A 57,671-nucleotide genomic window follows, 5' to 3' on the forward strand; every position below is an offset into this window, starting at 1 on the left:
TGACCGCCGGACAGCTCGCTGGGTAGGTGCGAGAGGCGGTCGGTGATACCGAGTCGCTCGGTGACCGCGTCGAACCATTCGGTGTCGACCGCCCGGCCGGCGATGTCGACCGGAAGGGTGATGTTCTCTTTCGCGGTCAGCGTCGGCACCAGGTTGAACGCCTGGAAGACGAACCCGATGCGGTCGCGGCGCAGCATCGTCATCGCCTTGTCGGACAGTGCGGTCAGATCGGTGTCGCCGATGAAGACACGGCCGTCACTCGCGACATCCAGGCCCGCCAGACAGTGCATCAGCGTCGACTTTCCCGACCCCGACGGCCCCATGATGGCGGTGAACTCGCCCGCGCGAAACGAGATGGAGACGCTTTTCAGCGCCTCCACGGCAGTGTCGCCCGTGCCGTACCTCTTGGACAGGTTCTCCGCACCCGCAGCCATTCCGTGTTTCGGCTCTCCGGCATCGCGGGCGGCCGCATCAGTCGTCGTCATGCCCTCAACGGTGCCAAATCCGACGACGATGCGCTATCAGGTAATCCCCTGACCCCACCCTGAGGCGGTGATTGTCACACTCGTCCCCCCATGCCGGTTGAGCCGACACCGAGCGCAGCGAGGCGTCGCGTCGAAACCCGCCCGCCAAGCAACCCCATGCCGGTTGAGCCGACACCGAGCGCAGCGAGGCGTCGCGTCGAAACCCGCCCGCCAAGCAACCCATGCCGGTTGAGCCGACACCGAGCGCAGCGAGGCGTCGCGTCGAAACCCGCCCGCCACCACACCCCACCGTCCGGCTCGACCAGCACGGCGCGAGGTTTCGACGCGGTGGCTCGCTCCGCTCGCTACCGGCTCAACCAGCAACCCCGACCGCCGCTTGCGGAGGGACGGCAGGGCTACTTCGGCAGCTGGACCTCGAACGAGTGGACGCGGGTGGGCGATCCGGCGTTCTGGGAGACGACGAGCAGCGTTCGACTGCGCTTCTTCGCGTACGGGGTGTCGGGGTGCCAGTTGCCCCACGCGAGGCCCGACATGTCGCCGGTGGCCAGACGCGGCGTGCCGGTCGTGGAGAAGATCCGACGCTTGGGCATCGCCCGCTCCTTGCCGGAGAGCTTCTTCTTGCCGGTCACCGACGTAGCGTCGCGGGTGGTGGTCCAGAAGATGTTCGTCAGCGTGCCCGCTCCGCGTTCGAGGACGAGGAAGTCGGTGGAGTTGATGGCCAGCACGTCGGCGGCCACCTTGTTGGCGTCGGTGCGATAGACGAACTCGCGATCGGTCTTGCCGAAGGTGAGCAGACGCGCCGACGTGCGTCCGTCCTGCTTGAGCCCGCCCGCGGTGAGCACCGAGACCTGACCCTGCGGCCCGACCGCGAGGCCGGTCAGCCCACGCTGCCCGGCCACACCCGACTTGGACGTCGGGCGCCACGCGGCGGGCAACCGCAGGTCGCGGACGAACTGGCCGAGCGGGCCGATCTGCCGGACGAACTGGTTGTTGCCACCGCTGACGACGGTGTAACCGCCGTTGGTCTTGCGGATGCCTTCGAACTGCGCACCCCCGGGCAGCAGCGGCACGAACCACGGACCGAGGACCGTGCCACCACCGTTGAGAGCGGGTCGGCCGACGAATGACGCGGTCTCCGAGGAGTATCCGATGCGGGCGGTGAAGAACCGTGCAGGGAGAACGTCCTCCGCGATCAGCGCGTACTGCCCGTTGGCGGTCCGGTCCAGTCCGGTGATCCGGTTGAACGTCGGAACGAAGTCGCCGAGCGTCGTCGTGTCGGTGTAGTACGCGCTGACGCCGGCGCCGGAAGCCGGTGCGGCAGAGGCAGGTTGAACTGCGAGCGGAGAGGTCAGCCCGAGTACACAGGCTCCGACGATCGTGGCCCCCCACAAACGTAGTTTCATGAGGGGCACGATACCTCAACCGTCACATCAGCCCCGGACCGAACCAACCGACCGGTCGCCCGATCAGGCGAGTCGATGCTTCAGGGCATCCAACTCGTCACGCAGCGAGGTGGGGAGCTTGGGACCGATGAACTCGAAGAGCTCCTCGATCGACGGGATCTCCTCGCGCCACTCGTCGGCGTTGAACGCCAGGGCCTCGGCGACGTCGTCGGCCGGCACGTCGAGTCCGGAGACGTCGATGTCCTCCGGCTTGGCGACGATGCCGATCGGGGTCTCGACGCCCTCCGCCTCACCCTCGATGCGACCGATGATCCACTTCAGCACGCGGCTGTTCTCACCGAATCCGGGCCACAGGAAGCGCTTGTCGTCGCCGCGACGGAACCAGTTGACGTAGAACACCTTCGGCAGCTTGGATTCGTCGGCGTTCTTGCCGATGTTCACCCAGTGCTGCAGGTAGTCACCGACGTGGTAGCCCATGAACGGCAGCATCGCCATCGGGTCGCGACGCACGGTGCCGACCTTGCCCTCGGCCGCCGCGGTCTGCTCCGAGCCGACGGTGGCGCCCATGAAGACGCCGGTCTGCCAGTCGCGGGCCTCGGTCACCAGCGGGACGGTCGTCTTGCGACGGCCGCCGAACAGGATCGCCGAGATCGGCACACCCTTCGGGTCGTCCCACTCGTCGGCCAGCGACGGGCACTGTGCGATCGGGGTGCAGTAACGCGAGTTCGGGTGGGCAGCATTGTGATCGGACTCCGGGGTCCAGTCGTTGCCGAGCCAGTCGGTGAGGTGCGCGGGCGCCGGACCGTCGATGCCCTCCCACCAGATGTCACCGTCGTCGGTGCGGGCGACGTTGGTGTACAAGGTGTTTCCGGCCTCGATGGTCTTCATCGCGTTCGGATTCGAGTCGTAGCTGGTGCCCGGGGCGACACCGAAGAAGCCGAACTCCGGGTTGATCGCGTAGAGACGGCCGTCCTCGCCGAAGCGCATCCAGGCGATGTCGTCGCCGACGGTCTCGGCCTTCCAGCCCGGAATGGTGGGCTGCAGCATCGCGAGATTCGTCTTGCCACAGGCACTTGGGAAGGCCGCGGCGATGTAGTAGACCTTGTTCGCCGGGCTGGTCAGCTTGAGGATGAGCATGTGCTCGGCCATCCAGCCCTCGTCGCGGGCGATGACCGACGCGATGCGCAGGGCGTAGCACTTCTTGCCGAGCAGCGCGTTGCCGCCGTAACCCGAACCGTACGACCAGATCTCGCGGGTCTCCGGGAAGTGGGTGATGTACTTCTCGGTGTTGCACGGCCACGGCACGTCGGCCTGGCCGGGCTCGAGGGGAGCGCCCACCGAGTGCAGCGCCTTCACGAAGAAGCCGTCGTCGCCGAGGAGCTCGAGGACACGCGGACCGACGCGGGTCATGATCTTCATCGAGAGGACGACGTACTCGGAATCGGTGATCTCGACGCCCAGCTTGGGGTCGTCGGAGTCCAGCGGGCCCATGCAGAAGGGGATGACGAACATCGTGCGGCCGCGCATCGAGCCGCGGTACAGCTCGGTCATGGTGGCGCGCATCTCGGCGGGCTCGACCCAGTTGTTGGTCGGGCCGGCGTCCTCTTCGGACTCCGAGCAGATGTAGGTCCGCGACTCGACGCGTGCCACGTCGGCGGGGTCGGAGCTGGCGAGGAAGGAGTTCGGCTTCTTCTCCTCGTTCAGCTTGACGAGGGTCCCGGCCTTCACCAGGGCGGCGGTGAGGCGATCCCACTCCTCGTCGCTGCCGTCGGACCAGACGACCCGATCGGGCTGGGTCAGTTCGGCGATCTCGGTGATCCAGGCCAACAGACCCTGATGTTTGGTCGGCGCGCTGCTCGGGTCCAGTCCGGGAATGGTGGCTGCGGTCATCGTTGGGGCCTCCTGCGAGCATGTGACCTGCTGGAATGGTCACCGGTCAGTCGTCTAGGTGTTCAGGATACGTGTACCGAGCGGACGTTAGGTGTGGGGGCCTGCGACTGCGGGTTATCCCACACTCCCCCGATATGGGACCAAAGTCCCTGGAAGACGACCATCGGCCGGCTCCCGAGCAGCTCAGCCGATGCGTCCCGAACCGCCGGGAATCCACTCACCGGTCTCCGGGTCGAGCACGGCCGAGCGGAATCCGCCGTCGGCACCGATCTCGGTGATCTTGTCGACCTGGCCGTCCCGGTCGCTGTCGGTGTACACGGTGAACCCGTCCGGACCGTTGCGGGTCAGCGAGTCGTTGACGCCGTCGTTGTCGGTGTCGACCTCCGCCGGCCCGAGGTCCCAGATCCGGCCGTCCTCGTGCATCCACAGATGATCGTCGAGGTCGTCGGCGGACGACTCCGCGTGGATCGCGGCGACCGAGTCCACGTGCGGATCGAGGCCGGTACCGGGTAGGTCTCCGGACGCGAACGGTCCACCCGGCGCGGACGCCCCGGCGTCGGGGTGACCGGCGTCGAACGGGTCGGACCCCGCGTCGTCGTCGAAGATCGAATCCATCTCTCGCTCACCTGGTCCTGTCGTCGCCGTTGCTGCGGTCGTCTGGGCCGGCCGGATCGTTCGTGCCGGGGTCGGGCTTTTCTGTGGAGCCGGTCGGGCGCGGTCCGTCCGACTCGGCCCACAACCCCTCGGAGCCCCACAACCGCTCGGAGCGGGCGACCAGTTCGCGGCGGATGCCCTCGGCGCGGTCACGGCGGATACGCGCCTCCTGCTGCGCGGCACCGCTGCGCAGCCGCCGGATGTCGTCGTCGATCTCCGCGACCTGCTCGGTCGTCCGCCGTGCCCGACGTTCGTGGGCGCGAGCGATCTGTCCCGCTGTCCGGGTCTCGGCTGCGGAGAACCGCAACCCGAGCTGATGGTCGAGTGCGGAGCGGGCGACCGCGAGCCGTTCGGAGACACGGGTCAGGCGGTCGGCACGATCCAGCGCGCCGCGTCGGACGCGGATGACCCAGACCGCCACGCCGATCCCCAACAAGAGGGTCAGCGGCATGCTGATCCATTGCAGGGTCTGCACCGAGGCCATCGGTGCGACGACGAGGCGTCCGACACCCAGGCCGGTGGACGCGCCGATGACGACCAACATCGCGTCCTCCGCACCACCTCGGCGCCGGTTCCCCGGCCCGTCGGCGGGCAGCGGGGTGTCGGACCAGGGCTCCCGCGGGGACTGCTCCGGGTCGAGACCCACCAGTGCCGTGGCCGCGACCTCGTCGATGCGCTCGTCGGCGTCGCGGCGGATGCCCTCGGCGAGGTCGGCCCACCGGGTGTCCAACCACGACCGGTGCTCGGCGTCGTCGACATCCGGAGCATGGTCGGCGGCTGCCGCGAGTTCGCGGACACGCGACTGGAGCTCGGCCGAGCACTGCGCCCGGGCTCTGGCGAGGCCGGCTCGGACGGCGGCGAGACGGTCGACGCGGCCGCGATCCCGCGACGACAGCAGCCGACGACGCGCACTCATCAGGTCGTCGAGCGTTCCGGAGGAGTCGGTGTCGGTTCCCGCGTCGGCGTCGGCCAGCAGATGCTCGACGGCCCCGACGCCGGCCGCGACCCGGGCCCGTTCGAGGCGCAGTGCATCGGGAGCAGCGTGCGCCTCACGTATCCAGTCGACCAGCGCGTCGACGCCTGAGTCGACGACGTCTCCGCCGAGTGCCGCTGCCGCCGACACCCCGAACACCGGCATCGTCCCGAACGGATCGAGGGTCGTGCGGTGGGCCCGCACGATCCGGGGCCACTCCCAGAATGCGTCGATCTTGGTGCACACGAGCGCGACGGTCCCGACCTGGGCACGCGCCTGCTCGACGAGGTCTCGTTCCTCGTCATCCACCGACGAGGAGGGATCGACGACGACCAGCGCGACACCCGGCCCGGGTCCGCGTTCCCGGGCCTGGACGTCCCGGGCATGGATCTCGAGGTCGGGGGCCAGTTCGCGGATGGCGTCGACGAGAGTGCGCACCCCGACGCCCTCGGTCCCGACCACCAGGACCCCGGAACCGGAACCGACGCGTGCGGCGTCGAACCCGGTCAGTTCGCGCGTCGCCTCGAGGATGCGGGTACTCACCCGAGACCTCCCGCCGCCAGCAGCCGTTCGGCGTTCTCCCGGTCACATCCGCCGGCCGCCGCGCGTTCGAGTTCGGCGCGGATCTCGACCTCGCGCCAGAACCGGACGCGACCGACGCGGTCGGAGATCTCCGTGGTGAGCTGCGGAACCCCGCTGATCGCGTGCAACGCACGATTGAGCGCCGACGCGTCGGCCGCCATGTCCGATCCCTCGGCGATGAGCCGCAGCGCGGTGTCGATCCCGAAGGCGTCGATGCGGCGCAACAGCCCCTGCCGCAGGATTCGCTCCTCCGATCCCGGCGCCCCGACGAGGAATCGGCCGGCCATCGACGGCATCTCGGCCCCCTCGGCGGCCAGCCTCGCGAGGGCGGTGAACTCCGTCGCGTCGAGGTCGGCGCAGGCCAGCAGCTGGGAGACCGCGTGGACGGGCAGGCCGAGTTGCGTCGAGGACCGATTCGCGGCGTCGACCGCGGCGTCCCAGTCGGGATGGGTGTCCGCCTTGCCCAGGACGACCACGACGCGATCGGCCGGCAACGATCGCAGCAATTCGTGATCGGCCCGGCGCGGCGGCCCTGCCAGCACGAGAACCCAGAGGTCGGCGTCTGCGGCCGCGCGGGCGTCCTCGCCCGGGCCGCTCACCGTCAGCGCCAGCCGCTCGCGCAGGGCGCGGGCCATCGTGTCGCGTCCGACGCCCGGCCTGCCGACCACCTGCACATGCAGCGGCCGTAGAAACCGTTGTCCCGCCGCGGAGAGGATCGGGACCAGAGGCGACGACGGCTCGACGAGCTCGGCGAGTCCGCCCTGTTCAGCGGCCATGGACAGGGAGTTCCGGTCCGGCCGTGGCGATGGTGACGCATTCGTCGATGTGCCCACGTCCGCCCCCACGTCTCCATGCCCTTCCCCGCCTGACATCCCGCGTGTTCCGCGGCTGGCCCGAGACTAATCCCGATTCACCCCGATGGGCGTCCTGACCTCCACATCCCCCGCCAACTGGCCGTTCCGTCCCAAGAACTCGCTGCCACTTGACGGACACGCCTCACCCGCGACTTCGTGGAAATGCCACGATGCGCAACGATGGACCGGTGAACAACAGCGCTGACAGGTCACGGTTGTATCCCCGCGTGACGAGCTTCCGATTCCGCCGGGGGACCTTGACGACCGGCCAGCAACGCAACTGGGAGACCCTCTGGCCCGTCCTCGGCCGCGACCTCGAGATCGGCCCGGAACGCATTCCCGAACCCCAGCTCGACCTGAACGCCATGTTCGGCCGGGACGCCCCCAAGGTGCTGGAGATCGGCAGCGGCACGGGAATCTCGACCGCGGCGATGGCCGAAGCCGAACCCGACGTCGACGTGGTGGCGGTCGAGGTCTACAAGCCCGGCCTGGCCCAGCTGCTCGGCCTCATCGACCGCAACGAGCTGACCAACGTGCGGCTGATCCGCGGCGATGCGTCGATCGTCCTGAGGGAGCTGATCCCGTCGTCGAGCCTCACCGGCGTCCGACTGTTCTTTCCCGACCCCTGGCCCAAGTCGCGTCACCACAAGCGCCGGTTCGTCCAGACGGGCACACTGGAGCTGATTGCCGACCGCCTCGTCCCCGGCGGCGTGTTGCACATCGCCACCGACCACGCGGGTTACGCCGAGTGGATCGCCGAGAAGCTCGCCACCCAGGACGCCGACGCCCCGCATGTCGTGCAGCTGACCCGCGAGTCCCCGATCCTGCTGGAACGGCCGACGACGAAGTTCGAGGGTCGTGCGGAGCGAGAGGGCCGGTACGTCAGCGAGTTCGTGTACACGCGGCCCATCCCGCCGGCCTCCGCGTCCGGCGACACCACCGACGGGAGCCCGGCATGACCGACCAGAGCCCTGGCGGATCCCCTGGCGGATTCGCGGACACCATCTCGGGCCGGACCGGCACGCGCCGGATGCTGCTGGTCTGGGATGCGCCCAACATGGACATGGGCCTCGGCGCCCTGCTGGGCGGTCGTCCGACGGCTGCACACCGCCCCCGATTCGACGCGCTGGGCCGGTGGTTGCTGCACCGGACCGCAGATGTGTCAGCTCTCACGGAGGGTGAGAACGGCGTCGAGCCCGAGGCGACCGTCTTCACCAACATCGCCCCAGGTAGCGCAGACGTTGTGCGTCCCTGGGTGGACGCCCTCCGCAACGTCGGTTTTGCGGTGTTCGCCAAGCCGAAGCTGTCCGATGACAGCGATGTGGACTCCGACATGCTCGACCACATCGAACTTCGCAGGCACACTGTTGGACTAGCCGGCGTGATCGTGGCGTCCGCCGACGGCCAGGCATTCCGCGAGCCGCTCCTCGAAGTGGCCGCCGACGGGGTGCCCGTCACCGTCATCGGTTTCCGCGAACACGCCAGTTGGGCCCTCACCACCGAGGAACTGGAGTTCGTCGACCTCGAGGACATCCCGGGCGTGTTCCGGGAGCCGCTGCCCCGCATCGGGCTGGACTCGCTTCCGGACGAAGGCGCCTGGCTCACACCGTTCCGGCCGCTCAGCGCGCTACTGCGCTGACCGCGCGGTGCCTCGTCGGATGACGCCGAGGGGCTCGCTGAGGGTGTCACCGACCCCCGACACCTCAGGGATCACTCAGGCAACACTGTCAAGATCTCACGGAGAACTGACAGAATCGCGACCGGCACCGTTCACCTCCGGCACGGCGCGCGTCGCGGCGCACCGACGGCCCGACACCCCTGGACCGCGGCCGGCGCCCGACACGTCGCACACGAAAGGACATCAGCGTGTTCCGAGTAATCGGCACATTCGTGTATCGAATGCGCTTCCTCGTCATCGCGGTGATGATCGCACTGATGGCGGGACTCGGACTATACGGCCTCGACCTCAGCAAGCATCTGAGTCAGAGCGGTTGGTTCGACCCCACGTCGGAATCCGATCTCGGCGCCCGCTACGCCGACAAGGCACTCGGCCGCGATCACACGTCTGATGTCATTCTCCTGGTCACGCCACCGGAAGGCACACGGGTCGACGACCCGGCCTTCGGGAAAAAGGTGGAGACCTTCGTCGAAGACCTGATCGCCACCCACCCCGACATCGTCGGGCGGGCCGACCCCGGTCTCTACGACCCGTTCCTCGTGCAGCCGGCGCAGAGCGCGGTCCAGGCGCGACTGTTCACCCCGGACAAACGTCAGGCCTTCATCAGCATCGGCGTCGCCGGTGACGACGACACCACGGTGCTGGCGAACCACAACACCATCGAACCGTTCTTCGACGACATCGCCGAACGCTTCGACATACCCGGCGCCACCTTCGAGCTCGCCGGCCTGCAACCCGTCGCCGGGTCGATGGCCGACGGCATGGACAAGGACATCAAGCGCGCCGAGGTCATCGCGCTGCCGGTGGTCGCGCTCATGCTGTTCTTCGTGTTCGGCGGCGTGATCGCGGCGTGTCTGCCGGTCCTGATCGGCGGCCTGACGATCGCGGGATCGCTGGGCATCATGAAGATCCTCGCGCTGACCACCGAACTCAACATCTTCGCGCAGTCCGTGGTGACGCTGATCGGTCTCGGCATCGCCATCGACTACGGCCTGTTCATCGTGTCCCGCTTCCGCGAGGAACTCGGCGAGGGCTATTCCACCAAGGCGGCGGTCCGAAGAACCGTGATGACCGCGGGCCAGACCGTGGTGTTCTCGGCGACGATCATCGTCGCCGCCCTCGCCTGCCTGCTGATCATGCCCCAGGGATTCCTCAAGTCGGTGGCCTACGGCGCCATCGCGTCGGTCTCCCTCGCCGCGATCCTGTCGATCACGGTGTTGCCGGCGATCCTGGCCATCCTCGGGCCGCGGGTCAACATGCTGTCGATCAGCACCATCCTCAAGTTCACCGCGATCCCGCTGGTGCGGCGCTTCTCGACCGAGGAACGCGCCGTCGCACTCGAGAACCGGTTCTCCGGCCGGATGAAGACCAGCCAGGAAGTCGAGAACGGCTTCTGGGGGCGTCTCGCCACGTGGGTGATGAAGCACCCGGTGAAGACGGCGATCCCGACCGTCCTCCTCCTGCTGGCTCTGACGATCCCGTTCGGGAGCATCCAGTTCGGCGGCATCAGCGAGAAGTTCCTGCCGCCGGACAACTCGGCGCGTGTGGCCCAGGAGAAGTTCGACGAGTACTTCCCGAGTGAGCGCACCGAGGCGGTCAAGCTCGTCATCGTCTACGACCAGACGAACCAGGAAGACCAGAACAAGCTGGAGGCCATCGCCCGGCAGGCCGACCAGGTCCCGGGTTTCACCAACAAGTTCAGTGACCCCGACAAGGCCGGCTTCGGCTCGTACGACGCCGAGAAATACCCGAACGTAGGCGTCTACCAGGTCTCGGCCGGTCTGGTCGACCGCACCAAGGCCGCCCAGGCGATCGATCAGCTCCGGGCGATCGACACCCAGGGCCTCACCATGTACGTGACGGGTACCCCGGCTCTCACCCAGGATTCCATCGACGCGCTGATGAACCGGTTGCCCCTGATGGCGATCATGCTGGTCCTCATCACCGGCCTGTTGATGTTCCTGCAGTTCGGTTCACTCGTCCTGCCGATCAAGGCGGCACTGATGACCGCGCTCGGCCTCGGTGCGACGCTGGGCATCCTGACCTGGATCTTCGTCGACGGCCACGGCTCCGGCCTCGCGAACTTCACCCCGGGTCCGCTGTTCGCGGCGATCCTCGTGCTGATCATCGCGATCATCTTCGGCCTCTCCACCGACTACGAGGTGTTCCTGCTCTCCCGCATGGTCGAGGCCAGACAGCGGGGCGCGAGTACCACCGAATCGATCCGTAGCGGCATCGCCCACACCGGCGGGATCATCACCGCGGCGGCCGCGATCCTGGTCGTCGTGACAGGTGCGTTCAGCCTGTCCGACATCGTGATGATGAAGTACATCGCGTACGGCATGATCGCGGCGCTCATCCTCGATGCCACCGTGATCCGCATGCTCCTCGTGCCGTCGGTCATGAAGCTCCTCGGCGACGACTGCTGGTGGGCACCCCGCTGGATGCAGACCGTGCAGCGCAAGATCGGTCTCGGCGAGGCCGTACTCGACGACGAGCCCGACGAGCAGCGCGACTCCGGCGTGGCACGCAAGATGAGTGCGGGCACGCTGGTGGCGGAGGCCCCGACGTCGGTCATGGCCGCGGCCCGGCCGCGTACCGTTCCCGCGGGCGCCGCACCGGCTCGACGCGGAGTGCCCGGCCGCGATGGACGACAGCCAGTCCCCCCGCGTCCGAATGCGCCCGCGTCCAACGGGCCCATCACCAACGCGCCCGCGTCGAGCGCACCGATGACCAACGCACCGATGACACCGACGCGCCGGCCCGGCGCGCCCGCGCAGCGCAGCGGCGGACCGGGTCCCGTGACCCCCGCACCCATGCCCGCGGAGGTCCCCGGGCGCGCGGTCACCGGTCGCGTGGGCCCGTCGACACCGCCGACCGCACAACCGTCCGGCGCCCAGGCCTCGCCTGCACCCGAGGCACCGCGGCCCGAACGGCGCCCGACGGCGTCATACCGGCGACCGGGTCTGCCCAAGGGTGACCGTCCGGACACCGGTGGGTGGACCCTCGGCGAGGGCGGCATCCGCCTCGGCGACGCCGCACCGCGCGCGAACGGTGAACGCCCGACGAGCACCACTCCCCCGCCGGCACCGACTCCGCCGGTCCCGACGCCGCCGTCGGCAGCCGCTCCCGCGCGCGACACGGGTTCGCGGTCGCCACTGGGTCGACGCCCCAGCCTCGACGACGCGGGTCGCCGTCCACTGGCCGCCTCGGTGTCGCCGGAGAACTCGACACCGACGACCCGTGGTCGCCGGACCGCGGGGCCGTCGCCGATGGAGCGTGGGCTGAGCCCGGACGTCACTCCGGCGGCCACCCCCCGGCCGGGAACCGGCGCCCCTGCCGGCCCGCCGTCCGGGGATGCCGACTCCGGCCGTCGCCGGCCGCGCACCGACCGGCACGCCCGCTCGGACGAGTCCGGTGACGAGTCCCAGATCAGCGTGCAGGAACTGCTGAAGCGGAGCCGCTCCGAGAAGTGAACACCGAGAAGTGATCGCCGACGGTCGGTGGAGTTCGCCTCCACCGACCGTGGTGTATCCGGCTATGAATCCCACGGACTCGCGGATCAATTCGGGATGGGCCGGAACTGGGCATTGCCCCGATGTGACTGCGCCCACATCCTGGGCAGGATGTCTGCCAGCACACCAACGCTGGAGGGACAGCCCGCATGAACTCTTCGACCTGGACGTCTCCGGAGCATCGCCGCAGCGTGCTCTGGATCGTCACCCTCGCCGCCGTCGCCATCGTCTTCGACGGCTACGACCTCGTCGTCTACGGGACGGTCCTGCCGACTCTGCTCGACGACCCGGGACAGCTGGGCGAGCTGACCCCGGCGACCGCCGGCGCACTCGGGTCCTACGCGCTCATCGGCGTGATGATCGGCGCTCTGGCCGCCGGCGCGTTCGGTGACCGGGTCGGCCGGCGTCGGATGATGCTGGTCAACATCGTCTGGTTCTCGGTCGGCATGGCGGCGACCGCCCTGGCCACCGACCTCGTCTCGTTCGGAATCCTGCGCTTTCTCACCGGCATCGGGATCGGCGGCCTGGTCGCGACCGCGGGAGCGATGGTCGCCGAGTTCGCGCCGGCCGCCAAGCGGAACCTGTTCAACGCGATCGTCTACAGCGGGGTCCCGGCGGGCGGTGTCCTCGCGTCCGTGCTGGCAATGCTGTTCGTCGATCAGATCGGGTGGCGCGGCCTGTTCTGGATCGGGGCACTGCCGCTCGTGACGCTGCTCCCGCTCGCGGTGCTGAAGATGCCCGAGTCCCCGCAGTGGCTCGCCGCACGCGGACGGTATGAGGAAGCCCGCGAGATCAGCACGCACACCGGAATTCCGGTGGATCTACGGACACGCCACCTTCGCCAGGAGCCGGCACCGGCTCCGGTGAAGCTCGGCTTCGCCGCCCTGGTGACGCGCCGGTTCGCCGTGCCGACGCTGCTGCTGGGAACGATGAGTTTCGTCGGCCTGTTGCTGACCTACGGTCTCAACACCTGGCTTCCGCAGATCATGGAGGCCAATGGATTCGACGCCAAGGGATCGCTCTCGTTCCTGCTGGTCCTCAACGGCGGCGCGATCGTGGGCGGCCTGATCGCGGCCCGTCTCGCCGATCAGCGAGGCCCGCAGCAGGTCGTCGCGACATCGTTCTGTCTGGCCACCTTCGCGCTCGTGTGCCTGACATTCGGTCTCCCGCTGCCGATCCTGCTCGTCGCGGTCGCGGTCGCCGGCACGGGCACCATCGGGACCCAGGTCCTGATCTACGGTTTCGTGTCGAACTTCTACCCGACGGAGGCCCGCGGCGCGGGCGTCGCCTGGTGTGCCGGCTTCGGCCGCCTCGGCGGGATCGTCGGCCCGATCATCGGTGGCCTGCTGATCGGCGCCGGTGTCTCGTCGGGGACCGCGTTCTACCTGTTCGGCGGTATCGCGCTCGCCGGTGCGGCGGCCACGCTGATGGTCGTGACCCCGAAGGTCGCACCGGCCATCCCGATCACGTCGGCCCCCCTCGCGGCCACCGACCTGTAACCGGCACAACCGCTTTCATCAACCGGCCGGGCGGAGGACTCAGTCCTCCTCCAGGCCGTGTTCGATGACGTAACGGGTCAGTTCCACACGATTGCCCAGCTGCAGCTTCCGGAGCGTGGCCTGCACATGGTTCTCGACGGTACGGTGACTGAGGGACAGCCGCCGGGCGATCTGCTTGGCGCTGAGCCCTTTTGCCACGAGCCGCAGCACCTCGGTCTCCCGGTCCGTGAGGGACGGTGTCGCCGCCGAGGCGTCGGGTTGCTGCGACATCCTGCGGTACTCGCCCAGGACGAGACCGGCGAGCCCGGGCGTGAACACGGCCTGCCCGTCCGCGGTCGCGCGGACCGCGGACACGAGTTCCTCGCGGGACGACGACTTCACGAGATATCCGCTGGCGCCGGCCTTCACGGCCTCGAGCACATCGTCTCGTTCGCTCGAGGCCGAGAGTACGAGGATGCGGGTCCGTGGCGACACCTCGAGCACCGCCGCGGTTGCGTCGGCACCTGAGCCGTCGGGGAGTTGCATGTCCATCAGCACGACGTCCGGGGTGACCGCGGCCGCACGACGACCCGCGCTGCCCACCCCGTCAGCGGTGGCCACCACGTCGAACCCCTCGTCGGCGAGGTCACGGGCGACCGCGTCGCGCCAGATCGGGTGGTCGTCGACGACCATGATCCGCAATCGTCCTGCCGCACCGTCTGACACGTGTTCGTCCTCCGACTCGACTGTGCCCATCGGTCCCTCCCTCAGTCCCGCCGACCCTCGGTCTGCCGACGTGGAACGGTGAACTCCCATTCGGTGCCGCCGCCGGGTTCGGTGTCGAGGACGGCCGTGCCGCCCACTGACTCGATTCTGCCGACAATGGATTTCGCGACACCGAGACGTCCCTGAGAGACCGCCTGCGCCAGTCGGCCCTCGACGATTCCGACACCGTCGTCGCGTACGCTCACCACCACGTCGTCCCCCAGATCCTCTACCAGGATGAAGGCGCGCGCATCGGGTCCCGCGTGGTGGTGCGTGTTGTCGAGAGCGTTGACCACGGCGGCGCGGATCTCGTGCCCGATGCGGGCGGGTACAGGGACGGGGTCGGCGGGCGCACTCACCGAGACCCGATCGTCGGCGAACACCCTCAGTGCAGCCGCGAGATCCAGCTCCCCGGTGCCCGGCACGCCGACGCCGTCCAGGTCTTCTTCGGCACCGGCATCCCCGGCGTCGGAGATCAGTCGACGCAACGCGCGTTCCTGTTCGGCGGCCAACGACGCCAGTTCTGCTGTGGGGCCACCGATCTCACGACCTCGCCGGGCGATGAGCGCGAGCACCTGAAGCACTCCGTCGTGCACCTCGCGCGACAAGCGCTCACGTTCCTCGGCGGCCGCCGCGATACGCGCTGCGGCCGAGAGCTTCTCATGCGTCCGGCGGGCGTTCGCCGCGGCGAGTCCGACGGCCATACCGGTTGCGACGATCACGATGATCGTGGCGTTGCGTCCGAAGTTCAGGTTCAGCTCGCCCTTGACGAAAGTGCTCGTCCCGCCGACGACGAGGCCCGCGAGGATCCCGTACGTCGGCCCGGCCAGGATGGCCACCGAGATCACCGCGTTGGTGGCCCACAGCGTCGTCGGCCAGGTCTGGTTGTGCCATGCCCACCCGGCGTCGGCCACATATGAGGTGGACAGCATCAGGCCGCAGACCACGACGACCTCGGCGGTCACCCAGTAGCGGTTGCGGGCGAATCCGATGAAGTAGCCGATGCCGCTGACCAGCGTCCAGGCGGTCAGCAGGCCGAAGAGCGCCCACGCGACGGCACGATGCTCGAGATCGTCGTTGATCGCGATCTGGAAGCCGAGCGCATACAGATATGACAGCAGCCGGAAGATCTGCGCGCCGCGCCACAGTGGGCCGACCGGATCGGCGTCGACGGCACGGGCCGGCCGTCCGGCCTCGGTGTGCCGCATCTGCGCGACCCACCGCGCGGACGGCTCTGAGCTCACGATGGTCCCGGGTCCCGGGGGTCCGGCTCGGACTCATCGGATCGCGGTGTCTCACCGCCGGGCCTCGTGCCGCGCTCGGCCACCGCATCCGCGGTCGCATCGGGATCGGCGGTGTCCCACACGGGTTCACTGGGTTCGACCACGTGACCACCGGCGGCCTCCTGGTCGTCGGCCGCGCCCTCGCTGTCCTTCAGGTGCCGTATCGCGGTGTTGAGGAAGGCGATGAGCGGTACCGCGAGCAGGCCGCCGATGATCCCCGCCGAGACCAGCCCCGCGGCGATGCCCAGGACGACCGCGACCGGGTGCAGCCGCACCGAACGTCCCAAGAGGAATGGTTGCAGCACATGGCTTTCGAGCTGCATGACGCCGACAACGATGGCGAGGGCCACGACGGCCGCGAGCCAGCCCTGGGTGATCAGTGCGACCAGCACCGCCAGCGAACCGCTCAGCAGGGCACCGACGATCGGGATGAACGCACCCAGGAACACCAGCGACGCCAGCGGAAGTGCGAGCGGAACCTGCAGGATGGCGAGGCCGACGCCGATGCCGCAGGCGTCGACGAAGGCCACGGCGACCGTGGCCCGCACGTAGCCGACGAGCGTCCCGAATCCGGCGATCCCCGCTCGCCACACCCGGTCACGGGTCGCGACGGGTACGACGCCGACCGAGAACCGCCAGATCTGATCACCTCCGTAGAGGAAGAAGATGAGGAGGAAGAGAGTGAGCAGTGCGCCGGTGATGATCTCGCTCGCCGTGGTGGCGGTGGCGAGCGCGCCGCTGGTGACCCGATCCTGGTTGTGCTGCAGGAAGTCCAGGATGTCGGTACCCGCATTGCGCACCTGCTCGGGGTCGAGGTCGAGCGGTCCCTCGATCAACCACGTCTTGGTGCGCTCCACCGTTGCGCTGACCTCTTCGACGAGCTGCGGCACGCCCCGCATGAACTCGCGCACCACAAAGGTCATGACACCCGCGATGAATCCCAGCGCGAGCAGGATGTTGAGGAGCACGGCCAGGGATCTCGGCACCCCGCGACGGTCGAGGGCGTCGACCGCGGGCACGAGCATCGCCGCGATCAGGATCGCCAGCGCGACCGGGACCAGCACCTCCTCGAACTCCACGAAGAGCTTGGCGGCGACGTAGGCCGCGAAGAGGAGCAGGAGCAACCGCCACGCCCATTCCGCGGCGGCTCGTACCTGCGGGTGGACCCTGGCACGGTCGAGGGACGCGAGGTCGGGGGCAACATGCGGCCGACCGGCCGGTTCGGCTTCGCTCACGAGAGCAACAGTAGACAGTCGATTTACCCAATGGTGGTGGACATACGGCAATACAGCCTGGCCTAAGGTGTCACGTATGTCGGAGGATATTGGCTCGCCGGGGGACGTGACCCCTCGCTCAGCCACCCGTCCCCGCTTCTGGTGGGTGCGGTGGGTCCTCCTGGCCGTCGTGCTGGTGATCCTCGGTGTCGAGGTCGTGCTGATCTGGCCCGAGCTGAAGAAGGCCTGGCTACGCATCGGCGACATCAAATGGCACTGGGTGTTCGCCTGTGTCGTGGCCGCAATGCTGTCGATGGACAGTTTCGCGCAGGTCCAGCGCGCGCTGCTGCGCTCGGCAGGCGTCCGGGTCACCCAGTGGAAGTCGCTGTCGGTCATCCTGGCCGCCAACTCGCTCAGCCAGACGATGCCGGGCGGCCAGGTGCTGGCGCCCGCCTTCACCTACCGCGAGACGCGCAAGTGGGGTGCGACCCCGGTCGTCGCGTCGTGGCAGGTCGTCATGTCGGGGCTGTTGGCAGGCGTCGGCCTCGCCGTCCTCGGTTTCGGCGGCGCGATGCTCGCCGGCGCCAAGACCAGCCCGTTCTCCGTCGTGTTCTCGGTCGCCGGTCTGCTCGCGGTCGCGGTGGTCCTGCAGTACCTCGCCAGCCATCCGGAATCTCTGAAGAACACCGGCATCCGGGTGTTGGGCTGGATCAACCAGCTCCGCAACAAACCCGACGACCACGGCACCGAGAAGCTCTTCGAGACCCTGGAGCAGCTCCGCGCAGTCCAGCTGACCAAACGCGACACCTCGATCGCCTTCGGCTGGAGCCTGTTCAACTGGGTCGCCGACGTGGCGTGCCTGATGTTCGCGTGCTGGGCCGTCGACGCGCACCCGAGTATCTCCGGACTCATGGTCGCGTACGCGGCCGGCAAGGCCGTCGGCACGGCGATCCCGTTGCTCCCGGGCGGTATCGGCGTGGTCGACGCCGTGCTGGTCCCGGCCCTCACCAGCGCCGGGATGCCCGCCGCCGACGCCATCACCGCAGTCCTGATCTACCGGATCATCAGCTACGTCTTCGTGGCGGCGGTGGGCTGGGTGGTCATCGCCATCATGTTCCGCAGCCGGATCAGGCGCGACGACACGTTCATCGACGCGGTCGAGCGGGACGTCGACGCGGCCGCATCGGAGGACCCGTCCCGTTCGGAGTCCGGTCAAGGGTCCGACAATGATCCCCCGCCAGACCCGGTACGGTAGACCACCATGCCGATCCCGAACCCCACCGAGGCGGGGACCTCACCGGCGCGCGGGACCGCGACCGGACCGGTTGCCGCGCTGTTCGACGCGGTGGCCATCACGATCTTCGTGGTGATCGGCCGGGCCAGCCACGAAGAGGGCTACGCACCGGTCGCCTTTCTGCACACGCTGTGGCCGTTCCTTGTGGGCTGCGCGGCCGGCTGGTCGATCACCTACGTGTACGCCCACGTGCGGTCCAGCGACTTCTTCGGCCACGACTTCCGTCCCGACCGCGTGGTGCCGGTCGGGATCGTCATCTGGTTCTGCACGGTGACCGTCGCGATGATCCTGCGCTTCATCCTCAGCCAGGGCGTGGCCGTCAGCTTCGTCATCGTCGCGACCCTGACGCTCGCCGTCTTCCTGCTCGGATGGCGCGCGGTCTTCGCCTACCTCGGCCGGCGCGCCGCCGACCGCTGACACACCGCGCCGATGTCCGCAAGCCACGCCGGTTGAGCCGACACCGAGCGCAGCGAGGCGTCGCGTCGAAACCGCCCACCGGGCCGGCGGTGGCCTCGTCTACTCGATGATGGTCTCGACTACTTGATGGTGAAGTACTTCTGCGCCACCTGAAGCGCCGCGGTACCCGACTTCGGACCTTCGGTGTAGATCACGACCACCTGTCCGCCCTGGATGCCGACGAACCAGCCCGGTCCCTCCGGGCCGTTGGTGCCGACCAGCGCCTTCAGCCCGGGTGCCCGGGTGAGGTCGCTGGCATCACCGGTGGCCGCGGTGGTGGTCATCGCCTTCAAGATCGGTCCGACGAGAGCGGGGTCGAGGCCGCCGAGCTCACCGCCGGCGACCTTGGTGGGCACGTTTCTCAGGACGAACGGCGGCACCGACGAGGGCTGACCCGCCGCGGCGCGTGCCAGTGCGACGCCGAACGCACCCATGTTGGTCATCGACATGTTCGTCTGGCCCGGGCGGTAACCGATGGTCGCGATACCGGGCTGGCCCGGCGTCGGAACGCTCGCCCCCGGCACGGTGAACTGGACGCCGAGACCCAGGCGATCGAGCAACGTGTCCGCCTGCTCGGGCTGCGGCCCGGCAACGCGTCCGACCTCGTCGAAGACCGGGTTCAGCGTCGAACCGACCGGGTAGGCCCGATCGATCTCGATGCTGCGCTCGGCCGCATACGCGTTCTGCGCCATGCCCAGGATCGCGCCGGTCTGGGCGTCGAGGGTGAGGATCGTGGCGGGCTGCCCGACCTCGACCGCGGCGTCGCCGAGGGTCAGCTGCACACCCTGATCGACGGTCGACAGCACATCGGGTCCGGGCGGTCCCTGCTCACCAGCGAGGCGGCGCGGCCGGACGCCGGGGTTGACCATCTCGACCTGCCAGCCGGCCGTGGCGTCGCGGATCGCCTGCCAGTAGTTGGTCAGGCCGTCCTCGAGCGGCGACGACAGCCGACGGTCGGCCATGACGAGCTGATCGGTGCGGTTGACACTCACGCCGGGCACACGCGCGGGGTCGCCCGCGAGAACCTGCATGTCCGGATCGCGCAGCGTGACGGCGATGACCGACTTACCCGGCGTCTCGGCCAGCTTCTCGCCGATGACCGCTGGGGTGATCAGCGGCGCGATCGGCGCGATCACGCCGGCCAGCGCTCGGGTCGTGGCCGCCAGATCGCTCGTTTGTGCAGGGTCGATGACGATTTCGTTCACCGGTTGGAGGTACATGAAGACCTTGTTCGAGCGACTGCGCACCGACGGTGAGGGCGTCGCGTCGGTGCGGATCTCGCGGAGGTGACCTCCGGCGCCGAGACCCGGATGCAGGATCGCCGGATCCCACGTGACCTTCCAGCCCGACGACAGCTTCCGGGCAGTTCCTTCACTGCTCGCCTCGTAGGCGCGTCCCTTGTCCCAGTTCCACTTCGTGGTCAGGGCGAAGGTCGCGGTACCGTCGCTGTATTCGACGGGTTTCTCGATGTCGACGTCGATCCGTTGTGCAGACATCGATTTCAGCGTCGTGATCAGACTGTCGCCGGCCTGACCGGGCGCGGTGGTGAGCTGCGCGGCACCGCCGGCGTCCTGTCGGCTCAGCGCGCTGGCGAATGCGTCGATGGCGGCGGCAGCACCGGTGTTCGACGATCCGGTGAGCGAACAGGAACTCACCACGACGGCACAGGTGACCGCGGCGCAAGCGGCGGATGTTGCGCGCTTGACCCAGATCTTCATGACGACAATCTTCACTCTTGTCACACTCGAATTCGACGCTCCCAGCTTCCATTCGGGAATCAAGCCGGTCACGAACTCATCTCGTCCCGCAATCTGCGGGTCGCATCGGTCCGGGACGTATGGTTCGATCCACCAAACGGGGGACAAGCCGGGCCGAGTCCGGCCTGCGCCGACTGCGATGATGGAGCCATGGCTTTCACGGTGATCCCCGGCGACGATCGCATGGTCACGACGACCGACTGGCTCACCTCACGACACGGGTTCTCCTTCGGCGATCACTACGATCCCACGAACACCCACTTCGGTGCTCTCCTCGCGTTCAACGAGGAGGAGGTGGCGGCCGGCGCGGGCTTCGACCTCCACCATCATCAGGAGAGCGAGATCGTCACGTGGGTCGTCTCCGGAACGCTCGTGCATCGCGACTCGGCCGGCCACTCCGGAGTGCTCTATCCCGGTCTCGTACAGCGGATGAGCGCCGGTACCGGGGTAGAGCACTCCGAGCGCAACGACTCCTGGCCCGGGCTGGCGGGTTCCGGGACCGAGCCGGTGCACTACGTGCAGATGTGGCTGATGCCCGACCGGCACGGACTCACCCCGTCCTACGACCAGGCCGACGTCGCCGACCAGCTGTCGACCGGTGAGCTGGTCCCGGTCGCCTCCGGGGCCCCCGACCGTGGGGCCGCGATCTCCCTCGCCAACGCCGGCGCCACGCTCTACGCCGCGCGGCTGCGCGCAGGCGGGACCGTCGAACTCCCGGCCGCCCGGTTCACCCACCTGTTCGTCGTCGACGGGCAGGCCGAGGCCACCGTCGACGGGGAACCTGCGCCTCTGGACGCCGGCGACACCGTCCGCGCCGTCGACGCCGACCTGATGTCGGTCACGTCTTCTGCCGGCGCCGAGATCCTCGTGTGGTCGATGGCGACGGGGCTCGGCGGTTCCTGAGCCACCCCAGCAACCCCCCGCCGGTTGAGCCGACACCGAGCGAAGTGAGGCGTCGCGTCGAAACCCCTCCCGCCACCGAACAACCCCACGCCGGTTGAGCCGACACCGAGCGAAGCGAGGCGTCGCGTCGAAACCCCTCCCGCCACCGAACAACCCCACGCCGGTTGAGCCGACACCGAGCGAAGCGAGGCGTCGCGTCGAAACCCCTCCCGCCACCGAGCAACCCCACGCCGGTTGAGCCGACACCGAGCGAAGCGAGGCGTCGCGTCGAAACCCCTCCCGCCACCGATCCGCTCACCAGCACGGCGCGAGGTTTCGACGCGGTGGCTCGCTCCGCTCGCTACCGGCTCAACCAGCAACCGGAGCCGTATCGAAACGACCTCACCGAGCCCCATCGGCCTTCGGCCGGCGCCTCAGACCTACTCCGCCGTCCGCGACAGCGCGTGCAGATCCTTCGCGGTCGGTGACTTCTCGACGGTGTCCGGGTCGGGGTAGGTCCGGAGCAACCGGTCGACGGTCCCGGCGGTGGTGACCGTGAACCAGTAGTGCTCGTTGCGGTAGTGGTGGAACCGGTGGTTGCGCCAGATCCTGCGGTAGAACGCGTGGCGCGGCCGGTAGTCGGAGTGGATCAGGTAGTGCGTCCACTCATAGACCAGGCCTATCGCCGGCAGCACGACCAGGAAGGTCAGCCCGCGCTCGACGCTCGTGAAGACGACGAGTCCGACGATGAGGGCCGCGATCATCACCCCGATCAGCACCTGCCACGGGATGAAGATGAGCGGGATGTCGCGCGGATTCTGGTGATGTTCACGATGTTTGCGTGCGACGAGCGGGTCGATGGTGACCGGGCCCAGCCGCTTCGGGCGCCAGTGCAGGACGAACACGTGGATCAGCCACTCCACCAGAGGGAAGCTCGCAACCATGATGACGGGGACGAGCAGGTCGGCGAAACCCCAGCCGCCCAACCACACTCGCGCTACCAGGGCCGCACCCAGAAAGCCCGCCATGATCCACGGCGACGGATGCCGGAGGAACTCGGCGAATGCGTCGCGCAGCGACATCGAGTGCCGCGACCGCATGCGTCGTTCCTCGGCCGCGACCTGCCGGCGCGCCTTGATGTCGATCTCGTCGGCGGCCATCAGTGTTCCTCCTGTGGGTCGGTGTTCTCGAGTGCCTCGCAGAGAGCGAGTAGTGCCGTCGTCGCGGGTGCGAGAAGGGCTCGGGCCGCGGCGTCGGCGCGTTCGGGTGCGTGCGCGGCGATGGTGTCGACGAGCGCGCGGTAGCCCTCGATGTTCCCGACCTCGGGTTCCAGGACCCCGGCCAGAGCGGGTACGGCGGGCTCGTAGGCGGCGCGCAGCGAGTTGTACATGAGCCGGAAGGCGATCGAGTCGGCCGCGTCGATGACGACGCTCCAGAACTCGAGGGCGGCGACCTGCTGGCCGATCGGGTCCGGCTCGGCGGCGAGACGATCCAGGACCGACCGGATCGCGACGAGATCGTCGTCGGTGGCACGTTGCGCCGCGAGGCGGGCGACCTCCGGCCCGACGGCGGCACGCGCTTCGACGATCGACCGCGCGACACTCGGCACGAGCGCCCCGCCGCGGAGGAGCAGCCGCGGCAGCAGGTCGAGTCCGCCTGTGCGTGCGATGTCCTGGACGCGCGCGCCGTCGCCCTGGCGGATGGCCACGAGCCCGGCCGCGGCAACTCGTTTGAGCGCCTCGCGCACCGTCGGCCGGGACACCCCGAGCATCCGTGCCAGTTCTCGTTCGCTGGGGAGCGCTTCACCGGCGGCCAGATCGCCGGAGAGCACCCCCTCGACGATCTGGTCGAAGACGATCTCAGGTGCGCTCTGCTGGGTCACCGGCTCAAAGGGCATGTTGTGACGGTAACCACCCTTGGTCAGGTGGTCAAGTGGTCAGACCAATCGTTCCCCACACGCGACCCCGGCGGCGACGCGCCGGCTCTACGTAGCGTCACTCCGCTGAAGTGGTGACTCTGCGCAGGTCAGCGCAGCTGGTCCAGCAGTCGCAGCCACACCTCGCTGACGGTCGGATACGACGGCACCGCGTGCCACAACCGCGACAGCGGCACCTCACCGACGATCGCGACCGTCGCCGAGTGCACGAGTTCACCCGTCTGCGCCCCGACGAACGTCGCACCCACGAGGACGTCCCGCGCCGCGTCGACGACCAGAGAGGCGTGCCCCGAGTAGTCCGGACCCAGCAGGTACGACCCGGCGACCGAGATGTCCCCTTCGGCGACGCGCACGTCGATGCCTGCGTCCCCCGCCTGCGCGTGGGTCAGCCCCACCGAGGAGATCTCCGGTCTGGTGAACACCACCTGCGGCACCGCGGCATGGTCCGAAACCGCAACGTACCGTGATCCGTCGAGGCCCCGCCCCTCCGCCCGCGCCGCGATCACGTCGCCGGCCACCCGCGCCTGATACTTGCCCATATGCGTCAACGCGTTGCGGCCGTTGACATCTCCGACCGAGTACAACCACGGATGTCCCGGCACGGTGAGGTGATCGTCGACCGTCAACGGTCCCTTGGTCGCCAATCCCAGCGAGTCGAGGCCCACATCGGTTGTCGCCGGCGACCTTCCGGCCGCGACCAGGATCTCGTCGACGGTGAGCTCCCCCGCACCGTCGCTCGCGAGCCGGACGACCGCCGGGCCGCCGTGCAGTCGTCCGTATCCCGAGGCAGTGGCGTCGGTTCGTTCGACCGCCTCGATCGTCGTCCCGAAGCGGATGTCGGCGCCGCGAGCCCGCAGCGCGTCGGCAACCCGTTCCCCCGCAAAGGGTTCCATCCGCGGCAACAGCCGGTCCCCGCGGATGGCCATGACCAGGCTGCGTACCCCGAGGTCGAGAGCCACGTCGCGGCCTCGCAGGCCACGACCCCGCCGCCGAGAACCACCATCCGTTCCGGGACCTCGAGGATGTTGGTTGCGTCGCGCGAGGTCCATGGCAGTGCTTCGCGCAGTCCCGGGACGGGCGGGACCGATGCGGTGCTGCCGGTGGCGATGACCACCGCCTCGCGTGCCGTCACCAACCGGTCGCCGACGCGGACCTGTTTCTCGCCGACGATCCGGCCGTGACCGCGGATCACCTCGATCCCGGCGCCGTCGGCCCACTGCACCTGGCCGGAGTCATCGTGCGTGGCGGCGCTGTTGTCGAGACGCCCGGTGACGGTGTCCCGCCAGCCGAGCACGGCGTCGGCATCCGGATTCGACGCCGACGCCCGTTCGCGGGACCCGGCCAGCGACCGCGCCTCGTCAAGGGCGTTCCCGGGCCCGAGCAGCGCCTTGCTCGGCATGCACGCCCAGTAGGAGCACTCCCCACCCATCAGTTCGTGTTCGACGATCGCGGCCGTGCGATCGCTTCCCCGTATCGCGTAGTCGGCAGCATTCTCGCCCACCGGACCGCCACCGATCACGACGACGTCGTAGCTGGTTTCTCCCACCATGGATCCACCGTAGGGACCGACCGGGGACCTCGTGCGATTTCGCCCCTACCGAACGCGGCTGACGGATCGCCCATCCGGTGACAGGATGGAGCGCGTGACTGCTTCGAATACCGACCTCAAGTCCGGACTCGACCTCGACTGGGTCGACGATTCCGTCCGCATCCAGGACGATCTGTTCGCCCACGTCAACGGGAAGTGGCTGGAGTCGCATGTCATCCCCGACGACCGTTCGGTCGACGGCGCCTTCCATGTGCTGCGCGACAACTCCGAGGAGAACGTCCGCGACATCATCACCGAATGTGCCGAGTCGAGCCCCGCGAGCGGCTCCGACGCACAGAAGATCGGTGACCTCTACGCGTCGTTCATGGACACCGACCACATCGAGGCACTCGGCATCGGCCCGATCACCGGGGAACTCGAGAAGATCGCGGCCGTCGACTCGGCGGACGCGCTCGCCCGACGCATCGGCCGGCTCCAGCGTCACGGCGCCGGTGGACTGTTCGGCTATTACGTCGACACCGACGCCAAGAAGTCCGACCGCTACCTTGTGCACGTCACCCAGTCCGGCCTCGGATTGCCGGACGAGTCGTACTACCGGGAGGACAAGCACGCGGAGACCCGCACCGCCTACGTGGCGCACGTGGAGCGGATGTTCGCCCTCGCCGGCTTCGACGACGCCGCCGCCCGCGCCGCCACCATCCTCGATCTCGAGACCGCCATCGCGGCCGAACACTGGGATGTCGTCCGGCGCCGCGACGCCGAACTCACCTACAACCTGATGACGCTGGACGACTTCGCCTCCGCCGCCGACGGTTTCCCGATCGGCGAGTGGCTGGGCGGTCTGGGCACCACCGGCGATCCGACCTTCGCCGAGGTCGTCGTCGCGCAGCCGTCCTTCGTGTCCGGGGCGTCGGCACTCATCGCCTCGCGTCCGCTCGAGGAGTGGAAGACGTGGCTGACGTGGCGCCTGCTGCATTCCGCCGCGTCGTATCTGTCGTCGGACTTCGTCGACGAGAACTTCGAGTTCTACGGCCGCACCCTGACGGGCGCGGAGACCATCCGCGACCGCTGGAAGCGCGGCGTCGGCTTCGTCGAGGGCGCGATGGGTTTCGCGGTCGGCAAACTCTATGTGGCCAAGCACTTCCCGCCCGAGGCCAAGGCGCGCATGGACGAGCTCATCGCGAACCTGGTGAAGGCCTACCGCCGCAACATCTCCGAACTCCCGTGGATGACCCCGGACACCCGGGAGAAGGCCCTCGCCAAGCTCGAGAAGTTCACCCCCAAGATCGGCTACCCGGTCAAGTGGCGGGACTACAGCGCGCTGAGCGTCGACCGCGGTGATCTCATCGGGAACGTCGCGCGCGCATCGTCGTTCGAGCAGGACCGGGAATTCGCCAAGATCGGTGGACCGGTCGACCACGACGAATGGTTCATGACCCCGCAGACGGTCAACGCCTACTACAACCCGGGCATGAACGAGATCGTCTTCCCCGCGGCCATCCTGCAGCCGCCGTTCTTCGATCCCGAGGCCGACGACGCGGTCAACTACGGCGGCATCGGCGCGGTCATCGGGCACGAGATCGGCCACGGCTTCGACGACCAGGGCGCGAAATACGACGGCGACGGCAACCTCGTCGACTGGTGGACCGACACCGACCGCACCGAGTTCTCCTCACGCACACGTAAACTCATCGACCAGTACGGCGAGTTCACCCCCACCGGCCTCGACCCCGAGCACAAGGTCAACGGCGACTTCACCATCGGCGAGAACATCGGCGACCTCGGCGGTCTGTCAATCGCGCTCGTCGCCTACGAGATCGCCCACGAGGGGCAGGAACCGCCGGTCATCGACGGCCTCACCGGAACGCAGCGCGTGTTCTTCAGCTGGGCCCAGATCTGGCGCACCAAGACCCGGGACGCCGAGGCGATCCGCCGCCTGTCCATCGACCCGCATTCGCCGCCGGAGTTCCGGTGCAACGGCGTCGTGCGCAACGTGGACGCGTTCTACGAGGCGTTCGACGTGAAGCCCGGCGACGCACTGTATCTCGAGCAAGACCAGCGGGTCCGGATCTGGTGAACGACACACCCGGCGCCGGCCCCTCACGCGCCCGATTTCCGCGGCCGGCGCCGGGGACCTCCGGGCCCCTCGCCCTCGCGAGTGGCCGCGACCTGACAGTCGCCCTGCTCCGGCCCATCGGGGCGGCCATCGTGCTGCTGATCGGGTACTTCCTGCTGCCGATCAACCGGGCGAGCGATCTCAACGTGCTGGGACTGACGGTCGGCGCCGGACTCCTGGCATCCTTCTGCGTCTGGGAGGTCCGCAAGTTCGCCCGGTCGATCCATCCTCTGGTGACCGCCATGGAGATGTTGGTCGCGCTGGCGACGTTCTATGTCGTCGTCTTCGCCACCACGTATTTTCTGTTCTCCGAATATGATCCGGGCAGCTTCAACGAGGAACTCACCCGTGTCGATGCTCTCTACTTCTGCCTGACGGTGTTCACGACGACGGGTTTCGGCGACATCGCGGCGGATTCGCAGGGTGCCCGCATCGCGGTGTCGATCCAGATGGCCAGCACGCTCGTACTGGTCGGACTGGGCCTGCGGTTCTTCAACATCCTGATCAACTATCGACGCCAGGTCACCGCGGGGAGACCTGGCGTCGATGAGTCAGCGCGTCCGGACGATCAGTGATCGCCCTCGCCGGAGCGATCAGTAATCGTCGTCGCCGTAGACGATCATGCCGCGAATGTTGTTGCCCGCGAGCATGTCGTCGTAGGCCTCGTTGATCTGATCGAGCCGGTAGGTCTTGGTCACCAGATCGTCGAGATTCAGCTTGCCGGCACGGTACTCGTTGAGCAGCGCCGGCACCTGGGTCCGGGGGCTGGCACCACCGAAGATCGCGCCCTGCACCCGCTTCTGCAGCAGGGTGAGCTCGAAGAGGTTCATCTGCGCGTCCATCGACGCGAAGTTGCCCATGCCCACCACGACGACCTGTCCGCCCTTGCCGGTCAGGGCCAGTGCGGGCGCGATCATCGAGCCGTCGATCTCACCGACGGTGAGGATCGTCGTGTTGGCCATCCTGCCCCAGGTGATGTCGCCGATGGCCTCGGCCGCCGCCTCCATCGACGGGAAGGTGTGCGTCGCACCGAGTTTCTCGGCCATCTGCAGCTTGAAGGGCACGGGGTCGACCGCGATGACGTGGCGTGCACCGGCCGCCGCGGCGCCCTGGACCGCGTTGATGCCCACACCGCCGATGCCGACCACGACGACGGTGTCGCCGGCATGCGTCCCGCCGATCTCGACCGCGGAGCCCCAGCCGGTCGCGACACCACACCCGAGGAGCGCCGCCGCCTGGAGCGGGATGTCGTCCTCGATCTTCACCAGCGAGGCCTGATTCACGGTGATGTAGGGCGCGAAGGTCCCGAGCATGCACATCTGGACGAGCGGAAGTCCGTCATGGGTGTGCGCACGGTTGGTGTCGTCGGCGATCGAGAGGCCGGTCAGCAGCCGTGCACCCTCGTCGCAGATGTTCTGCTGCCCTCGCGAACACGGCTCGCAGGTCCCGCAGGCCGGGATGAACGCGGTGACGACGTGGTCGCCTTCCTTGAGGTTGGTGACGCCCGGGCCGACCTTGGTCACCACGCCGGCACCCTCGTGACCACCCAGAACCGGCATCGGGGCGGGGCTGTCGCCGGTGCGGAGGTGATGGTCGCTGTGGCACAGGCCCGAGCTGACAAGCTTGACCTGGACCTCGCCCGCCACCGGATCGCCGAGCTCGAACTCCTCGATCTGCCACTTCTCACCCGGATTACGGAGAACTGCACCCTTGGTCTTCACATGTGCTCCTTGCTCGTGCCGCCCCGGAACAGGGCGTTAGATATCGCCGTCTGCTTATGCGACGTACATCACATGGTGGTCCAAGACCGCGGTCGCCGCAGCTATTTCACGTGATCCGTCTCGCGCGTTCGCACGACGGCCATCCGACCTGCGGCCCGCTCCGAACCGGTTGCATGCGACCGTCCTCGAGCCCTTCGTCGGCACGTGAGAGCAACACGTGGAACGATGGCCCCATGCCGGACAAGACCGATTCGAGTCCCCGTCCCACCCGCAAGCTCCGCTGGCTGATCCCCGCCCTTCTACTCCTCGCCTGGTTGATCATCGGCGGGATCACGGGCCCCTTCGCCGGCAAGCTCGCGAGCGTCGCGAGCAACGACAGCAGTTCCTTCCTCCCGGCGTCGGCGGAGTCCACGCAGGTCCAGAACCTCCTCGCCGACTTCCAGGACACCGACGAGATCCCCGGCATCGTCATCGCCGAACGCTCGGGCGGAATCACCCCCGGCGACCTCGAGTTCCTGCGCACCACCACCTCCGAGGTGGCCGGTCAGCCCGGATTCGGATCGGCGGTCTCGCCGCCGATCCCGTCGCAGGACGGTCGGGCCGCGCAGGTCTTCGTCCCGATCGACAGCGCCGGCGAACCCGCCGACACCGTGGAGATCCTGCGCGACAAGCTGGCCGACGCGCCGGACGGTCTGACCGTCGCGGTCACCGGCCCCGCCGGCCAGGTCGCCGACCTCGGGGAGGCCTTCGCCGGAATCGACGGCCTGCTGCTGCTGGTCGCGGGCGCCGTGGTGATCCTGATCCTGATCGTCGTCTACCGCAGCCCGATCCTGCCGTTCGTGGTCCTCATCTCCGCGGTCTTCGCCCTCGGACTCGCGTCGGGCCTCGTCTACTTCCTGACCAAGCAGGGCGTTCTCGACCTCAACGGTCAGAGCCAGGGCATCCTGTTCATCCTGGTCTTCGGCGCGGCCACCGACTACGCACTGCTGCTCGTATCCCGATATCGGGAGGAGTTGATCGCGACCGAGGACAAGTACGCGGCGCTCCGGCAGGCCTGGCGCGCCACGATCGAGCCGGTCGCCGCGTCGGCGGGCACCGTCATCGCCGGTGTCCTCTGTCTGTTGCTGTCCGACCTGAACTCCAACAAGAGCCTCGGCCCGGTCGCCGCGATCGGTATTCTCGCGTCCTTCCTGGCGTCGATGACGTTCCTCCCCGCCGCACTCGCGCTCCTCGGCCGGACCGCGTTCTGGCCGCTGCGCCCCCGGTACGCCCCGCAGACCTCGGTCGACAGCGGTGCCACCCACCGCCTGTGGAAGCGCATCGCCGACACGGTCGCGTCCAAGCCGCGCGCCATCTGGGCCGGCACCCTGATCCTCCTGCTCATCGGCGCGGCATTCGCCCCGACCTTCAAGGCCGACGGCATCGCGTCGACCGACTTCTTCATGGGCTCGGTCGAGTCCGTGGAGGGCGCCGAGATCCAGGCGAAACACTTCGACGCCGGTAGCGGTACGCCCACCTACGTCATCGCCGATCAGGGCGCAGGCACCGCCGTACTCGACGCGGTCCGCGCGACCGACGGTGTCGCCGGCGCCGAACTGATCAACGAAGGCGGCGCGCCGATGGTCCGCGACGGCAAGGTCGCCGTCACCGCCACGCTGACCGACAATGCGGAGTCGCTCCCCGCCCAGGACACCGTCGCCGACATCCGTTCGGCGGTCGACCAGGTCCCGAACGCGAACGCCCTGGTCGGCGGCACCACCGCCATCGATCTCGACACTCGCGAGACGTCCATCCACGACCGCAACCTGATCATCCCGATCGTGCTGATCGTCGTGTTCCTGGTCCTGGTGGCGCTGCTGCGCAGCGTCCTCGCGCCCGCGATCCTGCTCGCGACAACCGTGCTGTCGTTCGCGACGACGCTGGGTGTGGCCGCGCTGCTGTTCAACGGTCCGTTCGGCTTCCCCGGCGCCGACCCGGTGGTCCCGCTGTTCGCCTTCGTGTTCCTCGTGGCGCTCGGCATCGACTACAACATCTTCCTGATGACCCGGGTGCGCGAGGAAGCGCTCCGACACGGCACCCGCATCGGCATGATCCGCGGGCTCACCGCGACCGGCGGCGTCATCACCTCGGCCGGAGTCGTGCTGGCGGCGACCTTCGCGGCCCTCGCCGTGATCCCACTCCTGTTCCTGGTACAGGTGGCCTTCCTGGTGGCGTTCGGCGTCCTCGTCGACACCCTCATCGTGCGTACGCTCCTGGTTCCAGCACTGACCCTGGACATCGGACGCAAGATCTGGTGGCCGAGCGCGCTCGCAAAACGGGAAGAAGAGGAAACGACACCGGAATCCGTCCTCGACAGGGCGTAAAATCAGCTGTGACAAGCGAATTCACTGATTCCAACACCGCTGGCACGGTAACGCGTTAGCGTCAGGTATTCGCATTCTCACGTCGGTTGGCTGGTGATCTCATGACCCTTATCGAACACAAGGAAGAGGGCCGCCAGGACTTCTCGTCACTGCGGCAGGGCGGTCTCAACTGGGACTCGTTTCCATTGCGACTCTTCGTCAAAGGGAACTCCCGGTTCTGGGATCCGGTGGCGATCGACTTCTCCCGGGACGCGCAGGACTGGGTGGAGCTGAACGACGAACAACGGCGCAGCGCAACCTATCTGGTGAGTCAGTTCATCGCCGGCGAGGAGGCGGTGACCGAGGACATCCAGCCGTTCATGAAGGCGATGGCGACCGAGGGACGCTTCGGTGACGAGATGTACCTGACACAGTTCTGTTTCGAGGAGGCCAAACACACCCAGGTGTTCCGGATGTGGATGGACTCCGTCGGACTGACCGGCGACCTCCAGCCCTTCGTCGCCGACAATCCCTTCTATCGCCGTTTGTTTTACGAGGAGTTGCCGGCGTCTTTACACGCCCTCGAACACGACGCGTCGCCGCGCAACCAGATCCGCGCGAGCGTCACCTACAACCACGTCATCGAGGGCAGCCTGGCACTGACCGGCTATCACGCCTGGCAGAAGGTCTGTACGCGCTTCGACATCTTCCCCGGCATGCAGAAGCTGATCCGGTTCATCAGTGACGACGAGCGGCGCCACATGGCATGGGGCACCTTCACCTGCCGCCGCCACGTCGCCGCCGACGACTCGCTGTGGGCCGCCGTCGGCGAGCGCATGGATGAACTCCTCCCCTTGGCGCTCGGCATGATCGACTGGGTCAACCAGCAGTTCGACGAGCAACCCTTCGGGCTCGACAACAACGAGTTCCTGACCTACGCCGCCGACCGCGCCCAGCGCCGGCTCTCCGCGATCGAGTCCGCCCGCGGACGCTCGGTCGCCGACATCGACGTCGACTACTCCCCAGAAATCCTCGAGGACGCCATGGGCGAGGACGATGCGGCGCGGTTGCAGATGTGACCCCGCCCCCGCCGGCTGAGCCGGCACCGAGCGCAGCGAGGCGCCCCACCCCGACGGCTGAGCCGGCACCGAGCGCAGCGAGGCGCCGCGTCGAAGCCCCCCACCCCGCCGGCTGAGCCGGCACCGAGCGAAGCGAGGCGCCCCACCCCGCCGGCTGAGCCGGCACCGAGCGCAGCGAGGCGCCGCGTCGAAGCCCCCCACCCCGCCGGCTGAGCCGGCACCGAGCGCAGCGAGGCGCCGCGTCGAAGCCCCCTACCGCACGTCCAGATCGACGACGTCACGACACCGCGCGTCGACGAGCCGCCGCTGGTGGCTGACCAGCACCATGCCGGCACCGTCGTCGACGAGCGCCTGAAGCAGCCCGATGACCGCCCGCGCCGACAGTGGATCGAGCATCGCGGTCGGTTCGTCGCACAGCACGAACCGCGGCGCCTGCACCAGCAGGCGGCCGACGCAGGCCCGTTGCAGCTGACCGTCGGAGACCTGTGATGGGAAGCGGTCGAGGAGTGCGGGGTCGAGACCCACGCGTCCGGCGACCGCCTCGATGTCACAGTTGCGTCGCGCGATCGTGGCGGGTTCCGCGACGATCCTGCGCAACGTCCAGCGCGGATTGGTGACCAGGCGGGGATGCTGGGCGATCAGTCCGATGGTTCCCGGCCGAAGTTCCACACCGCGCTGCTCGACGGTGCCGGCCGCGGGTGCGGTGAGTCCGGCGAGGATGCGCAGAAGCGTCGTCTTGCCGCTGCCCGACTGGCCGACGATCCCGAGGACGGATCCCGCGTCGACGGAGACGTCGACGCCGGTGAACACCTCCCGGCTCCCGAACCGGGCGGTCAGGCCGTGCCCGAGCAGCGTCGCCGTCATGAGACGGGCTCGAAGAATTCGGCGACGTACGGCTCTGACGAACGGAGAACCTCGGCAGCTGGACCTTCTTCGACGATCCGTCCGGCCCGCATGACTGCGACTCGGTCGGCACCCCCCTGCCGGCTGAGCCGGTCCCGAGCGAAGCGAGGCACCGCCCCCTGCCGGCTGAGCCGGTCCCGAGCGAAGCGAGGCACCGCCCCCTGCCGGCTGAGCCGGTCCCGAGCGAAGCGAGGCACCGCGTCGAAGCCCCCCACCCCCCGCCGGCCCCCGACCATCGTGTCCACGTCATGAGTGATCACCAGCACCGCGGCGCCGCGTCGTGCGGTGTCCGCCAGGAGTCCCCAGATCGCGGCTGCGAGGTCGGGGTCAAGCGCAGAGGTCGGCTCGTCGGCAACGAGGATCGCGGGGTCGCCGGCGATGGCTGCGGCGATCGCGGCGCGCTGGGCCATCCCGCCGGACAGTTCGTGCGGGTAGAGCCGCAGAGCGTCGGGATCGAGGTGGACCGCCCGGCACAGCTCGACGGCGTCGCGCGTGCCGCCGAGCCCGCTGATCACCTCGTCGAGCTGTGACCCGAGCGTGCGCACCGGGGTGAACGAGGTGGCCGCCGACTGCGGCACCAGCCCCACTCGACGTCCACGCAGCGTCCGCCAGCGTGGGTCGCGACCGGCGACCTCGACGTCGAGGAAATCATCGTCCCCGAGCGACACCCGGCCGGTCACTGACGATCCGGGCGGGAGCAGCCCACACAGCGCAGCGGCAACCATCGACTTCCCGCACCCGGATTCGCCGACGAGAGCGGTCATCGCGCCGGCAGGTAGATCCAGGGTGACGTCATCGAGCACCCGGACCGGTTCGCGGCGTCGAACGGCGACATCGACCGTGAGGCCGTCGAGACGAGCACTCATCGCCAGACCTCCCCGGTCGGAGGCGAGGTGGCGCGGCGCAGCGAGCCCGCAGCTGCCGAGCAGGCGAGCGCGGTGACCATGAGTGCGAGACCGGGGACCACGAGCGTCCACCAGGCGCCGGTGAGGACGTCACCGCGCGCCTGCCCGAGGAGGGTGCCGAGGCTCGCGGCGTCCGGGGAGAGACCGACGCCCAGGAACGACAGAGTGGTCTCGTGCCACACCGCATGCGGGAGTAGCACAGTCAGCGCGACCAGTACTTGACCGGAGACCGCGGGCATGAGGTGCCGGGTCGCGATGAACGTTCGCGAGGCGCCGGCGAGCCGCGCGGTCTCCACCCAACCGGCCGACGTCGCCTCCAGCAGCTCCGCCCTGACCACCCGAGCGACGGCCGGCCAGTGGGTCAGCGCGATCGAGACGATGATCGCAAGAGGTTCGCCGCGCCACATCGCGGCGATCACCACGCCGACGACGAGATGCGGAAGCGCGTTGACGCCGTCCACGACGCGCATGACGATCGCGTCGACCCACCCGCCTGCCGTCACCGACGCGATACCGACGACGACGCCGAGGACGGTGGCGAGTATCGCGCAGGCGAGTGCGATGACCAACGAGATCCGCAGGCCCTCCGCGGTGCGGACCCCGAGGCCGTATCCGGAATGGTCGGTGCCCAGGAGGCTACCGTCGCCGGGGGCGCGCAAAGCCTGTGCGAAGTCGGCGGTCTGTTCCTCAGCGATGAGAGGCCACCCGATTGCGAGCGCGCCGATGACGCCGAGGACGATCCAGGGGGCAGCGGCCTTGATTCGGTCGGTCGCTGCGGCCCAACGACTCTCGTCGCGCATCGCCGGAGGCGAGATCGCGGTCATGCCCGCAACCCGATCCGCGGATCGATCGACACCGCAGCTGCATCCGACAACGCCGATCCGATCAGAACGAGGACAGCCGATCCGACGGCCAGCGGCGCGAGGAGGGAGAAGTCAAGTGCCACCGCCGAATCGACGAGCGCCTCGGCGAGACCCGGCCAGCCGAACACGGTTTCGACGATCGCGGCGCCGGCGATGAGTTCGGGCAACCGTGTCCCGAGCAGGGCCAGCGTGGGCAACACCGAGACCGGCACGATGTGTCCCCGCAGCAAGGTCCATCCACCTACCCCTCGGGCGCGCGCTCCCCGGACCGCGTCGGACGCCGCGGCATCGACGACCGCCGAACGCATCGTCAGCAGCAGCCACGGGATCATGGAGATCGTCAGCGCCAGATAGGGCAGCACCGCGTGGGTGAGCAGTCCGTCGACCGAATAGTCGTCACCCGGCCGTCGTGCGCCCGATGTCGGTAACCACCCGAGCCCCACCGCGAACATGCTGACCAGCACGAGCGACACCACGAACGGCGGGGTCGCGGCGAGCATCGCGGCCAGCGTCGTGCAGGCGCGGTCGAGGATCCCGCCGCGCCGCATGCCGACGACCGCCCCCAGCGCGATGGCGACGACCGCGGCAGATATAAACGCCGCCAACGACATTCCCAGGCTGAACGGAAGACGTTGGCCGATCAGTTCTGCCACCGGCTGACGCATGGTCGACGACCATCCCAGATCTCCCTGAAACACCGCGACCCACCACTTCCACCAGGCCGCGAACCAGTGGTCGTCGAGTCCGTAGGCCTGCGTGACGGCATCCCGCTGCGCTTGCGTCGCCGACTGGTAGTTGTCGCCGAGGTGCGCCGTCAGCGGATCGAACGGCGACGCCGCGGCGACGGCGAACACTCCAAGCGACACGAGCAACACCGTCGGGACCATCACCAGGATTCGACGTCCGAGGAGTCGGACGGCAGTCCGGGACCGGGTGCGCCGTCGCGCGTGTTCGCCAGTGCCGGAGGGATTCTCCGCGGCGGGACGCGAGGCGCCCGAAAGCCCTGCGGTGTCCGCTCGGATCTGCGTGGTCACGACGTCGGAGTCCAGGACGGCAGATTCCACCAGGGTCCCCAGGTCACGCCGTGCGAGTGGGGTTCGAGAATCGGCGCATCGTGCGCCCACCCCGCGCTTCGTGCGACATAGGCGTGGTGAACGAAGGCGAGGAAGACCTGTGACGGCTGGTCGGCATAGATCTGCTGGATGCGACGGTACCGTTCGTCGTTCTCCGGACCCGGCGCCGATTCGCGTGCGGCGTCCAGTAATTCGTCGAGTCCGGGTGCGGTGAAGTCACCCGGATTGGAGTAGGGCGACGAACCCGGCACCCGGGTGTGCAGGGCGTCGTAGACCTGGGAATCGATGCTGTACGGGGTGGCACCGCCGCCGAGAAGCGCGGCAGCCGAGCCCATCTTGGTGTCGATCTCGTCCCAGCTGGTGCCTCGCGTCAACACTTCGACGCCGATCTGCTTCATCGACGCCGCGAACGCCACCGCCAGGTCACGACGCAGGGTGTCCTCGGCGTTGTAGAGGAGCACGAAGGATGCGCGGACGCCGTCACGGACACGGACGCCGTCGGAACCGGGTCGCCAGCCCGCATCGTCGAGGATCGACGCGGCTCGGGAGCGGTCGTAGGCGAATTGGGCGTCGGGGTTGTAGGCGTCTCCGTAGACTTTCGCGATCGGTGTGCCGGCCGGTTCACCCTTGCCCACGAGGACGTCCTCCACGATCGACGTCCGGTCGACGCCGATGTTCATCGCCAGCCGCGCGGAAGGGTCTGCGGTGAAGTCGTTTTCGGCCGGCAGCGACACGCCCCGCCAGTCAGCCGTCGCCACCACGGCGACGTCGACACCGGACCCGTCGGCGAACGCGTCGGCCAGTCGCGGCGGGAGGCTCGCCCCGTCGGCCTCACCCGTCTGCACCCGCTGCGCGCGAGAATTGTCGTCGGGTACATGCGTATAGACGATCTTGCGCACCGACGGAGCGTCGCCGGCTCGGTCGTCGCGAGCGACGAGGACCGCTTGGTCGGGGTCGAGGGATTCGAGGCGGTAGGGGCCGGTCCCGACGGGTTCGGTGTTGATCGCCCACTGCGCAGCAGGCGTTGCCTCCACTTTCTCCGACGGGACGATACCCACGAGCAGGTACGGCGAGGGATCGGCATCGGTGTTCATGGTCAGTCTGATCGTGTGCGGCCCATCGGCTTCGACCGTGACAATGGGGGCGAAGTCGGTCGAGATACCCGACGCGACCTTCGGGTCGACGGCCGCGCGATAGGTCGCGACCACGTCGGCCGAGTCGAAGGCACTGCCGTCGGAGAAGGTGACACCGTCCTTGAGCTCTAGCCGCCACGTGCGGGGTGCGACGCGCTCGGGCTTCGACGCGGCCAGTGCGGGCACGAGATCGGGGATGCGGTCGTCACCGTCGGCGGCCGGAACCAGCAGCCCGTCGTAGATCGGCGACACACCGAGCTGACCGTAGCCGAGCATCGGGTTGAACAGCCCGAGCTCCTGGCTTTCGGCGAGCACGATCTGATCCGACGCCGGAGCGCTCTGCCCGCCGCCGCAACCCGCGAGAACGAATCCGGCGAGCAGCGTAGCGGTGACCGAGACGGTCACCGGCCGTCCGAGCAGCCGACGTCTCACATGTGTCGTCATCGACATATGTTCGCACAGACACACGTCGGTCGCATCCGACCCCGAGCTGTTGGTGTATATCGGGAGGGTGGCACAAGCAGGAAGAGGGGTTCCGGTGACCGACTTCGACGCGGACTCGTGGGCCGCGCGTTTCACCCTGCTCAGCGACCCGACCCGACTCCGCCTCGTTGCCGAGATGCACGCCCACCCGGGCTCGACGGTCGCCGAACTCGCGGCGGCCATCGGGATCACCGAGAATGCCGCCTCCCAGTCGATTCGCGCCCTGCGCGCCCAGGGATGGGTGCGATCGGAGAAGGTCGGCCGAACGGTCCACTACGAGGTCGTCGGCGACGCGATCGTCCATCGAATCCTGCACGACATCATCGGCGTCGGACACATATCCCCCGGTCACGAGCACAATCACCAACACCCGTGACAACGGATTAGAACACGTTCTAATCTGGTGGCGTGGATGTCTCCTACGAAGCGACCAAACGGGAACTGACGACCGACCAGGGCACCCTGCGCTACCACGAGGCGGGTGACGCCGACGCGCCGCCGCTGATCCTGCTGCACGGATCGGGTCCCGGTGTCACCGGTTGGCGCAACTACCGCGGCAATCTCGGCCATTTCGCGCAGACACACCACTGCTACGTGATCGAGTTCCCCGGTTTCGGCGTCAGCGACGCGGTCGAGGGTCACCCCGTCCTCACCGCCGGCGGCTCGGTCATCCGGTTCATGGATGCGCTCGCCATCGACAAGGCCCCCATGATCGGCAACTCCATGGGTGGCGTCGTCGGCGTCAACCTGGCGATCAAGAAGCCCGACCGCGTCGAGAAGCTCGTCACCATCGGCGGCGTCGGCCCGAATGTGTTCAGCCCCAGTCCCAGCGAGGGCCTGCGACTCCTCCAGGAGTTCACCGACGCGCCGGAGAAAGACAAGTTGGTGCGGTGGCTCAACTCGATGGTCTTCGACCGCTCGCTGGTCACCGAGGAGCTCATCGAGGAACGCTGGGAAGCCGCCATCAATCCGGATGCCCAGAAGACCGCCCAGATGATGTACGGCTCCGCGGCTTTCGAGATGCAGCAGCAGTTCATGGCCGCCTCCGACACGCCGCCGTACTGGGCGTCGATGCACAAGGTCGCCTGCCCTACGCTGCTCACCTGGGGCCGCGACGACCGAGTCAGCCCGCCCGACATGGCGATGGTCCCCATGCGTCTCATCCCCGACGCCGAGCTCCACATCTTCCCGAAGTGCGGGCACTGGGTGATGATCGAGGCCAAGGAGGCCTTCGAGGCCACGGTCACCTCCTTCCTCTCCCGCTGACCCCTCATTCCCGCTGCATCATTCCCCTCCCGCCGAGCCGTTTCCCTTCCGCCTGTCAGATCCACCAAGCGGGAGGGAAACGGCTCCGCGTAAGGATCTTTCATTCATCGGTCCGCGTTCCGCGACCACAGCAGGTATCCGTACGCGAGAGCGAAGATCCCCGGCCCCAATTGCACAAGGTGGTTCTGCGACACCGCGTGGTCGAGGTCCTGATCGGTGAAACCTGCGCGCAGCGCATCGTCGCGTGCGATCAGACCGCTTCGGTCTGCCGGTATGAGGGTCATGCGCACTTAGACGCATCACGGCGTCGAACGGTTCCCCACCAGCCCACCGAATAATCCGTTGCCCCTGCGTCTCCCCACTGGCATAGTTCCCGTTCGGCACGAGGACCAGCAGGCCGGAGCGGGATACCGCGACGCGTCCCTGCGCGTCGGAATCCTCGCGTCTACTTGATGGCAAAGGGTCTTTTCAACCCATTCAGGTTCGAGTCCTGATCACGGCACCGCTCCCGGGATCACGGGTTCGGCCGGTCCTGTGGTCGTCACGGTGAGTCGTACGCGAATCGACGGAGCACGATCCCACCGGTCGGCCCGCCCGCGAGCGGTGTCGCCAATACAACCACATACGTCCCGACAAACATTGCGACGCAACGGAAAGGAGGATCGCCATGATTTTCTACAACGAGATCACCGTCCCACCGGGTCATACGGTGCTGGCCTACCGGGGTACCGAGGTCCAGTCCCTGGGAACCGGCCGTCACCAGATCCCCAAGCCCGACTCGACGGTGACCGTCGACCTGCGCGACCGACTTATTCCCGTTGCGCCGCAGGAGATCCTCACCTCGGACTCGATCTCGATCCGGGTGTCGATGTCGTTGCGCGCCCGCGTGATCGATGCACGGGCGTTCGTCGAGCGGGCGGCCGACCCGATCGGCGCGGTCTACCTGGCCGCGCAGATCGCGCTGCGCCGGGTCTGCGCCAACGTCCCGTCGGAGGATCTGATCCGACGCGGCGATGCCGTCGACGTCGGTCCCATCCGTGCGGCCGCCGCCGAGGTCGCCGCCACCGTCGGTGTCGAGGTGCTCGATGTCGCCATTCGGGACATCATCGTGCCGTCCGAGATCCGCAGTGCCGCACTCGAGGTGATCACCGCCAGGACCCGCGGCCTGGCGAAGCTCGAGGCAGCCCGGGCCGAGACGGCATCCCTGCGGGCACTCGCGAATGCGGGCCGTCTGCTCGACGCCCATCCGGCACTGGCGCAACTGCGGCTCATCGAGGCGGTACCCTACGGCGCCCGCGTCGTGCTCAGCGTCGGCGGTACCGAGGTGCCCTCGGAGGATTGAGCCTTCGCGCGGAGGCGTTTCCGTCCCGCTTATTGAGCTCAATTGGCGGGACGGAAGCCTGTACGCGGGGGAAAACCAAGAGCCCCGGCCGGAATGAATCCGGCCGGGGCTCCTGCGTGAGAGATCAGCTACCCGCTCCCTGAGGTGCGAGGAGCGGTAGCGACGAGCCTCGAAGCGTCAGTACTTCTCGCCCTTCGCGGCCTTCTCGACCAGCGAGGCCGGCGGCTCGAAGTGCTTGCCGTACTTCGAGGCGAGGTCGCGTGCGCGATCGACGAAGCCCTGCAGGCCACCCTCGTACCCGTTGATGTACTGGATGACACCACCGGTCCACGCGGGGAAGCCGATACCGAAGATCGAGCCGATGTTGGCGTCCGGAACGGAGGTGAGAACTCCTTCGTCGAAGCACTTCACGGTCTCGAGGGCCTCGGCGAAGAGCATGCGCTCCTTCATGTCCTCGAGCGGGATCTCCGTGGTGCCCGACTTGAACTGCTCACGCAGACCCGGCCAGAGCTGGGTGCGCTTGCCGTTCTCGTCGTAGTCGTAGAAGCCCTTGCCGTCCTTCTTGGCGGTGCGGCCGTTCTCGACCATCCAGTCGACGACGGCGTTCGAGCCGTGCTGCGGAACTTCCTTGCCCTCGGCCTTGAGCGCTGCCTCGGTCTCCTTGCGGATCTTCTGCGGCAGGGTCAGGGTCAGCTCGTCCATGAGCTGCAGCGGCGCGGCCGGGTAACCGGCCTGGGTGCCCGCATGCTCGATGAACGCCGGCTCGATGCCTTCGCCGACGGCCGCGATGGCCTCGTTGACGAAGGTGCCGATGACGCGGCTGGTGAAGAAGCCACGGCTGTCGTTCACCACGATCGGGGTCTTGCGGATCTGCAGCGTGTAGTCGATGACCTTGGCCAGCACCGCATCCGAGGTCTTCTCACCCTTGATGATCTCGACCAGCGGCATCTTGTCGACCGGCGAGAAGAAGTGGATTCCGATGAAGTCCTCGGAACGCTTCACACCCTCGGCGAGGATGGTGATCGGCAGGGTCGAGGTGTTGGAGCCCAGGACGGCGTCGGGCTCGACGATGTCCTCGATCTCCTGGAACACCTTGTGCTTCACCTCGACCGACTCGAAGGCGGCCTCGATGACGAGGTCCACGCCCTTGAAGTCGGCGGCGTCGACGGTCGGGTGGATGCGGGCGAGCAGCGCGTCGCTCTTCTCCTGCGTGGTCTTGCCCTTGGCGACGGCCTTCGCCTCGAGCTTCTCCGAGTAACCCTTACCGCGCTTGGCAGCTTCGAGGTCGATGTCCTTGAGGACGACCTCCATGCCGGCCTTGGCCGACACGTAAGCGATTGCGGCACCCATCATTCCGGCGCCGATGACGCCGACCTTCTTGGCGGTGAACTTCTCGTAACCCTCGGGACGCGAGCCGCCACCGTTGATGTGCTGCAGGTCGAAGAAGAACGCCTTGATCATGTTCTGTGCGACCTGGCCGGTGACCAGCGAGACGAAGTAGCGGGTCTCGATGATGTCGGCGGTGTCGACGTCGACGTAGGCACCCTCGACCGCTGCGGCCAGGATGGCCGGCGGCGCCGGCATGTTCGCGCCCTTGAGCTGCTTGCGGAGCAGGGCCGGAAGCGCCGGGAGGTTCGCGGCGAAAGCCGGGTTGGTGGGAGCACCGCCCGGGATCTTGTAGCCCTTGACGTCGAACGGCTGCTGAGCCTCGGGGTTCTCCTTGATCCATGCCTTGGCGGCGGGGATCAGTTCCTCGATGGAGCCGACGACCTCGTCGACCAGACCGGTCTCCTTGGCCTTGGTCGCGTTGAAGCGCTGGCCCTGGAGCAGGACGCCCATGAGGGCGTTCTGGATACCGAGCAGGCGGACGGTGCGGACGACGCCACCGCCACCGGGGAGCAGGCCGAGCGTGACCTCGGGCAGACCGATCTGGACACCCTTGACGTCCGCGGCGATGCGGTAGTGGGTGTGCAGCGCGATCTCCAGGCCGCCACCGAGCGCGGCTCCGTTGATGGCCGCGACGACGGGCTTGCCCAGGGTCTCCAGACGACGCAGCACCTTCTTCATGCCGTTGGTGGTCTCGGTGATCTGGGTGGCGATCTCGGCCTTGGAGACGTCCGAGCGGTCGCTCGTCATGTCCTTGAGGTCGCCGCCGGCGAAAAAGGTCTTCTTCGCCGAGGTCAGGACGACACCGGTGATGTCGTCCTTCTCCGCCTCCAGGCGATCGACGGTCGCAGCCATCGACTCCTGGTACAGCGCGTTCATGGTGTTGGCGCCCTGGTTGGGGTCGTCCATGGTCAGGATGACGACGCCATCGGCGTCCTTCTCCCAGTTGATCATGTTGTCACTCATGGTGTTTCGCAGAGTTCTTTCTCGTGAAGTGGGAGGGGGTCAGAGACGCTCGATGATGGTCGCGACGCCCATGCCGCCACCGATACAAAGAGTGATCAGGCCGTAGCGGCCGCCGGTGCGCTCGAGCTCGTCGAGGCAGGTGCCGTAGATCATCGCGCCGGTGGCACCGAGCGGGTGCCCCATGGCGATCGCGCCACCGTTGATGTTGACCTTCTCGTGCGGGACCTTCAGATCCTTCATCCACTTCATGACGACCGACGCGAAGGCCTCGTTCAGCTCGAAGACGTCGATGTCGTCGATGGTCAGGCCGGCCTTCTTCAGTGCCAGCTCGGTGGCCGGGGTCGGGCCGGTGAGCATGATGGTGGGCTCGCTGCCGACCTCGGCGAAGGAGACGACGCGAGCACGCGGGGTGAGGCCGTTGCGCTTGCCGGCCGCCTCGCTGCCGACGAGCACGAGGCCCGAACCGTCGACGATGCCGGAGCTGTTGCCACCGGTGTGGACGTGGTTGATCTTCTCGACGCTCGGGTACTTCATCAGCGCGACGTCGTCGAAGCCGGCCATGTCCGCGAGGGCGGCGAAGGCGGGCTTCAGCTTGCCGAGGCTCTCGACGGTCGAGCCCGGACGACGGTGCTCGTCGTGGTCGAGGATGGTGACGCCGTTGATGTCCTTGACGGGCACCACGGACTTGGCGAAGTAGCCACTCGCCCAGGCCTTCTCAGCACGAGCCTGCGACTCGGCGGCATACCCGTCGATATCCTCGCGCGAGAATCCCTCCATGGTGGCGATGAGGTCGGCACCGATGCCCTGGGGGACGATGTAGTGGTCGTAGGCGGTCGCGGGGTCGGTGAAGAGCGCTCCGCCGTCGCTGCCCATCGGGACGCGCGACATCGACTCGACACCGCCGGCAATGACCAGGTCGTCGAAGCCGGAGGCGACCTTGGCCGCGGCGAGGTTGGTGGCTTCCAGGCCGGAGGCGCAGAAGCGGTTGACCTGAGTACCGGGGACGCTCTCGGGGAGGCCGCTGTTGAGGGCCGCGGTGCGTGCGATGACCGCACCCTGCTCGCCGACCGGCGAGACGACACCGAGGATGACGTCGTTGACATCGGCGGGATCGAGACCGCCGTGGCGGGCCAGGAGCTCGTCGATCAGACCCGAGACCAGGTCGACCGGCTTGACGCTGTGCAGCGCACCGCCGCGCTGCTTGCCACGAGGCGTACGGATCGCCTCGTAGATGAATGCTTGATCAGGCACGAAAGTGTTCCTTTCACACGAACCACCAGTTGGTTACCCACCGAGGCTAACGCGGAATCACTTATTTGGCTATACCCCATGGTCAACGACTCTCGCTCATCGGCGAATGTGCGCTATGGTCTGTTCACCATGCCTGACCGTAAAACAACCCGCACCAAGGGCGCCGACCGCAAGCGACAGCTCGTCGATTCCGCGGCGGCGCTCTTCGTCCAGCGTGGCTACGCACAGGTGTCGGTGGCCGATATCGCCCGCGCAGCCGGGGTCACCGCACCGTCGGTGTACAGGCATTTCGACGACAAGCAGTCCCTTCTCGAGCAGGCCGTCCTCGCCGGCGTCGACGACCTCGAGGACTGCACCGATCGCGCCCTCAGGCACGGGAACGACGCCGCGACGCTGATCTCGACGGTGTGCGCGCTCGCGGTCAAGAGTCCGCAGACGGCATCGCTCTGGCGCTGGACGAGCAACTACCTGACCGTCGACCAGAACAAGCAGGTCGCGCTCCGCACCCGCGAGGTGATCGGGCAGTGGGCGGCCGCGATCCTCACCGGCCGCGACGACCTGACCGAACGCGAGGCGGTCCAGCTCGCATGGGCGATCCTGAGTGTCAGCGGCAGCCTGACCGTCCATCACACCCGGATGTCCAGCGTTCGTGCCCGCGAAGAGATCGAGAAGCTGGTCCGACGCCTGCTGGCGCTGAGTCCGTCGACCGCGCCGCCACTCGACACGACACCGGTCGTCACCGGTGTCACGCGGTCACGCCGCGACGAGATCCTCGACGCCGCGGCCGCACTGTTCGCCGATCGCGGTTATTCCGATGTCGGCGTCGACGAGATCGGGGGCGCCGTCGGCATCGCGGGACCCAGTGTGTACAAACACTTTCCGTCGAAAATGGCGATCCTGGTGGCCATCGGTCACCGCAGTGGCGCCCGCCTCGAGGCCGGGGTGATGGCGGCGTACGGTGCAACCAACGACCCGGCGAAACTCTTGGCCGCACTCGTTGATTCCTACGTCGACGTCATCACCAGCACGCCCGACCTCTCGGTCAGCTTCAACAACTCGTCGGTGCTCGCCGGGCAACCCAGCGCGACCGACCTGCTGGACATTCAGCGGCGTTACGTCGCGCGGTGGACCGATCTGCTCGTCGAGGTGGACCCGTCACTCAAGCGCGACCAGGGCGCGGTGGCCGTCCACGCGGCACTGTCGATCGTCAACGACGCGGTGCGGATGCGTCGGGGAGCCCAGAGCCCCCAATTCGCCGCGCGGATGGCGTATCTCATGAAGGGCGTGCTCGCCATCTGACCCGCCGGACCCATGGCGTCGGGTTGCGCAGGCGCATCCTGCACCCAATGAGCCTCCCCCGGCCGCACAGTGCGAGACACTGTCTCCATGCCGGAAGACTCACGCTCCCTCGCCGGAGACGACCGCGGACCGTCCGTCGCCGATGTCAACGAGCCCCGCTACACGCGCGACGAGCTGATCGCACAGTTGGGCATCAAACCCGAGTTCGCCGAAAAAGCCTGGAATGCGTTCGGTTTCGTGCGCCGATCCACCGATGACAAAGTCGCCACCGAGAGCGACGTCGCCGCGTTGCGCGTGTTCGCCGCGTCGTCGGGCGCCATGCCCGAGGCCACGCAGATCGCGATGGCGCGGGCGATCGGCCAGACGATGTCCCGGCTGGCCGATTGGCAGGCCGATCAGCTCCGGGAGATCGCCGACGACCCGGACACCCCGTGGGATCTCGACCAGATGAGCGCGGCACTGGGTCAGGTCCAGCAGCTGATCTGGCGACGCCACATGGCGCTCGCCCTCGAACGTCACGTGGAGCATTCGGCGGATGAACAGTTCGACCTGATCGTCGGGTTCGCCGACATCGTCGGTTACACGAGCCTCTCGCGGCGGATCGACCTGACCGACCTCGAGGCTCTCCTCGGTTCGTTCGAGGACGACACGTTCGACGTCGTCGTCGATCACGGCGGTCGCGTCGTCAAGACGCTGGGCGACGCGGTGATGTTCACGTTCGAGGACGCGCATGCTGCCGCCGCTGCGGCCATCCGCATCCACGAGTTGTCCGAGAACGATCACCTGCCACCGCTCCGCGTCGGACTCGCACGCGGACCCGTGCTGACCCGACTCGGCGACGTCTTCGGTGAACCCGTCAACATCGCGTCCCGCCTGGCCGGGTCCGCCCGTCCGGGAACAACTCTCATCGACGACACCATCGCCGACGAGATCAGCGCCGACGACCGGTTCTATCTCAAATCGATGCCCTCACTGCGGGTCCGGGGTTACAAGCACCTCAAGGCCCGCGTCCTCGAAGCACATCGCGACGGCCCCCTGAACGACTGACCAGCAGACGTCAGTTCGACCGGCAGACTTCGATCGGGATCTGGCAGTCGGGAATGAGGTCCGGCCCTGGGTTGTGGACAGCGATCTGCGACTCTGCCCCTGCCGATCTACCCTGGCACCAATACATCTATGGTTGTTTGCGATATCAACGGGGGATTTGTGTCGGACTTGGTTGTCGATCCAGCAGCACTCGATACCGCTGCAACGGACGTCGCGAACTGCGCATCACGGCTGATGGCGCTCGAGTTAACGTCGTACGCGGGCCTCGAAGGGACGTCTTCGACCTTCGGTGAACTGGCCGGCAACTTCAAGGGTGCAACGAGTGACATGTCCGTGGTCGCAGCCAGCGCCGATCACGATATCGCCTCGTCGCTGGCTCACCTGTCCGGCGCGGTGTCCGCATGCTCCGAAATGGTGCTCGACGCCAAGGAAACCACCGTTGCCACAGACGATCAGAGTGCGGGCCGGATCAGGGACGCAGTCCCCTACCCCACTCGTCAAGGCGACCAGACACACCACGTCGTTCCGCTCAGCGTTCTGTTGTCGGTGCAGTAAGCCCTATGCCACCGAGTTACAACGAGGTGACCTCGTGGAAGCCCGAGGTCATGGCGCAGATCGCGTTCGGCGTCGTTCGATTGCAGGCCCATCTGGAGGTCGAAGCGCCGAAAGCCGGTAACCCGATTCTCAACCTGATGCTGTCGGACTGGCAAGGCAACGCCCGCGGTGCCGCCGACACCAGGGCTGAGAGCCTCACCCGATGGATCAGGAACACCGCCGACGAATTCGGTGACCTCGCAGAGGTCCTGCAGAACGGGGCAACCAACATTCGCAACGCAATCACTGCGCTCGAGAGTCGAACCACCCTGGCCGACAGCAGGGGCTACATCCTTGACCGCGGAAGCCGCGGGTACGCAGTGAACTTCGATCCGGCCCGGGCGCCGGATGGCGCCGAGTACGACGCCGGCGAAGCCTTCGAACACCAGTCCGCGCTCTCGGGCCTCGCGACAGTTGCGGACGATACGGTGACCGCCACGCGGGATGCAATCAACGGTGCACTTGGCGAAATCGGCGGGATGACACCAGCTTCCATTGCAAGCAACCGCGGAGTCGTCGACCCGGGACTCGCGGAGAGCGACGCCAAAGCGGTGATGGCAGGCACAGCGACCCCGGAGCAACGCGGACGTTTTGAACGCATGATGGCGCTTACGCCTCAACAGCTCGAGAACCTCAAGGCTGGTAAGACAGACGGGCTCGATCCGTCGCGGGTCGAATACATTAAGAACGCCCTCGGACTTACGGGTGACTTATCCGGCCCAGCTGCGACAGCAGCGATCTCTGCGATACAGCGACGCGGTGAAGACATCGCTGAGGCTTATCGCAGGTCAAGGCGGTCTGTGGGTCAGGCAGGGATGAGTGCGGACGATGTCGCGCGTATGAGCTCTCTGGGCAAGACGATGGCAAAAGGTTCCTTTTTTCTCGGCTTGGGTGTCACGGTCTACGACGAGTGGAGCAAGTACGATCGCGACGAGCAGGATGGCGGCGACGCTGCTGCCGCCGTCGTCGGGGCTGTCGGCGGTGGGGCGATCGGGGGAGCTGCAGCGGGAGCCGTGGTGGGCTCGTTCGCCGGTCCCGTTGGCACCGCTATCGGAGCTGGGATCGGCGCCGCCATCGGCAGCAAGGCCGGCGCCGACGCAGTGAAGTTCGTGAAAGGTTGGTTCGATTGATGGCGAAACACACTGACTCCGGCAAGCGAGACCCTGACTCATTGCCGCCATGGAAAGCACAGACTCAACGCGACCGCCCGCGACGGCTGTCCACGAGCCTGTCCGACAGTACGACGAGCTTCATGTTCTGGACACCACTGGCATGTATCCCGTCTGGCCTGACCTTCTTCCTGGGGCTGCTGTGTGGGGGTGCGTTATCAAGCTGATGAATGCAGGGACGGCAAACGCGTGATCGCAGCCCTCGAGTACGCAATCGCGAACTTCGCGGCGACGGCCGAGCTCAGGGCGTCGTCGGTCAGCGCGGATTTTGTTCCACCCCCTGCGTGGTACGACATGGAGACCGACGTCGCGCACAGCGCAATGGCGAGTCGCGTGCTTCTTCGTTCCGAAACTCCGCCGCCCACGTTCGTCTCGAACACTGTGATTCAATATTTCACTCTTGGCGACATCGATCCGATCCGCCTGTCGACGATCGATACAACTCTCGATATTCAGGCGCTCCCAGGGGCTACGGTCATCGACCACACAGTCGGCCGGAACGGCTACCTTTGCGCCGACTACGGCGAGTACGTCGCTGACGGCTTGAATCTGCACGTTCGCCGATCGCAGCTGGCCTATCTGACTTCGACTGGACAGTCTGCCCTTGCGATCTTCACGGCCACAGCTCCTGTGCCCGTTTGGGAAACAGTCGAATCAGAAATCAGAGAAATGGAAGATCTGTGGTTGACGAAGATTTCAACACCGACAAGTGGCGACAGCTGAGCACCTATTTCAGCGGGAAGCTGTCCATGTTCGTCACGTACCCGCTCCTGACCTTCTGCATCGGATTGGTGCTTGGGTACGTGACATCGACCTGACAAACGTCTTCTTCCTCGACAGCTTCGGTAGGGAGGGCTCGATCCGATCAAACGGCGTCGATCGAATTGGACCGAGCTCGGCGCAGCCATCGGCAGTGTGGCCAGCGCTGCAACCTTCCAGCAGTTCTGAATCGATAGGACAGGTGACCCGAGGTATGAAGCGACGTCACGCCGGCGCTCCGCGGCATAGGTCGAACCATCGTCCTCATGACAACGCGATCGCGGTGACCGACCAGTTCAAGAATGCGCTGATCTGCGCTCCCTCGTGGACCGCATTCCTCGTCGGACTCTACTTCGGCGACCTCCTGACGTCTTGACTGGTGAAGAAGTGATCTCTGACATCGGACATGCAACCGTGAACCACTGTGGTACCGCCAAGCTGCTCGCCGCAGGGTGCGACTGATGAAGGACCATTTCAAGGGTAGGCATCGACATCCATACCCTGCGCCTTACTCGCGCTCTGCCTCACAGGTTTTCTCCGAAGCCATAGCGAACGCTCGCGACTACCTAACGATCTGCATGGTGTGCCTGCCGTCGACGACGACCCTTACGCTTGGCTTCCTATGTGGCGTCGCGATATGGGGATGAGCACGAAATGACCGCCGGCCTTCCACACTCGGAGTACAGCTGTTCGACACTGGCAGACCTCAACTCGACTCCTGGACTTCGATCGACGTCTGCCTGTCGAAATGAGGTCTGGGAGTGCTACCGCTCGGCGACCGCGCTGACGCGCACTTCGCTCGCCTTGACCACCAGTACGACGTCGAGTCCAGTGACCAATCCCAGCTCCGCGACAGCTGCCCACGTGACCTCTGCGGCGACAACCTGATCGGCGACGTCGGTGTTCACCACCGCGTGGTCGCCTCGCGGCACCACGTCACGGACCGTCGCCTGCAGCGCGGTACGCGGACTTCCGTGCGGGGCATCGAGATAGACGGCGACCGCACGCGGTGAGAACGTCGCGGCGGCAGGTGTTTCGGCCGCGAATCCATCAGCCGGCGCGTCGTCCCCGGGAGTCCCGACCACCGCATTACCCCGATCGTCGACAACGGCATCGGCCTCACCTATCCGCCCCACGAACAGATTGATCCCCGACAGCGAAGCGCTGAATCGACTCCCTGGATTGGTCAACACCTCTCGCGTGGAACCGGATTCGACGATTCTCCCCTGGTCCAGCACGACGATGTCCTCGGCCAGTCCGAGAGCATCCACCGGATCGTGGGTCACCATGATCGTCGTACGCCCGTGATCGGCGAGCAACCCTCGCAACAAGGCTCTCAACCGACTCGCCACGTCGACGTCGAGCGCTCGGAATGGTTCATCCAACAACAGTATTCGTGGTTCGGCGGCCAGCGCCCGAGCGATCGCCACCCGCTGAGCCTGGCCGCCGGACAATTCATCGGGCTTACGACCGGCGAGGTCGGCGACCTCTGCAGCCGCCAGCCACCGCGCCACTCGTTCGCGCACCTCGGCACGCGACATCCGCTGCGCCGACGGCGCGAACGCCACGTTCTCCGCGACGGTCAGGTGCGGAAAGAGCCGCGCGTCCTGGGACAGCAGGGCGACGCCCCGACGGTGAGGTGGGACGAACACGCGACCGTCGCGAAACACCTCGTCACCCAGGGAGATCCGTGTCGTGCCGTCCCCACGCAGCAGCCCCGCGATCACTCGCAGCATCGTCGTCTTCCCTGCACCGTTCGGTCCGACGACAGCCGTCGTCCGGCTCGCAGCAAAGCGATGCTCGACCCGCAGCGGCGGAACCTCCTGGTCGATGGACAGCGCCAGATCCGCGTCGCTCACAGCGCACCCCCAGTCCGGCGCCGCCGGCTGTGCACACCCACGACGACGACCAGCGAGATCACAACCAGAATGAGCGACAACGGGATCGCGGCCTGGGGGTCGTTGACGGAGGACACGTAGATCGCCAGCGGCGCGGTCTGCGTGACGCCCGGCGCGTTGCCCGCGAACGTGATCGTCGCGCCGAACTCGCCGAGCGCCCGCGCGAACGCCAGCACCAGCCCGGCGAGCAACGACGGCGCCACCAACGGCAGGGTCACCCGCCACAACGTGCGGGTCGGTCCGGCACCAAGCGTCGCGGCGACCTCCTCGTACCTCGTACCCACCACGCGGACAGCACCTTCGACGCTGATGACCAGGAACGGCAAAGCGACGAAGGTCTGCGCCAGCACGACCGCGGCGGTGGTGAAGGCGATGTCGATCCCGGCGTCGTGCAGATGTTCCCCGACGATCCCGAGGCGCCCGAACGTGTACAGCAGAGCCAGACCGCCCACCACCGGCGGCAGCACCAGCGGCAGGAGCACCAGCGCCCGTAACACGCGCACGAGCAGACCGTCGTGGCGCGCGAAGATCACCGCCATAGGCACGCCCACCACGAGACAGATGACGGTGCTGATCGCTGCGGTGATCAGCGAGAGTCGCAGCGCGTCAAGCGAAGACGGAGACGTCACCTGATTCACGAAGGTGTCCCAGGGCGAGCGGAACAGCAGCGCCAGGGGCGGCACGACGATCAGCGCGACTCCGACCGCGGCAAATCCATACGCCCAAGCCGGCAATCCGGCCGGGCCCCGTCGAGCGAAGCGGGGTGGTGTCACGGCGCGCCGAAGCCGGCTTCGGTCAAGATGCGCTGTCCGTCAGCACCCAGAACGAGTTGGACGAACTCCGACCCCAGGTCACCGTCGGCGGCATCCTTCAGCGTCGCAATGGGATAGGAGTTGACGACGGCGGCGAACGCCGGATCGGTCACGGTTGCCACCTTGTCGCCGGCCGCCTTCGCATCGGTCACGTACACGACCCCGGCATCGGCCTGCCCGGTCGTCACCTTGGTGAGTACCGCGCTCACCGACTGCTCCTCCGATGCCGCGTCGATGGTGATCCCGGTGTTCTTCTCCACCATCTCGGTCGCGGCCCCACACGGCTGAGCGGACTGGCAGACGACCGTCGTCACCCCCGGCTTGTTGAGATCGGCCAATGTCGCGATGTCCTGTGGATTTCCGGGGGCGGTGACGATCACGAGTGTGTTGGTCGCGAAGATCTCGGGGTCGACCGCCAGGTCACCGAGTTTCGACATGTTCTTCTCGTCCGCGCTGGCGAAGACGTCCGCCGGCGCACCCTGCTTGATCTGATTGACCAGAGTCGACGAGCCGTCGAACGAAAGTCGCACAGTGAGGCCGTCGTGCTGCTTCTCGAACTCGTCGGCGATCGCGGTGAAGGTCTTCTTCAGCGACGCCGCTGCGGACACGTCCAGAGTTACGGTGCCCGAATCGCTCCCGTCGTCCGACGAACACCCCGCCGCACACAGAATCACGGCGACCGCGGCAGCGACTGCGAGCCTTCTCATCGGTTCTCCCTGTTCGTTTCGACGATGACGTTCGTCGACTTGACGATCGCGGTGGCCACCGACCCCGGCGCGAGCTCCAACTCGCGTGCCGACTGCGCACTCATCAGCGACGTCACCTCGAACGGTCCGCACTGCAAGGTGACCTGAGCCATCACACCGTCCATCAGGACCTCGGTGACCAGCCCGGTGAACCGATTTCGCGCCGACCGCGCGACGGGCGCACCGTCGTCCGGCGCCACGGCACGCTCGCGCGCGAGCTGCGCGAGTCGGGCCCCGTCGACGGTCGCCACCGGCCCGTCGTCGGATTGCTCGAGCACCCCGGACGCGATCCATCGTCGGATCGTGTCGTCGCTGACGCCTAGCAATGCTGCGGCGTCCTTGATCCGTATCGCGGTCACGCCGGTTATCGTATCCGTATCTGCGTGACAAATGGCACCTTGAATCCGCAATTGCGGAGGACGTCCGCTCTTGACTTCAAGCCAACTTGAGGTCCTAGCGTGAATCCCACTCCGACCGTCGGAGCCCGGGCCGTCGGACCGATGAATTCCACGGGGGTTCCCGGTCTGTCCTGTCGAGGAACGTCGGCGTTCCCCGATGTGCCCCTGAGTTGTCCCCCATACGCACCCGGAGTCCCCGAAAAATCGTTCGCCCCTGTCAGACCCCATCGATACCGTGGAGAGTTATGAGCTCAGTCACAGTCCCTGCCGCCGCACCCGGCGACCTCGCGACGCCCGACGTCGCGATCGAGGCCATCGACCTGGTCAAACGCTTCGGCGATTTCACCGCGGTCGACGGTGTCAGTTTCACGGTCCCGCGCGGCTCCGTCCTCGGCCTGCTCGGCCCCAACGGCGCCGGCAAGACCACCACCGTCCGCATGATGACCACCCTGTCACCGCCGACGAGCGGGACCGCTCGCATCGCCGGCTTCGACGTCATCGAACAGCCCGGCATGGTCCGGCAGAACATGGGCCTCACCGGCCAGGCCGCGACCGTCGACGAGATCCTCACCGGACGTGAGAACCTGCGCATGATCGGCGGGCTGTACGGCATCGGTCGTAAGACCCTGGCCCGTCGCTCCGACGAGCTCCTGGAGCAGTTCTCACTCAGCGAGGCCGGCAACAAGCAGGTCAAGTCGTATTCCGGTGGCATGCGCCGCCGACTCGACCTCGCGGTCAGCCTCCTCGCGGCCCCACCCGTGCTGTTCCTCGACGAGCCGACCACCGGCCTCGATCCACGCAGCCGCTCGGAGCTGTGGGACGTGCTGCGTGACCTCGTTTCCGACGGGACCACACTCCTGCTGACCACCCAGTACCTCGAAGAGGCCGATCAGCTCGCCGACGACATCGTCGTCATCGACAAGGGCAGGATCATCGCCCACGGCACGCCGCTGCAGCTCAAGGAGCAGGCCGGCGCGGCGAGCCTCGTGCTGACCGTGTCCAACGCCGACGATCTCCCGGCGGCCGAAGCCTTGCTGCGCAAGAACGGCGCGGAGGTGTTCGTCGACGTCCCCGCACGCCGGCTCACCACCGCTTCCGGCGGCCTCGGGGACCTCCCCCGCGTCGCCGCCTGGTTCGACGAAAGCGGTATCGCTGTCGACGATTTCGGCCTCGCACGCCCGAGCCTCGACGACGTCTTCCTATCCCTCACCGGACACCGCGCCGAGGACACCACCAACTCCACCGACGAGGAGCACTCCTGATGACCACCACCACTGCACACACCGACGCGGTGGTCGCGAGCACATCGCGAGTCCATCCGACGTCCCTCTGGCAGCAGTCCTGGATCATGGTGAAACGCAACATGATCCACACCAAACGGATGCCGGAGATGCTCTCCGACGTCACCATCCAGCCGATCATGTTCGTGCTTCTGTTCGCGTATGTGTTCGGCACGTCGATCCAGACCGACAGTGCCTCCTACAAGGAATTCCTGCTGCCGGGCATCATGGGCCAGACCATCGTGTTCACCGCGTTCATCGTCGCGTCGGGAATCACCGCGGACCTCGAGAAGGGCATCATCGATCGGTTCCGGTCGCTGCCCATCCAACGGTCGTCCGTGCTGATCGGCCGCAGCATCGCGAGCGTCCTGCACAGTTCCATCGGCATCGTGGTGATGTCGCTGACCGGTCTCGCGATCGGCTGGCGCATCCGCGGCTCCTTCGTCGAGGCCGTTCTCGCGTACGCCATGCTGTTGCTGTTCGGATTCGCGATGATCTGGTTCGGCATCCTCATCGGATCGTGGCTGCGAACCGTGGAGGCGGTCAACGGCTTCATGTTCTCGACGCTGTTCCCGATCACGTTCCTGTCGAACGCGTTCGTCCCCACCGAGCCGATGCCCACGTGGCTCAGGACGATCGCCGAATGGAATCCGATGTCGTCACTGGTACAGGCCTTGCGTGTGCTGTGGGGCAACGGTCCGGAGTTCGGTCCGGGTTCGGCTCTCCCGCTTCAGTATCCGGTCATCTCGACCATCATCTGGGCGGTCGCGCTGACCCTGATCTTCGCACCGTTCGCCCTACGTGCGTACAACAAGCGCACCATCGACTGAGCGGAGCAGGCAGCCACCCCGCGCTCCCCGAGTAGCGAGCTTGCGAGCGTATCGAGGGGACTACAGCGGCCCGTTCAGGCGGTCAACGCGATCGCCTGCAGCGGGTCGCTGTAGATCGCGTCCAGCGAGACCGCACCGGCCGCCTGCTGCTGCACCGTGGCTCCCGAATGCGATACCCGCACATCGCGTTTGGTGACGATCGAGGTCTCGCGAACGGCGCGGGCCACCGTCGGCAGGCTGGCCGGGTAGTCGGTGAACGCCTGACCGCCGAGGATGATGTGGTCTGGGTTGAAGATGTCGGCGATGAGACCGACAGTGCGGCCCAGGACCTCGGCACGTTCTTCGAGGAGAGCGCGCGCGGTTGCGTCACCCGCACGGGCAAGACCGTGCAGACCCTCGACATCGGTCACCGAAAGATTTAGCGCCTGAGCAGCTTCGACGATGCCGGTATCACTCACCGCCGGTTCGAGACGACCCGTGTGCTGCGGGTCGAGGAGCTCGGTGGCGCCGGTCGGGAAGTGACCGATCACCGGAGGTCCCGCGGTGGGGGTGTGGACGGTGCCGCCGACGCTGAAGGCGATGCCCAGCATTTCGCGGGCGTAGAAGTACAGGAAGCTCGACTGCTCGTCGTCGGGGTTGAGGACCAGCTCGGCGGCTGCCGTCGCCTCGACGTGCGACGCGACCGAGACCGGCAGACCCACGGCCTCGGCGATGACACGCCCGACGGGTGCACCCTCCCAGCCCAGGCGGGGATGATCCACGATGCCGCCCTCGGCGACCCGGCCACCGAGTGCGACGCCGACCCAGAGCACTCGCTTTCCGGTCCAGCGTTCGGCGAAGCGGCGTGCGCTCACGCCGATCGCGGCGAGGGTCTGCTCGGGCGTGTCGGCCACCGGCGTCGGTATCTGGATGGCACCGACCACGCGATGCAGCAGGTCGTGGGTGGTGATGGAGGTGACCTTGTAACCGATGTGGATACCGAGGGTGAGGAACTCGGCGAGGTTGACCTCGAAGGGCAGGCGCGGGCGTCCGATGGCTCCCGACGGGGCGAGGTCCGCGCGCTCGCGGATCAGACCGGCCTTCAGCAATGCACTGACCTGGCGGTTGACCGTCGAGATGCTCAGGCCGGTGCGTTCGGCGGCATCATCGCGGAACAGCGGGCCGGCCAGGCGGGCGGCCCGGAGGACGAGAGCAGCCGGCTTGTTCGACAGCTCGAGGCGAGGCGTCGCAACGTGCACCCGCTGATCCCCCTTCCCGAATCCTCGTCGGTCAGCGATCGGTCCCGGAATTCGGGACGACGGGACCGACGAAGGTACGGATGACAACGGTACGGGTTGGCGGCTCACCTGCGGACCACGGCGCACCGGCCGGGACGCAGGCCGACGCGTCAGCGGCGTGGGGGCGGTGCGCAGGGTGCGAGTGGAGATCTCGGGAAGGATTGCGGTCATGATTGTCCTCGTCGGAAATCCCCGCGCTCAGACGGCGGGGCGGAGTGGCTGAAGTGCTCGGATGAAGAGACTTGGAGCGACACCCCGGACGAGGCGTCGGCTCAGCGCATTCGACGACAACAACAGAGAACACGAGCGAGCGGCAGACGGCAGCCCAGCGCGGTGGTCACATAGGTGACCTCCGACAGCCTGCGGTCGACACTCGTCATGCGGATCAAGCTAGCAACGCCCACCCCGCCGCGGCAAGCCCGTTCCGCCAGGTGACGAAGGTTTCGCAACCTGCGGGCATACGCGTTCACCGGCGAAGATAGCCCCGCCGACGATGATTCGCGCGGGTTGCGCTCAGCGTGATTCCAAATCCTGACCCGGCGCCCATCCGACCTGGGTCGCGTTCCAAGCGGACCGAGGTCGCCTTGTCTCTTCCGAGTCGAGCGTGTCGGTGATCGACGGTAAATTGTGAGCATGACCACAACCGCGGGTGAGTCCGTTTCCGACGCCGATTTCCTGGAGGTCGCCGAACCGTTCCGTCGTGAGATCGTCGCCCACTGCTATCGGATGCTGGGCTCGCATCACGACGCGGAGGACCTGGCCCAGGAGACATTCCTGCGCGCGTGGCGCGGATACGCCAAGTTCGACCACCGCTCCTCGGTGCGGACCTGGCTGCACAAGATCGCCACCAACACCTGCCTCACGGCACTACAGAGTTCGCAGCGCCGACCGCTCCCGTCCGGCCTCGGCGGCGATGCCTTCGATCCGACCGACGACCTCCTCCAGAACCACGAGGTGCCCTGGCTCGAGCCGTATGCCGGCACCGTCGACGAGATCACCCCCGGCGACGACGCGGACCCGGCCTTCGTCGTCGGCGCACGCGAATCGGTGCGGCTGGCGTTCATCGCCGCCCTCCAGCATCTCCCCGAACGCCAGCGCGCCGTGCTGATCCTGCGCGACGTCCTGCAGTGGCGCGCCGCCGAGGTCGCGGACACCATCGGCGTCACCACCGCAACCGTCAACAGCCTTCTGCAGCGCGCCCGCGAGCAACTGAAGACCGCGCGGCCGCAGGCCGACTCCGCGAGTTCGGACTCCTCGGTCCTCGACGACGACGCCAAGCGGGAACTCCTCGCACGCTATGTGTCGGCTTTCGAGCGCTACGACGTCGACGCGATCGCCGAGATGTTCACCGACAAGGCGATCTGGGAGATGCCGCCGTTCACCGGCTGGTACCAGGGCCCGGAGGCGATCGGGACACTCATCAGCAAGAACTGCCCGGCGGAGAAGCCCGGCGATCAGATCCTGCTGCCCACCGTCGCCAACGGGCAGCCCGCGTTCGGTCTGTACATGCGCGAACCCGACGGCGTCCACCGACCGTTTCAGCTCCAGGTTCTCGACATCGATCCGGCGACGAAGAAGGTCGGCTACGTGGTGGCGTTCTTCAGCGACACCATGGAAGCCGACTTCGCGAGGTTCGGCCTCCCCCCGACGCCGTACGACGCCCCGGCTCGCACCGCGCCGAACCCCTGGCACTGATACCCAGGCCGAACTGGCGTTCCGGGTCACGCGTCGGGATTCTGCGGCAGTTGGGAGGGGTCCATCCAGACCACCTCCCAGGCATGGCCGTCCGGATCGCAGAAGCTGCAGCAGTACATGAACCCGAAGTCCTCGGGGTCGCGCAGCGGTGCGCCGCCCGCGGCGAGCGCCGCGCCTGCGAGCTGGTCGGCGTGTTCCCTGCTGTCGGCGGAGAACGAGACGAGTGCCTCTCGCCCGCGGGTGAGGTCGGCGATGCTGCCGGCCGCGAACCCCTCGAAGCGTCGGTGCTGCATCAGGATCACCATCGCGGCGTCGTTGATCGTCATGCACGCGGTGGCCTGATCGCAGAACATCTCGTCGAACCGGAAGCCCAGCGCGCCGAAGAACCGT

The 57,671-nt window shown here is 67.5% G+C and carries 49 protein-coding genes and 2 pseudogenes (2 of these 51 cut by a window edge); 23 read left to right on the forward strand and 28 right to left on the reverse strand.

Annotated elements, in window-relative coordinates; all coding sequences use genetic code 11:
• The 6 genes from NWF34_RS13260 to NWF34_RS13285 all read right to left on the reverse strand — a co-directional run.
• Positions 1–485, reverse strand: partial view of an ABC transporter ATP-binding protein gene (locus tag NWF34_RS13260; RefSeq protein WP_258325267.1) — the 5' portion only. It extends 343 nt beyond the left edge of the window; the window shows 485 of its 828 coding nt (coding positions 1–485); its start codon is at positions 483–485; its stop codon lies beyond the left edge, outside the window.
• A 395-nt stretch (positions 486–880) separates the two neighbouring features.
• On the reverse strand, positions 881–1,888 hold the full coding sequence (locus tag NWF34_RS13265; RefSeq protein WP_258325268.1) for an esterase-like activity of phytase family protein: 1,008 nt from the start codon (positions 1,886–1,888) through the stop codon (positions 881–883).
• Positions 1,889–1,951: 63 nt separating this feature from the next.
• A complete protein-coding gene (locus NWF34_RS13270) occupies positions 1,952–3,778 on the reverse strand; it encodes a phosphoenolpyruvate carboxykinase (GTP) (RefSeq protein WP_258325269.1) in 1,827 nt (608 codons plus the stop codon).
• Between the two features lie 183 nt (positions 3,779–3,961).
• Positions 3,962–4,393: a DUF6802 family protein gene (locus tag NWF34_RS13275; RefSeq protein ID WP_258325270.1), complete on the reverse strand. Its 432-nt coding sequence runs from the start codon at positions 4,391–4,393 to the stop codon at positions 3,962–3,964.
• Between the two features lie 7 nt (positions 4,394–4,400).
• The gene (locus NWF34_RS13280) at positions 4,401–5,948 is read right to left on the reverse strand and encodes a hypothetical protein (RefSeq protein ID WP_258325271.1); all 1,548 of its coding nucleotides are present in this window, start codon (positions 5,946–5,948) and stop codon (positions 4,401–4,403) included.
• On the reverse strand, positions 5,945–6,763 hold the full coding sequence (locus NWF34_RS13285; protein WP_258325272.1) for a hypothetical protein: 819 nt from the start codon (positions 6,761–6,763) through the stop codon (positions 5,945–5,947). The genes NWF34_RS13280 and NWF34_RS13285 overlap by 4 nt, the downstream gene beginning before the upstream one ends.
• Before the next feature lie 248 nt (positions 6,764–7,011).
• Between NWF34_RS13285 and trmB the strand changes: the two genes are divergently transcribed.
• From trmB to NWF34_RS13305, 4 genes are all read left to right on the forward strand, one after another.
• Entirely contained in the window at positions 7,012–7,800 is a 789-nt protein-coding gene (gene trmB / locus NWF34_RS13290) for a tRNA (guanosine(46)-N7)-methyltransferase TrmB (protein WP_258325273.1), read from the forward strand.
• Positions 7,797–8,480: an NYN domain-containing protein gene (locus NWF34_RS13295; protein ID WP_258325274.1), complete on the forward strand. Its 684-nt coding sequence runs from the start codon at positions 7,797–7,799 to the stop codon at positions 8,478–8,480. Before trmB ends, NWF34_RS13295 begins: the two co-directional genes overlap by 4 nt.
• Before the next feature lie 227 nt (positions 8,481–8,707).
• Positions 8,708–11,995 (forward strand): MMPL family transporter, encoded by a 3,288-nt coding sequence (locus NWF34_RS13300; protein ID WP_258325275.1) that lies wholly within the window; start codon positions 8,708–8,710, stop codon positions 11,993–11,995.
• Between the two features lie 188 nt (positions 11,996–12,183).
• Complete coding sequence (locus NWF34_RS13305) at positions 12,184–13,533, forward strand: aromatic acid/H+ symport family MFS transporter (protein WP_258325276.1); 1,350 nt, start codon at positions 12,184–12,186, stop codon at positions 13,531–13,533.
• Positions 13,534–13,572: 39 nt separating this feature from the next.
• Here the strand turns inward: NWF34_RS13305 and NWF34_RS13310 are convergent, their stop codons facing one another.
• From NWF34_RS13310 to NWF34_RS13320, 3 genes are read right to left on the reverse strand one after another with little or no spacing between them, the layout of a single operon-like run.
• Positions 13,573–14,268, reverse strand: a complete 696-nt coding sequence (locus tag NWF34_RS13310; RefSeq protein WP_096274796.1) for a response regulator transcription factor — start codon at positions 14,266–14,268, stop codon at positions 13,573–13,575.
• Positions 14,269–14,279: 11 nt separating this feature from the next.
• On the reverse strand, positions 14,280–15,521 hold the full coding sequence (gene macS / locus NWF34_RS13315; RefSeq protein ID WP_258325277.1) for a MacS family sensor histidine kinase: 1,242 nt from the start codon (positions 15,519–15,521) through the stop codon (positions 14,280–14,282).
• A complete protein-coding gene (locus NWF34_RS13320) occupies positions 15,518–16,795 on the reverse strand; it encodes an AI-2E family transporter (RefSeq protein WP_258325278.1) in 1,278 nt (425 codons plus the stop codon). Before NWF34_RS13320 ends, macS begins: the two co-directional genes overlap by 4 nt.
• Positions 16,796–16,871: 76 nt before the next feature.
• Between NWF34_RS13320 and NWF34_RS13325 the strand changes: the two genes are divergently transcribed.
• A complete protein-coding gene (locus tag NWF34_RS13325) occupies positions 16,872–18,029 on the forward strand; it encodes a YbhN family protein (RefSeq protein WP_258325279.1) in 1,158 nt (385 codons plus the stop codon).
• A gap of 6 nt (positions 18,030–18,035) precedes the next feature.
• Positions 18,036–18,485: a DUF3054 domain-containing protein gene (locus tag NWF34_RS13330; protein WP_258325280.1), complete on the forward strand. Its 450-nt coding sequence runs from the start codon at positions 18,036–18,038 to the stop codon at positions 18,483–18,485.
• A 119-nt stretch (positions 18,486–18,604) separates the two neighbouring features.
• Here NWF34_RS13330 and NWF34_RS13335 read toward each other — a convergent pair whose 3' ends face one another.
• A complete protein-coding gene (locus tag NWF34_RS13335) occupies positions 18,605–20,242 on the reverse strand; it encodes an NTF2-like N-terminal transpeptidase domain-containing protein (protein WP_258325303.1) in 1,638 nt (545 codons plus the stop codon).
• Positions 20,243–20,431: 189 nt separating this feature from the next.
• Here NWF34_RS13335 and NWF34_RS13340 point away from each other — a divergent pair, with 189 nt between their 5' ends.
• Entirely contained in the window at positions 20,432–21,184 is a 753-nt protein-coding gene (locus NWF34_RS13340) for a pirin-like bicupin family protein (protein ID WP_096274797.1), read from the forward strand.
• Positions 21,185–21,603: 419 nt separating this feature from the next.
• Here the strand turns inward: NWF34_RS13340 and NWF34_RS13345 are convergent, their stop codons facing one another.
• From NWF34_RS13345 to NWF34_RS13355, 3 genes and pseudogenes are all read right to left on the reverse strand, one after another.
• Positions 21,604–22,323 (reverse strand): sterol desaturase family protein, encoded by a 720-nt coding sequence (locus NWF34_RS13345; RefSeq protein WP_191834600.1) that lies wholly within the window; start codon positions 22,321–22,323, stop codon positions 21,604–21,606.
• A complete protein-coding gene (locus NWF34_RS13350) occupies positions 22,323–23,060 on the reverse strand; it encodes a FadR/GntR family transcriptional regulator (RefSeq protein WP_238064035.1) in 738 nt (245 codons plus the stop codon). The genes NWF34_RS13345 and NWF34_RS13350 overlap by 1 nt, the downstream gene beginning before the upstream one ends.
• 128 nt (positions 23,061–23,188) lie before the next feature.
• Positions 23,189–24,648 (reverse strand): annotated as a pseudogene (locus NWF34_RS13355) (dihydrolipoyl dehydrogenase family protein).
• 85 nt (positions 24,649–24,733) lie between these two features.
• Here NWF34_RS13355 and NWF34_RS13360 point away from each other — a divergent pair.
• Together NWF34_RS13360 and NWF34_RS13365 are read left to right on the forward strand one after the other, a co-directional pair.
• Positions 24,734–26,725, forward strand: a complete 1,992-nt coding sequence (locus NWF34_RS13360) for a M13 family metallopeptidase (protein ID WP_258325281.1) — start codon at positions 24,734–24,736, stop codon at positions 26,723–26,725.
• The gene (locus NWF34_RS13365; protein ID WP_258325282.1) at positions 26,722–27,339 is read left to right on the forward strand and encodes a potassium channel family protein; all 618 of its coding nucleotides are present in this window, start codon (positions 26,722–26,724) and stop codon (positions 27,337–27,339) included. Before NWF34_RS13360 ends, NWF34_RS13365 begins: the two co-directional genes overlap by 4 nt.
• Before the next feature lie 18 nt (positions 27,340–27,357).
• Here NWF34_RS13365 and NWF34_RS13370 read toward each other — a convergent pair whose 3' ends face one another.
• Positions 27,358–28,485, reverse strand: a complete 1,128-nt coding sequence (locus NWF34_RS13370) for an NDMA-dependent alcohol dehydrogenase (protein ID WP_024499454.1) — start codon at positions 28,483–28,485, stop codon at positions 27,358–27,360.
• A gap of 233 nt (positions 28,486–28,718) precedes the next feature.
• Between NWF34_RS13370 and NWF34_RS13375 the strand changes: the two genes are divergently transcribed.
• Both NWF34_RS13375 and NWF34_RS13380 read left to right on the forward strand, forming a co-directional pair.
• Entirely contained in the window at positions 28,719–30,848 is a 2,130-nt protein-coding gene (locus NWF34_RS13375) for an MMPL family transporter (RefSeq protein ID WP_258325283.1), read from the forward strand.
• 101 nt (positions 30,849–30,949) lie between these two features.
• Positions 30,950–31,906, forward strand: a complete 957-nt coding sequence (locus tag NWF34_RS13380; protein WP_258325284.1) for a R2-like ligand-binding oxidase — start codon at positions 30,950–30,952, stop codon at positions 31,904–31,906.
• Between the two features lie 252 nt (positions 31,907–32,158).
• Here NWF34_RS13380 and NWF34_RS13385 read toward each other — a convergent pair whose 3' ends face one another.
• The 5 genes and pseudogenes from NWF34_RS13385 to NWF34_RS13405 form a co-directional block, all read right to left on the reverse strand.
• A complete protein-coding gene (locus NWF34_RS13385; RefSeq protein WP_096274798.1) occupies positions 32,159–32,770 on the reverse strand; it encodes an ABC transporter ATP-binding protein in 612 nt (203 codons plus the stop codon).
• A 272-nt stretch (positions 32,771–33,042) separates the two neighbouring features.
• Positions 33,043–33,675: pseudogene (locus NWF34_RS13390) on the reverse strand (ATP-binding cassette domain-containing protein); the annotation flags it as partial.
• Complete coding sequence (locus NWF34_RS13395) at positions 33,672–34,538, reverse strand: ABC transporter permease (protein WP_096274799.1); 867 nt, start codon at positions 34,536–34,538, stop codon at positions 33,672–33,674. The gene NWF34_RS13395 and the pseudogene NWF34_RS13390, both read right to left, overlap by 4 nt.
• On the reverse strand, positions 34,535–35,611 hold the full coding sequence (locus NWF34_RS13400; RefSeq protein WP_096275040.1) for an ABC transporter permease: 1,077 nt from the start codon (positions 35,609–35,611) through the stop codon (positions 34,535–34,537). The genes NWF34_RS13395 and NWF34_RS13400 overlap by 4 nt, the downstream gene beginning before the upstream one ends.
• Positions 35,608–37,227, reverse strand: coding sequence for an ABC transporter substrate-binding protein (locus tag NWF34_RS13405; RefSeq protein ID WP_191834603.1), 1,620 nt, complete (start codon positions 37,225–37,227; stop codon positions 35,608–35,610). Before NWF34_RS13405 ends, NWF34_RS13400 begins: the two co-directional genes overlap by 4 nt.
• A 94-nt stretch (positions 37,228–37,321) precedes the next feature.
• Between NWF34_RS13405 and NWF34_RS13410 the strand changes: the two genes are divergently transcribed.
• Both NWF34_RS13410 and NWF34_RS13415 read left to right on the forward strand, forming a co-directional pair.
• Entirely contained in the window at positions 37,322–37,642 is a 321-nt protein-coding gene (locus NWF34_RS13410; protein ID WP_096274800.1) for a helix-turn-helix transcriptional regulator, read from the forward strand.
• Positions 37,643–37,674: 32 nt separating this feature from the next.
• Entirely contained in the window at positions 37,675–38,532 is an 858-nt protein-coding gene (locus NWF34_RS13415; protein ID WP_191834604.1) for an alpha/beta fold hydrolase, read from the forward strand.
• A gap of 104 nt (positions 38,533–38,636) precedes the next feature.
• Here NWF34_RS13415 and NWF34_RS13420 read toward each other — a convergent pair whose 3' ends face one another.
• Positions 38,637–38,816, reverse strand: coding sequence for a type IV toxin-antitoxin system AbiEi family antitoxin domain-containing protein (locus tag NWF34_RS13420; protein ID WP_096274802.1), 180 nt, complete (start codon positions 38,814–38,816; stop codon positions 38,637–38,639).
• Between the two features lie 383 nt (positions 38,817–39,199).
• On the opposite strand from NWF34_RS13420, the gene NWF34_RS13425 reads away from it, so the two are divergent.
• Positions 39,200–39,874 (forward strand): slipin family protein, encoded by a 675-nt coding sequence (locus NWF34_RS13425; protein ID WP_096274803.1) that lies wholly within the window; start codon positions 39,200–39,202, stop codon positions 39,872–39,874.
• A 177-nt stretch (positions 39,875–40,051) separates the two neighbouring features.
• On the opposite strand, the gene NWF34_RS13430 is transcribed toward NWF34_RS13425, so the two are convergent.
• Both NWF34_RS13430 and NWF34_RS13435 read right to left on the reverse strand, forming a co-directional pair.
• Positions 40,052–42,226 carry a 3-hydroxyacyl-CoA dehydrogenase NAD-binding domain-containing protein gene (locus tag NWF34_RS13430; protein WP_096274804.1) on the reverse strand — a complete coding sequence of 725 codons (2,175 nt, stop codon included), beginning with the start codon at positions 42,224–42,226 and terminating at the stop codon, positions 40,052–40,054.
• 39 nt (positions 42,227–42,265) lie between these two features.
• Positions 42,266–43,477: an acetyl-CoA C-acetyltransferase gene (locus NWF34_RS13435; RefSeq protein WP_096274805.1), complete on the reverse strand. Its 1,212-nt coding sequence runs from the start codon at positions 43,475–43,477 to the stop codon at positions 42,266–42,268.
• Positions 43,478–43,606: 129 nt separating this feature from the next.
• Between NWF34_RS13435 and NWF34_RS13440 the strand changes: the two genes are divergently transcribed.
• The 6 genes from NWF34_RS13440 to NWF34_RS13465 all read left to right on the forward strand — a co-directional run bounded on the left by NWF34_RS13440 (position 43,607) and on the right by NWF34_RS13465 (position 48,721).
• Positions 43,607–44,776: a TetR/AcrR family transcriptional regulator gene (locus NWF34_RS13440; protein ID WP_035760660.1), complete on the forward strand. Its 1,170-nt coding sequence runs from the start codon at positions 43,607–43,609 to the stop codon at positions 44,774–44,776.
• Between the two features lie 87 nt (positions 44,777–44,863).
• Positions 44,864–45,823 (forward strand): adenylate/guanylate cyclase domain-containing protein, encoded by a 960-nt coding sequence (locus NWF34_RS13445; protein ID WP_096274806.1) that lies wholly within the window; start codon positions 44,864–44,866, stop codon positions 45,821–45,823.
• A gap of 159 nt (positions 45,824–45,982) precedes the next feature.
• Positions 45,983–46,378: a hypothetical protein gene (locus NWF34_RS13450; RefSeq protein WP_024499446.1), complete on the forward strand. Its 396-nt coding sequence runs from the start codon at positions 45,983–45,985 to the stop codon at positions 46,376–46,378.
• A 50-nt stretch (positions 46,379–46,428) separates the two neighbouring features.
• On the forward strand, positions 46,429–47,547 hold the full coding sequence (locus NWF34_RS13455; RefSeq protein ID WP_258325285.1) for a hypothetical protein: 1,119 nt from the start codon (positions 46,429–46,431) through the stop codon (positions 47,545–47,547).
• Positions 47,548–47,736: 189 nt separating this feature from the next.
• Positions 47,737–48,309 (forward strand): acetyltransferase, encoded by a 573-nt coding sequence (locus tag NWF34_RS13460; RefSeq protein ID WP_232513037.1) that lies wholly within the window; start codon positions 47,737–47,739, stop codon positions 48,307–48,309.
• Between the two features lie 250 nt (positions 48,310–48,559).
• Positions 48,560–48,721 (forward strand): hypothetical protein, encoded by a 162-nt coding sequence (locus tag NWF34_RS13465; protein ID WP_258325286.1) that lies wholly within the window; start codon positions 48,560–48,562, stop codon positions 48,719–48,721.
• A 388-nt stretch (positions 48,722–49,109) separates the two neighbouring features.
• On the opposite strand, the gene NWF34_RS13470 is transcribed toward NWF34_RS13465, so the two are convergent.
• The 4 genes from NWF34_RS13470 to NWF34_RS13485 are packed head-to-tail and all read right to left on the reverse strand — an operon-like array spanning position 49,110 to position 52,160.
• Positions 49,110–50,204, reverse strand: a complete 1,095-nt coding sequence (locus tag NWF34_RS13470) for a sulfate/molybdate ABC transporter ATP-binding protein (RefSeq protein ID WP_024499444.1) — start codon at positions 50,202–50,204, stop codon at positions 49,110–49,112.
• On the reverse strand, positions 50,201–50,977 hold the full coding sequence (locus tag NWF34_RS13475) for an ABC transporter permease (protein WP_258325287.1): 777 nt from the start codon (positions 50,975–50,977) through the stop codon (positions 50,201–50,203). The genes NWF34_RS13470 and NWF34_RS13475 overlap by 4 nt, the downstream gene beginning before the upstream one ends.
• A gap of 35 nt (positions 50,978–51,012) precedes the next feature.
• Positions 51,013–51,762, reverse strand: a complete 750-nt coding sequence (gene modA, locus NWF34_RS13480) for a molybdate ABC transporter substrate-binding protein (protein WP_258325288.1) — start codon at positions 51,760–51,762, stop codon at positions 51,013–51,015.
• The gene (locus NWF34_RS13485; protein WP_258325289.1) at positions 51,759–52,160 is read right to left on the reverse strand and encodes a molybdopterin-binding protein; all 402 of its coding nucleotides are present in this window, start codon (positions 52,158–52,160) and stop codon (positions 51,759–51,761) included. The genes modA and NWF34_RS13485 overlap by 4 nt, the downstream gene beginning before the upstream one ends.
• 284 nt (positions 52,161–52,444) lie before the next feature.
• On the opposite strand from NWF34_RS13485, the gene NWF34_RS13490 reads away from it, so the two are divergent.
• Complete coding sequence (locus NWF34_RS13490) at positions 52,445–53,461, forward strand: ATP-binding cassette domain-containing protein (RefSeq protein WP_258325290.1); 1,017 nt, start codon at positions 52,445–52,447, stop codon at positions 53,459–53,461.
• The gene (locus NWF34_RS13495; protein ID WP_258325291.1) at positions 53,461–54,309 is read left to right on the forward strand and encodes an ABC transporter permease; all 849 of its coding nucleotides are present in this window, start codon (positions 53,461–53,463) and stop codon (positions 54,307–54,309) included. Before NWF34_RS13490 ends, NWF34_RS13495 begins: the two co-directional genes overlap by 1 nt.
• A 74-nt stretch (positions 54,310–54,383) precedes the next feature.
• On the opposite strand, the gene NWF34_RS13500 is transcribed toward NWF34_RS13495, so the two are convergent.
• Positions 54,384–55,547 carry an ROK family transcriptional regulator gene (locus tag NWF34_RS13500; protein WP_258325292.1) on the reverse strand — a complete coding sequence of 388 codons (1,164 nt, stop codon included), beginning with the start codon at positions 55,545–55,547 and terminating at the stop codon, positions 54,384–54,386.
• A gap of 672 nt (positions 55,548–56,219) precedes the next feature.
• Here NWF34_RS13500 and NWF34_RS13505 point away from each other — a divergent pair.
• Positions 56,220–57,281, forward strand: coding sequence for a sigma-70 family RNA polymerase sigma factor (locus tag NWF34_RS13505; protein WP_258325293.1), 1,062 nt, complete (start codon positions 56,220–56,222; stop codon positions 57,279–57,281).
• A 26-nt stretch (positions 57,282–57,307) separates the two neighbouring features.
• Here the strand turns inward: NWF34_RS13505 and NWF34_RS13510 are convergent, their stop codons facing one another.
• Positions 57,308–57,671, reverse strand: partial view of a VOC family protein gene (locus NWF34_RS13510; protein WP_258325304.1) — the 3' portion only. It continues 53 nt past the right edge of the window; only the last 364 of its 417 coding nucleotides appear in the window; its start codon lies beyond the right edge, outside the window; its stop codon occupies positions 57,308–57,310.

This window comes from Gordonia sp. GONU (assembly GCF_024733855.1).
GTDB lineage: Bacteria > Actinomycetota > Actinomycetes > Mycobacteriales > Mycobacteriaceae > Gordonia > Gordonia amicalis.

What these genes read in the sequence shown, in the direction of transcription:
- NWF34_RS13265 (WP_258325268.1), bottom strand. Translation starts at nt 1,888, where the DNA reads ATGAAACTACGTTTGTGGGGGGCCACGATCGTCGGAGCCTGTGTACTC.
- NWF34_RS13270 (WP_258325269.1), bottom strand. Translation starts at nt 3,778, where the DNA reads ATGACCGCAGCCACCATTCCCGGACTGGACCCGAGCAGCGCGCCGACC.
- NWF34_RS13275 (WP_258325270.1), bottom strand. Translation starts at nt 4,393, where the DNA reads ATGGATTCGATCTTCGACGACGACGCGGGGTCCGACCCGTTCGACGCC.
- NWF34_RS13285 (WP_258325272.1), bottom strand. Translation starts at nt 6,763, where the DNA reads ATGGCCGCTGAACAGGGCGGACTCGCCGAGCTCGTCGAGCCGTCGTCG.
- trmB (WP_258325273.1), top strand. Translation starts at nt 7,012, where the DNA reads ATGCGCAACGATGGACCGGTGAACAACAGCGCTGACAGGTCACGGTTG.
- NWF34_RS13295 (WP_258325274.1), top strand. Translation starts at nt 7,797, where the DNA reads ATGACCGACCAGAGCCCTGGCGGATCCCCTGGCGGATTCGCGGACACC.
- NWF34_RS13305 (WP_258325276.1), top strand. Translation starts at nt 12,184, where the DNA reads ATGAACTCTTCGACCTGGACGTCTCCGGAGCATCGCCGCAGCGTGCTC.
- NWF34_RS13310 (WP_096274796.1), bottom strand. Translation starts at nt 14,268, where the DNA reads ATGGGCACAGTCGAGTCGGAGGACGAACACGTGTCAGACGGTGCGGCA.
- NWF34_RS13325 (WP_258325279.1), top strand. Translation starts at nt 16,872, where the DNA reads ATGTCGGAGGATATTGGCTCGCCGGGGGACGTGACCCCTCGCTCAGCC.
- NWF34_RS13330 (WP_258325280.1), top strand. Translation starts at nt 18,036, where the DNA reads ATGCCGATCCCGAACCCCACCGAGGCGGGGACCTCACCGGCGCGCGGG.
- NWF34_RS13335 (WP_258325303.1), bottom strand. Translation starts at nt 20,242, where the DNA reads ATGAAGATCTGGGTCAAGCGCGCAACATCCGCCGCTTGCGCCGCGGTC.
- NWF34_RS13340 (WP_096274797.1), top strand. Translation starts at nt 20,432, where the DNA reads ATGGCTTTCACGGTGATCCCCGGCGACGATCGCATGGTCACGACGACC.
- NWF34_RS13345 (WP_191834600.1), bottom strand. Translation starts at nt 22,323, where the DNA reads ATGGCCGCCGACGAGATCGACATCAAGGCGCGCCGGCAGGTCGCGGCC.
- NWF34_RS13350 (WP_238064035.1), bottom strand. Translation starts at nt 23,060, where the DNA reads ATGCCCTTTGAGCCGGTGACCCAGCAGAGCGCACCTGAGATCGTCTTC.
- NWF34_RS13360 (WP_258325281.1), top strand. Translation starts at nt 24,734, where the DNA reads ATGGAGCGCGTGACTGCTTCGAATACCGACCTCAAGTCCGGACTCGAC.
- NWF34_RS13375 (WP_258325283.1), top strand. Translation starts at nt 28,719, where the DNA reads ATGCCGGACAAGACCGATTCGAGTCCCCGTCCCACCCGCAAGCTCCGC.
- NWF34_RS13380 (WP_258325284.1), top strand. Translation starts at nt 30,950, where the DNA reads ATGACCCTTATCGAACACAAGGAAGAGGGCCGCCAGGACTTCTCGTCA.
- NWF34_RS13385 (WP_096274798.1), bottom strand. Translation starts at nt 32,770, where the DNA reads ATGACGGCGACGCTGCTCGGGCACGGCCTGACCGCCCGGTTCGGGAGC.
- NWF34_RS13395 (WP_096274799.1), bottom strand. Translation starts at nt 34,538, where the DNA reads ATGACCGCGATCTCGCCTCCGGCGATGCGCGACGAGAGTCGTTGGGCC.
- NWF34_RS13405 (WP_191834603.1), bottom strand. Translation starts at nt 37,227, where the DNA reads ATGACGACACATGTGAGACGTCGGCTGCTCGGACGGCCGGTGACCGTC.
- NWF34_RS13420 (WP_096274802.1), bottom strand. Translation starts at nt 38,816, where the DNA reads ATGACCCTCATACCGGCAGACCGAAGCGGTCTGATCGCACGCGACGAT.
- NWF34_RS13425 (WP_096274803.1), top strand. Translation starts at nt 39,200, where the DNA reads ATGATTTTCTACAACGAGATCACCGTCCCACCGGGTCATACGGTGCTG.
- NWF34_RS13430 (WP_096274804.1), bottom strand. Translation starts at nt 42,226, where the DNA reads ATGAGTGACAACATGATCAACTGGGAGAAGGACGCCGATGGCGTCGTC.
- NWF34_RS13440 (WP_035760660.1), top strand. Translation starts at nt 43,607, where the DNA reads ATGCCTGACCGTAAAACAACCCGCACCAAGGGCGCCGACCGCAAGCGA.
- NWF34_RS13445 (WP_096274806.1), top strand. Translation starts at nt 44,864, where the DNA reads ATGCCGGAAGACTCACGCTCCCTCGCCGGAGACGACCGCGGACCGTCC.
- NWF34_RS13455 (WP_258325285.1), top strand. Translation starts at nt 46,429, where the DNA reads ATGGCGCAGATCGCGTTCGGCGTCGTTCGATTGCAGGCCCATCTGGAG.
- NWF34_RS13465 (WP_258325286.1), top strand. Translation starts at nt 48,560, where the DNA reads ATGAAGCGACGTCACGCCGGCGCTCCGCGGCATAGGTCGAACCATCGT.
- modA (WP_258325288.1), bottom strand. Translation starts at nt 51,762, where the DNA reads ATGAGAAGGCTCGCAGTCGCTGCCGCGGTCGCCGTGATTCTGTGTGCG.
- NWF34_RS13490 (WP_258325290.1), top strand. Translation starts at nt 52,445, where the DNA reads ATGAGCTCAGTCACAGTCCCTGCCGCCGCACCCGGCGACCTCGCGACG.
- NWF34_RS13495 (WP_258325291.1), top strand. Translation starts at nt 53,461, where the DNA reads ATGACCACCACCACTGCACACACCGACGCGGTGGTCGCGAGCACATCG.
- NWF34_RS13505 (WP_258325293.1), top strand. Translation starts at nt 56,220, where the DNA reads ATGACCACAACCGCGGGTGAGTCCGTTTCCGACGCCGATTTCCTGGAG.